At 40.6% G+C, this 57,671-nt stretch carries 56 protein-coding genes (2 of these 56 running past the window's edge); 10 read left to right on the top strand and 46 right to left on the bottom strand.

Translation table 11 applies throughout. The features are described 5' to 3' along the window. The 9 genes from P6N53_RS14545 to gatC form a co-directional block, all read right to left on the bottom strand. Positions 1–164: the 5' end (the start) of a glycosyltransferase family 4 protein gene (locus P6N53_RS14545; protein WP_304544426.1), read on the bottom strand. It extends 1,078 nt beyond the left edge of the window; only the first 164 of its 1,242 coding nucleotides appear in the window; it begins with the start codon at positions 162–164; the stop codon falls past the left edge of the window. A gap of 126 nt (positions 165–290) precedes the next feature. Beyond that, on the bottom strand, positions 291–680 hold the full coding sequence (locus P6N53_RS14540; protein WP_304544424.1) for a carbohydrate-binding protein: 390 nt from the start codon (positions 678–680) through the stop codon (positions 291–293). 119 nt (positions 681–799) lie between these two features. Beyond that, entirely contained in the window at positions 800–1,174 is a 375-nt protein-coding gene (locus P6N53_RS14535; RefSeq protein WP_304544423.1) for a DUF2512 family protein, read from the bottom strand. Between the two features lie 137 nt (positions 1,175–1,311). Next, entirely contained in the window at positions 1,312–1,812 is a 501-nt protein-coding gene (locus P6N53_RS14530) for a 3-isopropylmalate dehydratase small subunit (protein ID WP_304544421.1), read from the bottom strand. 8 nt (positions 1,813–1,820) lie between these two features. Beyond that, on the bottom strand, positions 1,821–3,077 hold the full coding sequence (locus P6N53_RS14525; protein WP_304544419.1) for a 3-isopropylmalate dehydratase large subunit: 1,257 nt from the start codon (positions 3,075–3,077) through the stop codon (positions 1,821–1,823). 2 nt (positions 3,078–3,079) lie between these two features. Then, positions 3,080–4,213 carry a homocitrate synthase gene (nifV, locus tag P6N53_RS14520; RefSeq protein ID WP_304544417.1) on the bottom strand — a complete coding sequence of 378 codons (1,134 nt, stop codon included), beginning with the start codon at positions 4,211–4,213 and terminating at the stop codon, positions 3,080–3,082. 345 nt (positions 4,214–4,558) lie between these two features. Continuing rightward, a complete protein-coding gene (gene gatB / locus P6N53_RS14515; RefSeq protein WP_304544415.1) occupies positions 4,559–5,998 on the bottom strand; it encodes an Asp-tRNA(Asn)/Glu-tRNA(Gln) amidotransferase subunit GatB in 1,440 nt (479 codons plus the stop codon). Continuing rightward, entirely contained in the window at positions 5,999–7,468 is a 1,470-nt protein-coding gene (gene gatA / locus P6N53_RS14510) for an Asp-tRNA(Asn)/Glu-tRNA(Gln) amidotransferase subunit GatA (RefSeq protein WP_304544413.1), read from the bottom strand. Between the two features lie 62 nt (positions 7,469–7,530). After that, on the bottom strand, positions 7,531–7,812 hold the full coding sequence (gene gatC, locus P6N53_RS14505; protein ID WP_304544411.1) for an Asp-tRNA(Asn)/Glu-tRNA(Gln) amidotransferase subunit GatC: 282 nt from the start codon (positions 7,810–7,812) through the stop codon (positions 7,531–7,533). 164 nt (positions 7,813–7,976) lie between these two features. Between gatC and P6N53_RS14500 the strand changes: the two genes are divergently transcribed. Beyond that, the gene (locus P6N53_RS14500) at positions 7,977–8,417 is read left to right on the top strand and encodes a RidA family protein (protein WP_304544409.1); all 441 of its coding nucleotides are present in this window, start codon (positions 7,977–7,979) and stop codon (positions 8,415–8,417) included. Positions 8,418–8,490: 73 nt separating this feature from the next. On the opposite strand, the gene P6N53_RS14495 is transcribed toward P6N53_RS14500, so the two are convergent. Both P6N53_RS14495 and P6N53_RS14490 read right to left on the bottom strand, forming a co-directional pair. Next, entirely contained in the window at positions 8,491–9,849 is a 1,359-nt protein-coding gene (locus tag P6N53_RS14495; RefSeq protein ID WP_304544407.1) for an S-layer homology domain-containing protein, read from the bottom strand. Further along, positions 9,849–11,027 (bottom strand): outer membrane protein assembly factor BamB family protein, encoded by a 1,179-nt coding sequence (locus P6N53_RS14490; RefSeq protein ID WP_304544405.1) that lies wholly within the window; start codon positions 11,025–11,027, stop codon positions 9,849–9,851. The genes P6N53_RS14495 and P6N53_RS14490 overlap by 1 nt, the downstream gene beginning before the upstream one ends. 367 nt (positions 11,028–11,394) lie before the next feature. Here P6N53_RS14490 and P6N53_RS14485 point away from each other — a divergent pair, with 367 nt between their 5' ends. The 9 genes from P6N53_RS14485 (at position 11,395) to P6N53_RS14450 (ending at position 20,001) form a co-directional block, all read left to right on the top strand. Further along, positions 11,395–12,438, top strand: a complete 1,044-nt coding sequence (locus tag P6N53_RS14485) for a hypothetical protein (RefSeq protein ID WP_304544403.1) — start codon at positions 11,395–11,397, stop codon at positions 12,436–12,438. Next, on the top strand, positions 12,422–12,712 hold the full coding sequence (locus P6N53_RS14480; RefSeq protein ID WP_304544401.1) for a lasso peptide biosynthesis PqqD family chaperone: 291 nt from the start codon (positions 12,422–12,424) through the stop codon (positions 12,710–12,712). The genes P6N53_RS14485 and P6N53_RS14480 overlap by 17 nt, the downstream gene beginning before the upstream one ends. After that, complete coding sequence (locus P6N53_RS14475; protein ID WP_304544399.1) at positions 12,705–13,157, top strand: lasso peptide biosynthesis B2 protein; 453 nt, start codon at positions 12,705–12,707, stop codon at positions 13,155–13,157. The genes P6N53_RS14480 and P6N53_RS14475 overlap by 8 nt, the downstream gene beginning before the upstream one ends. Positions 13,158–13,182: 25 nt before the next feature. Beyond that, positions 13,183–13,338, top strand: coding sequence for a hypothetical protein (locus P6N53_RS14470; RefSeq protein WP_304544397.1), 156 nt, complete (start codon positions 13,183–13,185; stop codon positions 13,336–13,338). A 181-nt stretch (positions 13,339–13,519) separates the two neighbouring features. Beyond that, entirely contained in the window at positions 13,520–15,502 is a 1,983-nt protein-coding gene (locus tag P6N53_RS14465) for an asparagine synthase-related protein (RefSeq protein WP_304544395.1), read from the top strand. 110 nt (positions 15,503–15,612) lie between these two features. Next, on the top strand, positions 15,613–17,397 hold the full coding sequence (locus P6N53_RS14460; RefSeq protein ID WP_304544393.1) for an ABC transporter ATP-binding protein: 1,785 nt from the start codon (positions 15,613–15,615) through the stop codon (positions 17,395–17,397). After that, positions 17,354–17,740: a DUF1360 domain-containing protein gene (locus P6N53_RS18780; protein WP_373323054.1), complete on the top strand. Its 387-nt coding sequence runs from the start codon at positions 17,354–17,356 to the stop codon at positions 17,738–17,740. Before P6N53_RS14460 ends, P6N53_RS18780 begins: the two co-directional genes overlap by 44 nt. Positions 17,741–17,842: 102 nt before the next feature. Continuing rightward, complete coding sequence (locus P6N53_RS14455; RefSeq protein ID WP_304544391.1) at positions 17,843–18,034, top strand: hypothetical protein; 192 nt, start codon at positions 17,843–17,845, stop codon at positions 18,032–18,034. A gap of 23 nt (positions 18,035–18,057) precedes the next feature. Further along, on the top strand, positions 18,058–20,001 hold the full coding sequence (locus P6N53_RS14450; RefSeq protein WP_304544389.1) for an asparagine synthase-related protein: 1,944 nt from the start codon (positions 18,058–18,060) through the stop codon (positions 19,999–20,001). Positions 20,002–20,049: 48 nt separating this feature from the next. On the opposite strand, the gene P6N53_RS14445 is transcribed toward P6N53_RS14450, so the two are convergent. The 35 genes from P6N53_RS14445 to purF all read right to left on the bottom strand — a co-directional run. After that, positions 20,050–21,237, bottom strand: a complete 1,188-nt coding sequence (locus P6N53_RS14445) for a nucleotidyltransferase domain-containing protein (protein ID WP_304544387.1) — start codon at positions 21,235–21,237, stop codon at positions 20,050–20,052. A 17-nt stretch (positions 21,238–21,254) separates the two neighbouring features. Further along, positions 21,255–22,847, bottom strand: a complete 1,593-nt coding sequence (gene murJ, locus P6N53_RS14440; RefSeq protein ID WP_304544385.1) for a murein biosynthesis integral membrane protein MurJ — start codon at positions 22,845–22,847, stop codon at positions 21,255–21,257. A 23-nt stretch (positions 22,848–22,870) separates the two neighbouring features. After that, a complete protein-coding gene (locus tag P6N53_RS14435; RefSeq protein ID WP_304544383.1) occupies positions 22,871–23,428 on the bottom strand; it encodes a D-glycero-alpha-D-manno-heptose-1,7-bisphosphate 7-phosphatase in 558 nt (185 codons plus the stop codon). Then, positions 23,425–24,117 carry a nucleotidyltransferase family protein gene (locus P6N53_RS14430; protein WP_304544381.1) on the bottom strand — a complete coding sequence of 231 codons (693 nt, stop codon included), beginning with the start codon at positions 24,115–24,117 and terminating at the stop codon, positions 23,425–23,427. The genes P6N53_RS14435 and P6N53_RS14430 overlap by 4 nt, the downstream gene beginning before the upstream one ends. Before the next feature lie 2 nt (positions 24,118–24,119). Continuing rightward, a complete protein-coding gene (locus tag P6N53_RS14425) occupies positions 24,120–24,704 on the bottom strand; it encodes a D-sedoheptulose-7-phosphate isomerase (protein ID WP_304544379.1) in 585 nt (194 codons plus the stop codon). Then, positions 24,664–25,764, bottom strand: a complete 1,101-nt coding sequence (locus tag P6N53_RS14420; protein ID WP_304544378.1) for a GHMP family kinase ATP-binding protein — start codon at positions 25,762–25,764, stop codon at positions 24,664–24,666. Before P6N53_RS14420 ends, P6N53_RS14425 begins: the two co-directional genes overlap by 41 nt. Before the next feature lie 26 nt (positions 25,765–25,790). After that, the gene (locus P6N53_RS14415; protein ID WP_304544377.1) at positions 25,791–27,068 is read right to left on the bottom strand and encodes a glycosyltransferase; all 1,278 of its coding nucleotides are present in this window, start codon (positions 27,066–27,068) and stop codon (positions 25,791–25,793) included. Positions 27,069–27,088: 20 nt separating this feature from the next. Continuing rightward, positions 27,089–28,174 carry a glycosyltransferase family 4 protein gene (locus tag P6N53_RS14410; protein ID WP_304544376.1) on the bottom strand — a complete coding sequence of 362 codons (1,086 nt, stop codon included), beginning with the start codon at positions 28,172–28,174 and terminating at the stop codon, positions 27,089–27,091. 43 nt (positions 28,175–28,217) lie between these two features. Next, complete coding sequence (locus P6N53_RS14405; protein ID WP_304544374.1) at positions 28,218–29,180, bottom strand: hypothetical protein; 963 nt, start codon at positions 29,178–29,180, stop codon at positions 28,218–28,220. 309 nt (positions 29,181–29,489) lie between these two features. After that, positions 29,490–30,680, bottom strand: a complete 1,191-nt coding sequence (locus P6N53_RS14400; protein ID WP_304544373.1) for a glycosyltransferase family 4 protein — start codon at positions 30,678–30,680, stop codon at positions 29,490–29,492. Positions 30,681–30,726: 46 nt separating this feature from the next. After that, a complete protein-coding gene (locus P6N53_RS14395) occupies positions 30,727–31,581 on the bottom strand; it encodes a YveK family protein (RefSeq protein ID WP_304544370.1) in 855 nt (284 codons plus the stop codon). 26 nt (positions 31,582–31,607) lie between these two features. Further along, positions 31,608–32,579: a UDP-glucuronic acid decarboxylase family protein gene (locus P6N53_RS14390; RefSeq protein WP_304544369.1), complete on the bottom strand. Its 972-nt coding sequence runs from the start codon at positions 32,577–32,579 to the stop codon at positions 31,608–31,610. Then, a complete protein-coding gene (locus P6N53_RS14385) occupies positions 32,572–33,906 on the bottom strand; it encodes a UDP-glucose dehydrogenase family protein (RefSeq protein WP_304544367.1) in 1,335 nt (444 codons plus the stop codon). The genes P6N53_RS14390 and P6N53_RS14385 overlap by 8 nt, the downstream gene beginning before the upstream one ends. Before the next feature lie 28 nt (positions 33,907–33,934). After that, positions 33,935–35,452, bottom strand: coding sequence for an undecaprenyl-phosphate galactose phosphotransferase WbaP (gene wbaP / locus P6N53_RS14380; protein WP_304544365.1), 1,518 nt, complete (start codon positions 35,450–35,452; stop codon positions 33,935–33,937). A gap of 236 nt (positions 35,453–35,688) precedes the next feature. Beyond that, entirely contained in the window at positions 35,689–36,147 is a 459-nt protein-coding gene (locus tag P6N53_RS14375; protein WP_304544363.1) for an ANTAR domain-containing protein, read from the bottom strand. 116 nt (positions 36,148–36,263) lie between these two features. Then, a complete protein-coding gene (locus tag P6N53_RS14370) occupies positions 36,264–36,971 on the bottom strand; it encodes a response regulator transcription factor (protein WP_304544361.1) in 708 nt (235 codons plus the stop codon). A 315-nt stretch (positions 36,972–37,286) separates the two neighbouring features. After that, on the bottom strand, positions 37,287–38,795 hold the full coding sequence (locus tag P6N53_RS14365; protein ID WP_304544359.1) for a sensor domain-containing diguanylate cyclase/phosphohydrolase: 1,509 nt from the start codon (positions 38,793–38,795) through the stop codon (positions 37,287–37,289). Positions 38,796–38,974: 179 nt separating this feature from the next. Next, entirely contained in the window at positions 38,975–40,990 is a 2,016-nt protein-coding gene (gene ligA, locus P6N53_RS14360; protein ID WP_304544356.1) for an NAD-dependent DNA ligase LigA, read from the bottom strand. Between the two features lie 21 nt (positions 40,991–41,011). Further along, on the bottom strand, positions 41,012–41,890 hold the full coding sequence (locus P6N53_RS14355) for a lipid II flippase Amj family protein (RefSeq protein WP_304544553.1): 879 nt from the start codon (positions 41,888–41,890) through the stop codon (positions 41,012–41,014). 206 nt (positions 41,891–42,096) lie between these two features. Beyond that, positions 42,097–44,262, bottom strand: a complete 2,166-nt coding sequence (pcrA, locus tag P6N53_RS14350; RefSeq protein WP_304544354.1) for a DNA helicase PcrA — start codon at positions 44,260–44,262, stop codon at positions 42,097–42,099. A gap of 131 nt (positions 44,263–44,393) precedes the next feature. Beyond that, positions 44,394–45,083 carry a bifunctional phosphoribosyl-AMP cyclohydrolase/phosphoribosyl-ATP diphosphatase HisIE gene (gene hisIE, locus P6N53_RS14345; protein WP_304544352.1) on the bottom strand — a complete coding sequence of 230 codons (690 nt, stop codon included), beginning with the start codon at positions 45,081–45,083 and terminating at the stop codon, positions 44,394–44,396. Between the two features lie 58 nt (positions 45,084–45,141). Further along, the gene (gene hisF, locus P6N53_RS14340) at positions 45,142–45,900 is read right to left on the bottom strand and encodes an imidazole glycerol phosphate synthase subunit HisF (protein ID WP_304544350.1); all 759 of its coding nucleotides are present in this window, start codon (positions 45,898–45,900) and stop codon (positions 45,142–45,144) included. 1 nt (position 45,901) lies between these two features. Further along, positions 45,902–46,633, bottom strand: coding sequence for a 1-(5-phosphoribosyl)-5-[(5-phosphoribosylamino)methylideneamino]imidazole-4-carboxamide isomerase (gene hisA, locus P6N53_RS14335; protein ID WP_304544348.1), 732 nt, complete (start codon positions 46,631–46,633; stop codon positions 45,902–45,904). Beyond that, a complete protein-coding gene (gene hisH / locus P6N53_RS14330; protein ID WP_304544346.1) occupies positions 46,630–47,241 on the bottom strand; it encodes an imidazole glycerol phosphate synthase subunit HisH in 612 nt (203 codons plus the stop codon). Before hisH ends, hisA begins: the two co-directional genes overlap by 4 nt. Beyond that, positions 47,241–47,834 carry an imidazoleglycerol-phosphate dehydratase HisB gene (hisB, locus tag P6N53_RS14325; protein WP_304544344.1) on the bottom strand — a complete coding sequence of 198 codons (594 nt, stop codon included), beginning with the start codon at positions 47,832–47,834 and terminating at the stop codon, positions 47,241–47,243. The genes hisH and hisB overlap by 1 nt, the downstream gene beginning before the upstream one ends. Before the next feature lies 1 nt (position 47,835). Then, positions 47,836–48,921: a histidinol-phosphate transaminase gene (gene hisC, locus P6N53_RS14320; protein ID WP_304544342.1), complete on the bottom strand. Its 1,086-nt coding sequence runs from the start codon at positions 48,919–48,921 to the stop codon at positions 47,836–47,838. Positions 48,922–48,963: 42 nt separating this feature from the next. Further along, positions 48,964–50,253, bottom strand: coding sequence for a histidinol dehydrogenase (gene hisD / locus P6N53_RS14315; protein ID WP_304544340.1), 1,290 nt, complete (start codon positions 50,251–50,253; stop codon positions 48,964–48,966). Further along, on the bottom strand, positions 50,254–50,913 hold the full coding sequence (hisG, locus tag P6N53_RS14310; protein ID WP_304544338.1) for an ATP phosphoribosyltransferase: 660 nt from the start codon (positions 50,911–50,913) through the stop codon (positions 50,254–50,256). Between the two features lie 172 nt (positions 50,914–51,085). Beyond that, positions 51,086–52,297, bottom strand: a complete 1,212-nt coding sequence (gene hisZ, locus P6N53_RS14305; protein ID WP_304544336.1) for an ATP phosphoribosyltransferase regulatory subunit — start codon at positions 52,295–52,297, stop codon at positions 51,086–51,088. Next, complete coding sequence (locus P6N53_RS14300; RefSeq protein ID WP_304544333.1) at positions 52,294–52,632, bottom strand: YerC/YecD family TrpR-related protein; 339 nt, start codon at positions 52,630–52,632, stop codon at positions 52,294–52,296. Before P6N53_RS14300 ends, hisZ begins: the two co-directional genes overlap by 4 nt. A gap of 234 nt (positions 52,633–52,866) precedes the next feature. Then, entirely contained in the window at positions 52,867–54,144 is a 1,278-nt protein-coding gene (purD, locus tag P6N53_RS14295) for a phosphoribosylamine--glycine ligase (protein ID WP_304544331.1), read from the bottom strand. Positions 54,145–54,174: 30 nt separating this feature from the next. Beyond that, positions 54,175–55,719, bottom strand: coding sequence for a bifunctional phosphoribosylaminoimidazolecarboxamide formyltransferase/IMP cyclohydrolase (gene purH, locus P6N53_RS14290; RefSeq protein ID WP_304544329.1), 1,545 nt, complete (start codon positions 55,717–55,719; stop codon positions 54,175–54,177). A 21-nt stretch (positions 55,720–55,740) separates the two neighbouring features. Then, on the bottom strand, positions 55,741–56,358 hold the full coding sequence (gene purN / locus P6N53_RS14285; RefSeq protein ID WP_304544328.1) for a phosphoribosylglycinamide formyltransferase: 618 nt from the start codon (positions 56,356–56,358) through the stop codon (positions 55,741–55,743). 12 nt (positions 56,359–56,370) lie between these two features. After that, complete coding sequence (gene purM / locus P6N53_RS14280) at positions 56,371–57,420, bottom strand: phosphoribosylformylglycinamidine cyclo-ligase (RefSeq protein WP_304544327.1); 1,050 nt, start codon at positions 57,418–57,420, stop codon at positions 56,371–56,373. Between the two features lie 12 nt (positions 57,421–57,432). Continuing rightward, on the bottom strand, positions 57,433–57,671 hold the 3' portion of the coding sequence (gene purF, locus P6N53_RS14275) for an amidophosphoribosyltransferase (RefSeq protein WP_304544325.1). 1,186 nt of this gene lie beyond the right edge of the window; only the last 239 of its 1,425 coding nucleotides appear in the window; its start codon lies off the right edge, out of view; it ends in the stop codon at positions 57,433–57,435.

Below are 57,671 nucleotides of genomic sequence, written 5' to 3'. Positions count from 1 at the left end.
ACTCCCTTAACTATTTCAAAATCTGGAGTGCCCGGATTACCCCGTGTGATTAGATGCACTTCATCACCCTGCTCAGCCATGGCAGCAGTTAAATCGTAGACATGCTGAGCCAGCCCACCTACACTTAAGGGTGGGTACTCCCACGAAAACATAAGAACCCTCAAACTTTCACGCACCCTTCAATTCCGTTCTCTCACATTCTGAACTAGTATTTACCTAGCACATTGGAAATATGAGCATTTAATTAATAACCAAGAAAAAAACCTGCCGGAGGTACCGGCAGGTATAAATTAAAATTGCTCCACTATGCCATTATGAACTTGAAAGCTCCAGTTAGTACCGTTATTATTATCCCAATTTTGGGCATTATCATGGAAACAGAAGTTGAATTGGGTCTGAGTATCTGGCATTGACATTGATTTAACAAAGCCAAAGCCCGTCCTAGCCATGCGTGTATCCTGTACTGCGTTCCAATGCTGGGCATCTCCAAAACCACAGTGGAGATAAATCTCCTGGGCGCCACTGTCCTTGAGTAGGCCATTATAGAAAACCACTATATCCTGACCTGCTGTTATAGGTGTTGGATCTACCACTACTCCTCCGGGGAAATGGGCATCATGCATGTCTTTTAGCCTGTAAGCACCCATGGTTGGCTCGCCAAAATTAGTTCTGTTTGACATTAATACACCTCCTCAAAATTACATTGCGGTTCATTTTTATTATCTGAAATAACCGGGTTCTTTATAGGAGGTAAATATTATCGGATTGTTACATTTAGAGGCATTATTTCCTTCTTACTTTACTTATTGTTCAAAGTGTCTTCCCTTATAATTATTCCAGTTTTCTCATAAAACTTATGGATTAATATTTCTCCCATCGCCACGGCCAGGGCAAAGCCCAGCATGACAAGCATACTGACTCTCCCGGTCATCATAACAAAGTTTATTAAGTAGGCCATTGCAAAGGCAATTAGGCCGTCGGTTAGCAGCCCCAGGAAACTTCCATAGGAGCGTAATACCAGCAAATCTCCCACTAAGTAGCTTGCCGCAGTAACATCAATGGCCGCAGCTAAAGCCCAGCGCCAATCCATACCTCCCCAAAGGGTTAAAGTGGCAAAGGCTAATACAGCAATTAAGCTAAATTTTACAAATAAAGGTATTAATATTCTGCGCAATTGCATCCCTCCTCCAAAACTATTACTATTAGTCTGAACTTATTAGAAGCTTGTAATGTTCATTAATGAAAATTACCATTATTTAACATAATAAGCAAAGGACCACCCGAAGGTAGTCCTTTGCTCATTATATTAACTTACTCTAAATTAAAACCGCCGTACTTACGGAAGTGTGCTGCCAAACCACCGTCGGTTAAAATTTTAATCATTACCTGGGGCAGAGGTTTGACAGTAATTTCGATATCTTTGGTCCTATTAATAATAATGCCGTTTGTCAAGTCCACATCCAAGACATCACCTGGATCAATAAGATCCGTATCGCATTCGATTACTGGCAATCCAGTATTAATGGCGTTGCGATAAAAAATTCGTGCAAAGGATTTTGCCAGAACAGCACTGATGTTAGCATGTTTAATTGCTAAGGGAGCTTGTTCCCTGGAAGAACCACAGCCAAAGTTGGTGCCTGCAACAATAAAATCACCGGGGGTTACTTTATTGTAGAAGTCTGGGTCTAAGTCTTCCATGACATGCTTGGCCAGTTCATTCATATCCAGGGTTTTGAATTTATATTTTCCCGAAATAATGTAATCTGTGTTTACATCGCTGCCAAACTTATGGCTTTTTCCTTGATATTTCATGACCTCACCTACTTTACGAATTCTCTTGGGTCAGTTATAACTCCGGTTAGGGCAGAGGCTGCCACCGTAGCCGGTGAAGCCAGATAGATTTCAGCATTGCGATTACCCATGCGGCCTTTGAAGTTTCGGTTCGCTGTAGAAATAACAGTCTCGCCATCGGAGGGAACACCGTTGTGTGTACCAACACAAGGTCCACAACCGGGAGTTACCACTGCAGCACCTGCTAATACCAGTGCTTGGATAATACCTTCCTTAATGGCATCTAGATAAATTTTCTTTGATGCTGGAGCAACGATAAACCTTACGTCCGGGTTAATCTTTTTGCCAGCTAAAATGGAAGCAGCGATTCTCAAATCCTCTAGGCGACCGTTAGTACAGGTACCAATAACAGCCTGTTGTATTGGTGTTCCCAGCACTTCCGAAATAGGTGAAACATTGTCAACTGTATGGGGCTTAGCCACCTGGGGTTCGAGATCCGAGAGATCATATTCGAGAACCCTGGCGTAAGCTGCATCTGCATCAGGTGAAACAGGGGTGTATTCTTTATCGGTGTAATCTTTAAGCCAAGCAAAGGTTTTCTCATCAGCTTCCATCAGACCAGCCTTAGCACCCATTTCAACAGCCATGTTAGCAACTGTGAAGCGTCCCTCCATGGACAAAGCCGAAATGGCTTCACCTGTATACTCCGCTGCCATGTAGGTACACCCATCGGCAGTCACTTGACCCATAAGGTAGAGAATCAGATCCTTAGCATAAACCCCCTTGGGAAGAACGCCCTTGCAGACAAACTTAACTGTCTCAGGGACTTTAAACCACATTTTACCAGAAATAAGTCCTCCGGCTAGATCTGTGGAACCTACTCCGGTGGAAAAAGCGTTTAATGCACCGTAGGTACAGGTGTGACTATCAGCACCAATAACCAAACTGCCAGGTCCTACTTTTCCGCTTTCAGGGATTAGTTGGTGACAAACACCTTCTCCAATATCATAAATACGGCAACCCTTTTGTTTGGCAAAATTCCTCATAATGGTATGCAGGGCCGAAACCCCCTCCAGGGGGCTCGGAGAACTGTGATCAATAACCAGAGCAACCTTTTCAGGGTCAAATAATTCTTTGCCATCCATATTATTGTATGCCCTGATAGCCAAGGGAGATGTACCATCCTGTCCCATCACAAAATCTACCTGGGCCACCACAATATCATTGGCCTGGCAGTCCTGGCCACTATGGGAGGAAAGTATTTTTTCAATGATTGTCTTACCCAAAATTAATCCCTCTTTCCAAAGTGGTCTTCGAAAATATATACCAGTTCTTTATCAAATAGGGAGCGCTTTAGGGATACAGCCGCTGAACGGATTTTTGGTAATAGTTCCTCTGCCTGCTCCTTGGTTAAATCAATGCCATATTCGGCAAATTTCATGCGCAGGGAGGCAGTTCCAGAGTGTTTACCAATAACAATTTGGCGTTCCAAACCAACTTCTTCAGGCTGGAAGGCTTCATAGGTTTTTGGATTCTTAATGGCACCGTCTGCGTGAATACCTGATTCGTGGGCAAACATGTTGGAACCAACAATAGCCTTGCTGCAGTGCAGTTCCCGACCAGATGCCCTGGACACATATTCAGCTACTTCCCGGAATATTTCCGTCTTATAGTTAAGATCTAAGTCATATAGGTGTTTTAAAGCCATAATTACTTCTTCCAGGGGGGAGTTTCCGGCCCGCTCACCAAGGCCCATAATAGTAACTCCAACCCAGTTAGCACCGGCCCTAACACCGGCCAGGGCGTTGGCGGTAGCCATACCGAAGTCGTTATGGGTATGCATTTCAACTTCTATGTCTACTGATTCCCTCAGCAGCTTGATACGCTCAAAGGTAGTAAATGGTTCCAGGATGCCCACTGTATCACAATAACGCAGTCTGTCCGCACCCGCTTCCTTAGCCGCCTTTGCAAACTGGATTAGGTAGTCCATATCGCTTCTAGAGGCATCCTCAGCATTTACAGAGATGTACATACCTTCCTTTTTAGCAAACTCAGTTGCTCTAACCATATGCTCAACTACCCATTCACGGCTGGTTTTGAGCTTATGCTTGATATGAATATCTGATGTAGAAATAGATATAGCCACCGCATCCACCCCACACTGGAGTGAAGCTTCTATATCTCTAATCACAGGGCGGTTCCAACCCATTACGCTAGCCCTTAAACCCAACTGGCATATCTGCTTAATGGCTTCTTGCTCATCTCCGCCCATTACAGGAACGCCTGCTTCTATTTGGTCAACGCCCATTTCATCTAAATATTTGGCAATACGAACTTTCTCACGGTTAGCAAATACCACACCGGCGGTTTGTTCCCCATCTCGTAAAGTTGTATCCACAATCCAGATTTTTCTCTTTTCCACTCTGCCGCACCTCCAAAATCAAAGAACTATACTGATATATGTTACCACAATAACCACACTGAGGATATGCAAAAACCACATTTATACTGTATACATCTAAATATATTATTTCCATCGATTTAGATAAGATTTTGCTAATTATCTCTACATATCTCATTTTTTCACACTCGTTATTTTGTGTCATTATTTGTGCATTTTTGATTGTACACTTTTGTTATTGTATATATTTTTATACATTTTTCAGTCCTGTAGAAAAAACCTCAGGAGACTGTTTTTATTATTAAACAATCTCCCGAATAATTATGATCATTCCTTGAAGTTTTTGTACACTTCTTTGTATATAGATTACTGAAGTTTTTCCTTTAATAACTTATTTACCATTTCTGGATTTGCTTTACCCTTTGTGGCCTTCATCACCTGTCCCACCAGGAACCCGATGGCCCTATCTTTGCCGGCTCTAAAATCCTCCACTGATTTGGGGTTAGCTGCAATAACCTGCTCCACTACGGCTGCAATTGCACCTTCATCGGAAATTTGGACTAAGCCCTTCTCCTTAACAATCTGCTCAGGATCTTTTCCTGTGCTGAACATTTCTTCAAATACTGTTTTGGCAATCTTGTTACTGATTGTACCCTTGTCCATTAATTTTAGCATATCGGCCAGCTGTCCTGGATTAATTTTGCATTGTTCTATCTCCATGCCACTGGCATTTAGCAGCCTGGACATTTCACCCATCATCCAGTTGCTAACCACCTTTGGACCGTCATAATATTTAAGGGTTTCCTCAAAGTAATCGGACATTTCCTTGGTCAAGGTCAATACTGTGGCATCATAGGCCGGCAGTCCCAGTTCTTCCGCATATCTGGCTTTACGTTGATCCGGCAGCTCGGGCAGTGATTGACGGATAAAGTCAACCCATTCGTTATCCAGCACCAAGGGCACCAGGTCTGGATCAGGGAAATAACGATAATCGTGGGCCTGCTCTTTGCTACGCATGGAAAGGGTAATGCCCTTGGCTTCATCCCAGGTACGGGTTTCCTGGACAATTTTGCCGCCGGACTCCAGCACTCCTATTTGTCTCTCAACCTCATAGGCTACCGCCCTTTGCAAGGCCCGGAAGGAGTTCATGTTTTTTATTTCAGCCTTTGTGCCAAATTCCTTTTGCCCTGTCGGTCTAACAGATACGTTGGCATCACAGCGCAGGCTGCCTTCCTCCATGCGGCAATCGGAAACACCGGTATATTGAATTATCGCCCTTAACTTTTCCACATAGGCCCTTGCTTCTTCCGGTGAACTAAGATCAGGTTCCGAAACAATCTCTATTAATGGTACCCCGGTCCTGTTATAGTCCACCAGGGAGTAGGGTGTGGTCATGATGTTGCCCTGATGAACCAATTTTCCAGCATCTTCCTCCATATGCACCCGGGTAATGCCAATACGTTTTGTTTGACCATCCACCTCTATATCAAGGTAACCATGCTCGGCAATTGGCAAATCGTATTGAGATATTTGATAGTTTTTGGGCAAATCAGGATAGTAGTAATTTTTTCTATCAAATTTAGAGAAGTTGGCTACCTGACAATTTAAAGCCAGGGATGCCCTCACGGCATATTCTACTACTCTCTTGTTCAAAACGGGCAATGTACCAGGAAGTCCCAGACACACAGGACAAACATGGGTGTTAGGATCTCCCCCAAACTCAGTGGTGGAGTGGCAGAATATTTTTGTATTAGTTTTTAATTCCACGTGAACCTCAATACCTATGACGGTTTCATATTGTGTCATCTACTCCACCCCCTTAACTTCCGACCATAGCCTGGTGTAGTCAGTATTCTGTTCCAAGGTATAGGCTGCCCTCAGCAGAGTTCCTTCATCAAAGGCCTTACCCATTAATTGCAGACCCACCGGCAGGTTGTTGACCAAACCACAGGGTAGGGATAGGGCCGGAATACCCGCCAGGTTTACAGGTATAGTGCAAACATCCTGTAGGTACATTTGTACAGGATCGTTCACCATCTCGCCAATTTTAAAGGCAGTGCTTGGTGATGTTGGGCTTAATAACAGATCATATTTTTCAAAGGCCCGGTCAAAGTCCTGTTTTATTAAGGTTCTTACCTTTAAAGCCTTTAAGTAGTAGGCGTCATAATAACCAGCGGAAAGGGAATAGGTCCCCAGCATGATACGACGCTTAACTTCGGTTCCGAAACCAAGGCTGCGGCTGCGCATATACATATCAATTACGTCCTCGGCATCTTCAACCCTCAGACCGTAGCCAACCCCATCATATCTGGCTAGGTTTGAGCTGGCCTCTGCGGTGGCTATGAGGTAGTAGGCAGGCATAGCATAGTCTGTGTGCGGCATACTGGTCTCTTCCACATAGGCACCCAGGGAGGTCAATTTATTTATCGCCTCCAGTATCCGTTCCTTTACCTGGGGATCGATTCCTTCGGCCAGATATTCCTTAGGTACTCCTATTTTTAACCCCTTAATATCATTAACCAGAGCTTTAGTATAATCAGATTGCTTCAAATTTGCCGACGTGCTATCTAAAGGATCATGTCCGCAGATGGCATTTAACATCAGAGCCATATCAGTAACATCTTTAGTGAAGGGACCGATTTGATCCAAGGAAGATGCATAGGCCACCAGACCATAGCGGGAAACTGCTCCATAGGTTGGCTTCATCCCAATTACCCCACAGAAGGAAGCTGGCTGTCTTATTGATCCACCAGTATCAGAGCCAAGTGCAACGATTGCTTCCCCTGCGGCAACGGCAGCAGCGGAACCACCACTGGAACCACCCGGCACCCTTTCTAAATCCCAGGGGTTATGGGTAGGAAAGAATCCTGAATTCTCTGTAGAAGAACCCATGGCAAATTCGTCCATATTGGTTTTTCCTACTAAGGCCATACCCGCAGCATAAACCTTGTCCACGGCAGTGGCAGTATAAGGAGGCACAAATTTATTTAAAATCTTGGAGGCACAGCTGGTAAGTATGCCCTCTGTACACATATTGTCCTTTATGGCGACAGGAATACCTTCAAGGGGGCCAATTTTTTCCCCTGCTGCTATTTTACGATCTGTGTTAGCTGCTGCAGCCTCTGCATGTTCCCGGGTCTGTGTAATAAATGACTTAACTTTTTCCTCCACCCTGTCGATGCGCTTAAATACTTCTGAAGTAATCTCAGAAGCAGAAATTTCCTTTTTGGTCAGCATCTCATGCAGCCGGTGGGCAGTTAGCTGAAAAAGTTCCAACAGGCTTACCTCCTTATAAATGGTTACAACCCACCGAAATCGGCGGGCGACTAGTTTCTAAATTAAACAATTTTAGGGACTTTAAAGAAATTATCTTCCCTCTCAGGGGCGTTGGCCAGTGCTTCTTCCAAATTAATGTGTTCTCCAACCTTGTCTTCCCGAAACACGTTTTGTATTGGCAATACATGGGCTGTGGGAGGCACACTACTGGTATCTAAAGTTTGCAAAGCCCTGGCTGCGTCAAGGATTTTATTTAACTGCTCTGTATACAGTTCTTTTTCTTCATCACTAAGCTCTAAGCGCCCCAATAGGGCCACATGCTCAACGTCTTGTTTGCTTATCAACCGGAAACACCTTCCTTTACTCAAAACTGACAATATTATACCAAATACTTGTAAAATGGTGCAAGTTAACCATTTTACTGAGATATGTACAATCAATTGTTGATTGTTATTATTGTTTTGGGGTATTCTAGGCATTAATGAAAGGTAGTTAAGGAGGTTTACATATGCCCAATAAAAGAGAAATATCAACGGACAAAGCACCCTCAGCCATCGGACCCTATTCCCAGGCCATTGCCTTTGGTCCATTGGTATTCACATCCGGACAAATACCCATCGATCCCGCCACAGGAAAAATAGTTACAGAGGATATCCAGGCTCAAACTAAACAGTGCCTTGAGAATGTAAAGGCAGTATTGGAGGCGGCCGGCGCAGGATTGGAGCATGTGGTAAAAACCACAGTCTTTGTCAAGGATATGAATGATTTTGAAAAGATTAATCAGGTTTATGCCGAGTACTTCTTAGCTCCAGCCCCCGCCCGCTCCCTGGTAGAAGTAGCCAGACTCCCCAGGGATGTGGGGGTAGAAATCGAAGTAATAGCCGCACCGGGCCACGGTGATGGTCATGGCCATCACTCAGGCGGCTGCGGCTGTGGCGGCCAAGGCTAACACCTACATAAAGACCGTCCCCAGCTCAACTAAGTCATCCGAGTCAGGGGACGGTTCTTTTCTTATTCCCAAGCTATTGCCGCTGTATTTCCAATACCCGCTCTTCGAAGGGTGCTCCAATATAGGTTATTTTTACCTTGTCTCCTACATAAATATTGTTGATTTCGTCACCGCTTTTATCCACCAGCCGTCCCCAGTCCCAGGCCCAAAATTCAGTGGGCACATATTTGTTTTTATTGCCTGAGCCACTACTCTTTAATCTCAGAGTCCTGTCAAGGGATGAAACTTCTCCCGTAATGGTTTTTACATCCAGCACCATTACAGTTTTAATGGTTTCTCCCGAGGTTAACCCAAGGCTGAGGAATTGCCCCTGTTTTAGCTTTTTGAGCAAATCTTTACTCTTGGTGGTTTTTCCCAGGGATTTTTCGTCGATTATATCGGCATCCCAGGCTATGGGATAGTCTTTTTCATCGGATTGAAGACTTTTAACTGTAAGAATAACAGGCTCTCCCTCTGCGATCCTTACAAAACTGGCGTACATATCCCTTTGTACAGGTGAGAAGTTTCTGCGCTCTAATAGCTCAACATAGGCCACCTTTCTTCCACTATTAAGGATACCCTCTATCCTGTAATTGACAGTTTGATTTAAATCCATTGCTTGGCCCTGCCAATAGCTTCGACAGCTTGGATCTGCCAGCACCTTAACGGTTCCGTAAATGTCAGTCAGTTCTATTTCTAATCCATTTTTTTGTTGAGACACATTGGATATCCAGCCGCTAACCTTTCTTTTGCTGTCAAGATGTATCCACCCTTGATCATAAAGCCTTCCCAACATTGATGCTATTTCTGCCCTTGATACTGCATTTTTAGGCCGGAAGGTACCATCAGGGTAGCCACCCATCACTCCTAAGTGATTTAGGGCAATTACTCCGTCCATATACTCTGGATTAAAAGCGGAACTATCAGTAAATTTAGGTGGTGTTTCTGTCCCCTTCATATAAAAAGATTTTGCTATTAATTCTGCCAACTCTTCCCGGGTAATGGCCCGATCATGGGTAAAGTCGTTTAACATTAATTGGGGTATGAATTTTTTCTCCAGGGCAAAATCCAGGTAATTCTGTCCCCAGGGTACTTGATAGGCACTGGGGGGAGAATTCTTGGGCCTTTTTATTTTGGAAACTTCACTTGCATAACCGGCTCCGTTTAATACAATGGTAATTGCCTCCAGGCAGGTTACAGGCTGATCGGGCCGATATGAACCATCGGGATAGCCCTTTATCAGTTCCACTGCCTGAATCTTCTCAATAGATTGCCTTGCCCAATGAACATCAATATCCGCAAAAGCGTCAGCGGCAGTTGCTGCAGACAGATTGGAAGCTAAAAATAGGAATAGGAGCATATTTACTATTAAGAGCTTCTTTATAACATTCATTAACTAGTCTCCTTATAAATATCTTTAATTTTGTAAACAAATCCTTTATCGGAATAAATAAAGATATCTCCATCCGGGAGCAGAATTGGTGCCTGGGTAAAGGTATCTTTAATGTTTTTATTATTGTACACCATTATTCCCCCGTCCTTATGCAATGTAGGGGGAGGTGAGGAGTCGGGAATTTTGTCCCACAACATTCTACCGTTGAAGCTGACACAAAACAGCCTGCCATCACTACTTCCCGCATAGATTCTTCTTTTTTGGTCATCTATCGCCACACCAGATACAACATTTAATAGTGGTAGCTCCCAGTTCAGACTTCCTGTCTTTAGGTCAATAGAGTGGATTTGATTTTTGCCGGTAAAGAACAGTGTTCCTTCACCGGAGAAGCTTAGTTTGGTCAAATCATTAGTCTTAACTGCATAGCTCCAGATTTCCTTTCCATTAGTGGCATTTATTGCCATTGCCTTAGCTGAGCTATTTCTATCCAGGTTAGCAGGATTAGTAATAATATAAAGGTTTCCATCTGGCCCTATGGTCATTTCAATATTTTTCAAATCATCTAAGTTGCGATACCAAATGCGACTTCCAGTATGATCAAGGGCCCTAAGTATGTAGCCACTTTTCTTATCACCCGTGCATACATAAACATTTTCTTTGTCTCCCAATATTGCAACAACATTTTTTTCATCTGAATATCGCCACTTGAAGTTTTTGCCTGGCTCCAGTGCGTATACCCCGTCGGCTAAGCCAAAGTAAATCATTTCCCCAGGCCCCTTGGTTACTAGCCCTCCGACCTTATTGCCCCTTGCCTTTGGGTATAGTTTGTATATCCAGGTCAGGCTTCCGTTTGGTCGCATCTGTTGTAAGCCGTCCGTCCCTGTTACATAGATATCCTGCTCCGAAACCAATAGTGGCTCGATTATCTTGCCACCCATACCTGTACTTCTCTCCCATACCTTTTTACCTGAGGAAGTATCATAAGCTATAATTTTACTGCCTATCGGGCAATAGATCAGCCCATTAGGTGCCAGGGTTGGTTCTGTCGATAACTTCCCCGCTTTCTCCACGGACCACTTTAGCTGGGCATAGGGGGAAAACATACCTGCTGCCTCGGCCTGGCTTATGAGTAACAGCACTAGTATTAATGAAAGAAATAGCTTTCTTATTTTCTTCACTCTCCTTTACCTCACAACAGTTTTTCTTCTTGGAAAACTGTTGGAAATCCTTCTAGACAATGCGTTTTTGTAAAATCATGGTTATATTAATTTTTATCGGACAGTATTATATCTTCCTTTATCTATAAATTTTAATAAATTGGCCTAGCTTAATGATCTGTTTACTTAATTAAAATTAATTCATCATTCTTTTGGATGAGTTTTGATACAACCATTACTCATACCTGGGTATGATGGAAATGAATGTATGTTATGGTAATATTACCTTGAGCACCTATTTCTAGAAATGTTTGGTTTATACTTTTAAAAATAAAGCTTTTTTAGCAATTAAGCATAAATAAAATTTAATGTTAGGAGGTTACCCCGTATGCTGCTGGAAGACCAATTCAGTTATTTGGGACATGTGAAGCAGTTAGGCAAAACGGGTAAATGCTCTGGTCTTTATAGGTATAAGGTTTTCGGACTTCATGTTATTTCAGAAATTTTGTTGCCTGAACTATTGGTTACAACACCTAGAGATGATATACCTGAAGTTTGTATTAGTATTGGAAATGTTCCGGTTGGTATTGCCAATGCTGTTAAAAAAATCGGTAGTTATCACCTGGCATCTAATCAATTTCTCTTTGAAGTCACTGGAGTTGGCCGCTTTTACGTAACCAACGGTAATTCTATACTTATTGAACCTTCAGAAAAGGCTGAAGAACACTTGATCCGCCTTTTTCTGCTTGGTACCGCCTTTGGCGGGCTCCTTATACAACGGGGAATCCTTCCCATTCATGGAAGTGCTGTGGTTATAGACGGATACAGCGTACTTTTTGCCGGGGTAACGGGGGCTGGAAAATCAACGTTGTTAGCTGCCTTCAGGAAACAGGGCTATTCTTTTTTAACTGACGATGTGGCGGCCTTAACTATGGATCGAAATGGCATAGTATGGGTACATCCAAGTTATCCTCAACAGAAGCTATGGCGAGATAGTGCGGAAATAACCGGCGTCAATACATCTACCCTAACGCCCTTTTACATTGGTTCTAATAATGAGAAATTTGCAGTGCCGATTAATTCAGGATTTTGTGAATCAGCAATGCCCTTGGCTGCTGTATACGAACTAATTTGGGGAAAATGTGAAGCTGTAGCCATCACGCCCCTATCCAATATAGAAAAGATGACAGTATTAATGGACCAAACCTATCGCCATTGGCTGGTTGATGGACTAGGACAAAAGATTAGTCATTTTAAACAATGTGCCGCTGTGTCCAGGCAGATTACTATTTCCCGCTTAACCAAACCCATTGGTCTGCTAACCTTGGCGGAACAGGTAGATCTCGTACAAAGAGATTTAGCAGGGTTGAAAGTGGCTTGTCATAATAAGTTTTCTAAAGAAGGTGATATCGTAAATGAGCTCAAAACATGAAATTCGTCTGTATACTATCGTTTGGCATGCAGAAGGAATAGTTGCTGCCGATATGGACGGTGAAAAAGTCATGCTGAATATTGAAAAAGGCAAATATTATGGATTAGATGGTATTGGCAGTCGCATCTGGGAACTTATTGAGGAGCCACATAGCATTCAGGAAGTAGTAACTGCATTGCTAAAGGAATATGACGTGGAAGAAAGTATCTGCCAGCATGATGTGCTAATGTACATAAAAAAACTACATGAGCAAGGGCTTGTTGCAGTTGCTTAGATTGTTGAAAAACTTCATTATTATGTCCTGGCGGGAGCAACGATTATTCTTGGAAGCATATTGCCTAACAGGGATAGTACGTTTGGCTATAATTTTATTTCCTTTTCGCCGGATCGCTCCTTTTCTTGGTAAATATATGGCAGAATCGTCAATGCTGGAAGATTCTGTAAAGCTAGCAATAGCCAGACGAATTGGTCAGCTAGTTACAAAAGCAAGCCGCTTCACCCCGTGGGAAAGTAAGTGTCTGGTCCAAGCAATGGTATGCAAAATAATGCTGCGCCGACGAAAAATTAACAGTACTCTTTATATGGGAGTTGGCAGAGATAAGATAAAAGGACTTGTGGCCCATGCTTGGTTAAGGTGTGGTAAAACTATAATATCAGGTGCTCAGGGAATTAAAAACTTTACTACGGTTGGAAAATTTGCCGATTTAGATGGGGGGTAGAAATCAAAGGAAAGGGGGTGGAGTGATGAAAAAACAATGGATTGAGCCAAAAATTGTAGAGATTGCGACAAGAAAGACAGGAACTCAAGTAAAAAAAGGTGGTTCAGGTGATATGGATTTTAATGGTGTGGTACAAGGCGTCTTGGATCCTTGGGAAGATTGCTGCAATGTCTGTAGCTAGCCTATAGAATTATAAGTAAAAAAAGAGTTTTTAATGATACTTTGGTTCTAGCCCCGGCATCATGGAATTTTAGTTCCATTAGTGGTTCTTCTAAATGCCAAGGTGCTTAGCTTGAACCGCTTTTTTTCATGCCCTCTGGTTTCTTCACTTTAAAAAGAATTAATGATGGTGGTCATATAATATGAGTGCAATTTGCGGTGTTTTGTATTTTAATGGTAGACATGTTACACAGGAAACTAGTGCCAACATGATGCGGGAGTTTGAAATCTATCATGCAGACGCTGTGGGAACTTGTCAGAAGGAACAGATTTTTTTGGCTTGCCACGCACAACATATTACACCTGAGTCCGCCCAAGAAATCCTACCATACCATGATGTTCTTAGCGGTTTAATCATTACTGCAGACGCCATTGTTGACAACAGGGCCGAGCTAATCCACAAGCTTGGTATCGAACATTCCTTCAGGAAGGGCATGCCAGACAGTAAATTAATTTTATTAGCTTATTTAAAATGGGGTCATGAATGCCCAAAACACCTGGTGGGTGATTTTTCATTCGCCATTTGGGACGAAAGAAAACAGGAATTATTCTGTGCTGTGGACCATACTGGAACAAGGACCTTTTACTATTTTAGGTCTTCTACCCTATTTGCCTTTTCAACTTTAATTAAGCCCTTATTTTCATTAAAAGAAATACCCAGAAAACATAATGAGCTTTGGCTTGCAGATTTTTTAGCAATGCCATGTCAAAATCACCAATTAGACCCTGAATTAACTCCGTACCAAAATATTAGATTATTGCCTGCAGGTCATAGCCTAATAGTAAATCCCTCTAGGTCAACAAAAAAGATTTATTGGCAGGTGGAGAAACAACAGGAATTAAAATTGAAGTCAAACTACGAATATGAAGAGGCATTCAGGGAGGTCCTAGATGAAGCAGTAAAATGTCGTTTACGAAGCATTCGCCCAATAGGAGTAATGTTGAGTGGAGGTCTGGATTCAACTTCAATTGCTTGTTTAGCCGCACGTGAATTAGGTTTGAAAGGACAACGGCTCCAGGCATTCAGTGCGGTACCAATGGCAAGCTATCGGGACTGGTTGCCTGCATGCATAGTCGCCGATGAAACACCATTTATTGAAGCCGTGCGGGAACATGCAGGAAATATTGATGTTACCTACTGTAGTTCAGAAGGCAAGCATTCATTAAGCGATACTGACCGCTTACTTGCCAGCCTAGAGCAGCCTTATAAAATCTTCGAAAACTTATTTTGGATTGAGAGTATATTTACTGAGGCTCAAGGACGTAATGTTGGGGTTTTATTAAATGGGGCTGCCGGTAACGTGACTATTTCTTGGGGGCGTTTTGAACCCTATATGATAACCTTGCTCCGAACCGGACAGTTGTACCGATTAATTCGTGAATGTTGGCTTGTTGCCAAACGTTTCAAACGTCCCCATAGAGTATTATTGAAAATGTTATGGACTCTGTTGCCTTATAATATAAAAAATATGCTAAGTAAATTCAGTTACCATAAGTCTCAAAGGGAACTCCAGGCTTTGTCTCTGATTAACCCGGTTTTCGCCAGCCAAAGCTCAGTTGATAAACGGTTTCATCAATTTGGGTATGATAAGTTATTTGATAAATCCACAGACAGTTTGGAAGAGCGTAAAAATAGACTTAATCCTGCCGTATTCAGTCATGTTGGTGTCATTTCTACCAAACAGTCATTGACTTACCAAATGGCACGTCGTGACCCAACAGCCGATAAGCGTGTAATTGAGTTCTGTTTTAGTGTTCCAGACAACCAATATGTGCAGGGAGGCAGGGGGCGTTCTCTCCTTCGGCGTGCCATGGCTGGAATTTTGCCAGAAAAGGTGCTTATAAATGAAAGGAAACGTGGCAGGCAAAGTGCTGATTGGGCTCAGAGATTACAACCATTTTGGCCGGAATTAGTTGCAGAGGTGCGGAAAATCGGCGAACTAGCTACTGAACGCAGCTTTCTTAACATATCCAAAATCCAAGATACTATTAATATTGTCAGAACAATACCTGACGATGCGGCAGATGATCCCAATCTCCGTATGTTAATTCGCAGCCTGATTTTTAGCCGATTTTTAAGATATGAAGAGGTTATTAGTAACACTAATACGTCCGGGCAAGCCTGAGGTAAACATGATGTTTACTCAAAGACGGCCAATTTTCGCACGAAGTGAGGGATTATTTGTAGTTTCTCGACAATAACAAAGGTTAATTTCATGACAAGGGATTAATAATCATGAATATATTGTTGCTTTATATCAGGGAGTTTTATAACCTAGCTCCATTAAAATTTGTAACTAATATAATTTTAATGGTTATAATCGGCATGCTGGAAGGTTTAGGCATACTAATGATTATACCACTATTGATTGTCGCTGGTATAATTCCTGGTATTAACACAAACAATGGGTTAACTGTCATACTTAATCATTGCTTTCAAATCATTGGTTTGCAAGTAAGCCTGCCTAATTTACTTATTTTATATATAGGTTTTATTTTTGGTCAAAGCTGGCTGCAGCGTCGCCAATCAATACTTAATCTTGATATTCTTCAGTCTTTTGCTATTTTTTTATCTACAAGGTTAATTAGGCTGGTTGCATCCGCCGAGTGGCAGCTTATCTTATCAAAACCAAATTCTTATATAACAAATGTCTTTATAACTGAATTAGAACGTGTTTATGCAGGAATAAAGTTTTTTTTACAAATGATTAGCATATCCCTGATCACTTTAATTCAAATTGTTATAGCCTTTTTGGTAGCACCTAGCTTAACCTGTTTAGTGCTGACCGGCGGTGTGATCTTGTTTATATTTTTACAAACCTTCGCCAAACAAACCCGAAGTGTGGGGCAGGAGATATCAAGTTTAAATCGTGATTTGTTATTTAACCTAACTGAGCATTTGAACGGGATGAAGGAAATCAAAAGTTATGGCGTTGAAGCGGCTCAGATTAGTAATTTCGTCAAAATACGTAAAGAAATGAAGAAAAACTCAAATAGATTTAATCAAATACAAGTTAAGACCAACATGATTTATAAAATTGGTTCGGCTATTTTTATAAGCCTATGTTTATTTAGCGCCATAGAGATATTTACTTTAAATCCCCAAGATTTTATAGTTATTGCAGTTATTTCGGCCCGCCTCTGGCCAAGATTATCTTCCCTGCAAATAGGGTTGCAAAATATAAGTACCATGTTACCTGCTTTCCAGGTTCTTAGGGAATTAGAAAACCAATGTCTTGCGTCCCAAGAAGTCCTTGAAGCTGATACTCCCACAATAATTAAACTGGAACAAGGGATTGAATTCCGTGGTGTATCTTTTTATTACGAAAACTCCCGTACAAATTACGCTTTAAAAAAGATTGACTTTTTTCTAACTGCTGGCACAACCACTGCCATAGTTGGCTCTTCGGGTGCCGGTAAAAGTACTTTAGTTGATTTGTTAATCGGTTTGTTACAGCCTAAAGAAGGAGAAATCTATATCGATGATCAACCACTATCAATAAATAAGCGCAAATGGAGAAATACAATAGGATATGTACCACAAGATGCTTTTTTATTTAATTCCAGCATCAGAGAGAACCTACAATGGTTTTGTCCTGATAGCTCAGAGGAAATGATCTGGGAAGCCTTAAAGCTAGCCTCAGTTGATACCTTTGTAAGTGGACTGCCGGATGGTCTTGACACAGTGGTGGGAGATCGAGGAGTACGACTATCTGGCGGCGAGAGACAGCGCATTGTGCTGGCAAGGGCATTATTGACGAGACCATCAGTTCTTATCTTGGATGAAGCCACAAGCTCACTAGATTCGGAAAATGAAAAACGCATTCAACATGCCATTGAAAATCTACAAGGTAGGTTAACCATCGTAATTATTGCCCACCGCATTTCCACTATAAGGAACGCCGACAATATTATTGTAATAGAATCTGGGCAAATTGTGGAGAAAGGTACTTACAATTCTTTAATGAAAAACAAGAATGGTCGGTTCAGTACTTTATCCTGCTTATGTAACAATAATTAGATTAAAGGGAGCATGCCTTATGGTGTCTAATAAAATTTTTACATTTGTTATGATATCCATGTGTATCTCAACTATATCATTAACAATAACTAAAAATAAGTTATTCTCCCCCCTTCGTTCCTTAGTAAGGAAACGTTTTAATTGGTTAGGGACATTGCTAAGCTGCCCTTATTGTATAAGCCATTGGCTTGCATTTTTTCTCGTTATTTTATTCTATCATTATACTCCCGTGATAATGGTTACAGATTTAGTTTTTCTGGATATTATCATAACAATATTTGCAACAATTTCTCTGGCTACGATTATTACAGGTGTTATGTACTTTATAATAAAAAAATTCTAAACCCCATTTTGGTTTATATATCTCAATTTCTCAAGATGATACATAATGAGTATACTTTTGAATAATGTATCAAGAGAGCTTCTGATAAAGGAGGCAATTTTAATGGAAAAAGTGGCAAAAAAGTTGCATTGGGTTGAACCTCAAATATTAGAAATAAAAATTCTTATGACTAAAATATCTACTGCTAAGTTAGAGTTTTTTTCTACCGATTCTTATGCACACGCTACTGATACATCCCTTATGTCATTAGGAGAGCTAAAACATTTGGACTATACAAATGCACTTTTATCATAATTACAAATTTTGGTGGTATTATTATGAATGCAATATGTGGTATCTACCATCGCGATGGCAAACCTATTCTGACAGCAACAAGTAATGAAATGATGAAAGCATTAGGAATCTATCGGTCTGACATTTCAGGGTTATGGAGAAAAGAAAATATTTTTTTAGGTTGTCATACTCAATACATAACACCGGAATCAGTGGGAGAAGCACTTCCCCATTATGATCATATTTCGGGATTAACAATTACTGCCAGCGCAATAATTGATAATCGTCAAGATTTATGCGATAGATTACTGATTAATGGCCCTTATAGAAGTTACATCCCAGACAGTCTTCTCATTTTGAGAGCCTATATAAAATGGGGATATGATTGTTCAAAGCATCTTGTTGGGGATTATTCCTTTGTTATATGGGATAAAAAGCGACAAGAATTATTTTGTTCAGTTGATCATACAGGAACAAATACCTTTTATTATTTCTGCTCACCTAATATCTTCGCATTTTCAACCTTGCTTAAACCCCTTTTTGTCTTACGGGAAATTACAAAAGAATTTAATGACACCTGGATTGCCGATTTCCTCGCCACCCCATCAGTAATGCATCAGCTAGACCCTGAACTAACTGTATATAAGGACATTTATCTTTTACCCTCGGGAACTAACCTGATTGTCCGTCCTGACAGTACTACAAAGAGGGTATATTGGAAAGTTGAACAACAATCTAAACTATTCTTGCAGACTGACAATGATTATGTGGAAGCCTTTAGAGAGATCTTTTGTGAAGCGGTTCGTTGCCGATTGCGTAGTTCCCGGCCAGTTGGAGTGATGATGAGCGGCGGGTTAGACTCCACCTCTGTTGCCTGTATGGCAGCACAATTATTAGCCAAGAGTGGTCTAGAACTTCAGGCTTATTCTGCACTACCAATCCAGGAATATCGTGATAATTTACCCCTTGGTAGCCTGGCTAACGAGAAGCCATACATAGAAGCAGTCAGGGAGCATATGCCAAATATTGTTGTAAAGTATATTCGCTCAGAAGACAGGCACTCTCTAACTAATACCGACGTACTGCTTGCAATGCTTGAACAACCTTATAAAATTTTTGAGAACTTGTTTTGGCTTGACAATATTGTATCAATTGCCAAAACAAATAATATAGGTGTTTTATTAAGTGGAACATCCGGTAATTATACAATCTCATGGGGTTATTCTTTGATTTACCTTATAACACTTCTTAGTTCCGGTCATTTTAATAGATTTTTTGATGAAATTCGTTTTACGGTTAGTAGATATAAACATCCCCTTAAATCATCTCTTGTCTTATTAAGACTCGCTCTACTCTATGTTGTAAAGAATAACTTTTCAAAAAATATTAACTATTTCTTTAGCAGACCTCATAAAACATCACCTGTAAATCCTACCTTTGCTAAATGCACCAACGTCTTTGAGCGACTACGCAATTATGATGCAATATCCCTAAATAACCTGTCTTCCTTGGAAATACGCAAAAAACAACTTAATCCCAGTTATTTCACCCACCTTGGAGTAATTACCACTAAACAGTCCCTGGCTTATGGATTGGCCTTACGTGATCCAACCATGGATAAGCGAGTAATTGAATTCTGCCTGAGTTTACCTGATGACCAATGTGTACGAAATGGAAAAGAAAGGTTTTTAATTCGGCGGGCAATGAAAGGTCACTTGCCTAATAAAGTCCTTCTAAATGAAACTGTTCGAGGTAAGCAGAGTGCTGATTGGGTACAACGAATACAGCCCTCCTGGACAACACTATTTACTGAGCTTGGCAACATCGGAGCAAAAGAAGCTGAGCAAAAGTATCTTGATGTTAACAAAATCCAAAAAAAATTAAAAAAATATAACGTATTGCATGACAATACGTTATATGACCCAAATCTTCAAATGTTGATCCGCAGCCTTATTTTCTGCCGGTTTTTAAATATTGTTAAAGGGTAGCAGTCCAATTTTAACAAATAGTCCCTTGAACATAATAAAAGTATAATTTCAGGAAGTCTTGTTATGTTGCCACATATCCCGAATACACCTCATAAACCAACTAAAGGGACGAATAAAATAATAAACCATATATAGTTTATTGGGCAGTGAGATAATTCTCATATCGTCCCTTAAAGGCTGGAAAAGGTGAAATATATAATTTATTTTATTCTTCCAACCAATCTGAAACTGTAACTCATAATACCTCCTCCGATAAAGCCAATCACGCTTAGTATATTGAGCCTCTAGATCTGTGTTTGACAAAAAAGGAACAGTCAATCGAACCAAATTCCAGGCATATCTATCTTTTGCCAAAGAAGGTTCAATATTAGTTGGAACTGGTATTGATAATAGCATATTAGTTAGGATCAATGTCTGATGTAAAAGAGGCAGTATGCCCATATTTTTAGCTAATGATACTACCTTTTCCCAGTCAATGCCTCCTTTTTGTACAAACTTTGCTATATCTACCAGCCATCGAATACGAAACCAAGCGTGACCGGCTCCATGAAAAATTAAATACAATAACCATTCCTCATTTGAAAAAACCGCCACTGGGTATCCCGCTACAACAATTCTATTAATCTTCGTCCCTTGTGGGGGAATTTCCAGTCCTATATTACCTAGTTTCCAATGTAGTTCTAGATGTATATTTTGATCCCTTTGCCAATATTTAAAGTGATGATTGTATTTCAAATATCTTTGCAATTGACCGGCAACTAAAGGGTAATCTGGTTCAATTCTTTTATAACCTTCCCTTTCAATTATGTTAATTGCTTTTTCTAACTGGTTAGGTGGGAAGAAAATATCAATATCTTTGGATGGCCTAACAGCTATATCTCCATATAAACGACATGCCAATGGTAACCCCTTTAAGATAAAGGCACTTACCCCCTGGCTTTCAAGTTGTTTTAGAATCCTAATTGTTTCTCCCGTCATACTTATTGTTCGCATGGCATTGCTTTTATATTTTTGCTTTAGTAGCCTAAGAACATGTTCTGGCACAGCTTCTTTGTTTAAACTTTTTAGACTTCTATATATTATAGGATAAACACGATGGTGGACTGAAAGATCTATCAGCAGATCCCAGTTAATATCCCATTGCAATAAATGTTCAGCTTTATCCAGTCTCTCGCTTACACATGCAAGAATAAGCCAAAGCTCAAGAGAAATCTCTTCAAAGAGATTTTTATGCATTTTATCACCCCGAAAAACTACTTAGCATATCTTTTTAAACAGTATGTCTTATTTAACACATTCATAGATAAAGTTTTTAATATGTCTTTTATTGAAATTGTTGCATAATATAACTCTTCTGTTCTTAGAATAAGTCCTATAACAAAAAAAATGGTCCCGCCGATTGCAATATCTATCAATAATCTTATAACAATAGACAAGCAAATGCTTACAAGGAATTTATCAAATATACTTAATAAAACTCCCATTACCACAGAAGATAATACCACCTTACAACTAAAAACAACTAAACCATTATTAATATTACTTGTGACACGTTTTCTTAGCAGAAAGCCAAGTAATACAGCATTAATAGTCATGGCAACAGAGTTAGCAAGTGCTAACCCAAGATGTTCCATTCTCTTGATTAGCAATAGAGACAAAGCTATGTTTACAGTTACTGTAATAAACGTTACCTTAACTGGAGATAATGTATCCTGTAAGGCGTAAAATCCCCTGGTTAATACAGGGCTTAAGCACTGTCCAATTAGACCTAGGGATAGAAACAGCAACACTCCTGAAGTTAATGCCAATGCTCTTTCATCAAAGGCTCCTCGTTTAAAAAGCACCGAAACTATAGGCTCTCGCAAAACTATTAAACCTACAACACACGGTGCTGAAAGCAACAATATCATTTTTAATCCTTTTATTAATGTATTTGAAAATTGCTCATATTTAAGGTCCACCACGGACCTACTTAGACTTGGAAATATTGCCGTGGCAACCGCCATTACAAATATTCCTTGGGGGAGCAAAATTAACTTGGTTGCATAATTAAGGGCTGATATTGTACCTTCTACAAGTTCAGAACCTAAGTGATAGTAAATTAGTATATTAATTTGTCCTACACCACTACCTATTAATATTGGAAACATTAATCCAAATACCCTACGAACTCCCTCATCTTTTAGGTCCAATACTGCTCGAAAATTAAAATCAGTTTTTCTCAAAAATGGTGCTTGAAAAAACGCCATTATTAAAGTCCCTAAGAGAACCCCTATGGCAAGACCATAAACACCAAATGATTTTCCTATAGTATATGAGGACCCAATTATTACTGTATTTAATATAACTGGAGCTGCAGCAGAAGGAGCAAAAATATTATGAGTATTTAGCAAGCCAGCAAAGAAACTTGCAAGTGCAAAAAACAATATGGAAGGAAACATTATTAAGGCTAAATTTGACGCTAATTGTGCTGTTTGCTGATCAAAGCCCGGCGCAAATAGGCTAATTACAAAATTTGAATTCCAGAGTCCAATAACTATGATACTTGTAAGAAATATAAGAAATATGCTAAATAAAGTACTAAATACCCGTCTAGCCTCCTCAGTTTTGCCATTAACTATACACTGAGTAAATACAGGCACAATAACTATCACAAGTGCGGCATTTAACATTCCGTTAATAATATACGGTATATTAAATATAACTAAAAATGCATCGGCAACACTTGTTGCACCATATTCTTTAGCAATAACTGCTTCTCTTACAAAACCCAATAACTTTGCTAACATACTTAATATTAAAATGATAAAAGTGGCCTTAGCAACTTTTCCTGCTCTATTACTCATACATAAATCTCCGATTCTTCATATCAAACTCTGCCAGTCAATACAGTTTTTAGCTCTTTGATACTTGGCAATATAAAATTTGCTCTAGTCCCTCTAATATCGCCAATGTTATTTCCACTGCGAACCAGTACAGTCGTTCCGACCCCCGCATTGAGACCTGCCTCAATGTCCGACTCTTTATCCCCAACCATAATTGAATCGCCTAAATTTACTCCAAACTCAGACGAAGCTTTAATAAGCATACCCGGACCAGGTTTCCTACAGAAACTATCCTTCTTATAATTATTTATTCCAAAATGTGGATGGAAAGGCGAATAATAAACCTTTGTAATATTAATACCTTCCTCTTTAAACTGCTGAAGCATCCAGTTACTAAGGATGAGAAAATCCTTGACTGTATAATATCCTCTGCCAATGCCAGACTGGTTTGTAACTATAATCAACAAATACCCTATACTTTCAAAATATCTCAATATGTCAAATACACCATCAATAAATTCAAATTCTGATATTTTAAATAGGTAATTCTTTTCTTTATTAATTACACCATCTCTGTCTAGAAACAATGCTTTATTCTTCATATCAGGTTTACCATCTCGCTTTGAGCCCTAAGGTAATCACTAGGAATCCCAATATCAATAAAATAACTTTCTGATTTATATGCGGCAATTACAAGCCGCCCTAATTGTTGCGTTAGGAAATCAGTTTCAAAGGAGAATTTATTCGGTAAAACTATATCGTTAAATAAGTGGCTTTTTGCTACATATACTCCACCATTAACACACCCTTTGATTGTAAACTTCTTTTCCTCAAATCCAACGACCCTTTCCCCGGTTGTTTTGACATTTCCGTAACGTTCAAAATTGATCATGGGTTTTAATGACAAAGTGAGATCAGCATCTATTGCCAGATGTTTAGAGTAGATATGATTTAGGTTAATATCAAAAAAGGAATCTCCGTTTAAAATAAAAACATCTTTTTCACTAACATTCTCCAGTGCCTTTTTTATCGCTCCACCTGTACCCAAAGGTTCATATTCAATAGAGTAATCTATAACAATTCCACCATATCTATAACCATAGTAATCCATTATTTTTTCATGCATGTATCCCGTTGCTAAGATAACTTTTTTTATGTTATACTTGCTTAAATATTCTAAGAGATAAGTAAGAAATGGATACCCTCCTATCGCTGCCATTGGTTTTGGAACTTCTGAAACAATGGTTTTTAGTCTTGTGCCTAAACCACCAACAAGGACTATAGCTTCCATAATCAAAATCCCTTACCGAATAGAGCTTCTTCAACAACTGAGCATATAATGTGCCCTAATAAAATATGAACTTCTTGAATTCTAGGTGTTTCACTTGAGGGTACTCTTATAATGTAATCACAGTTACCAAACATTTTTCCTCCTGTAAGTCCGGTTAAAACAATACTTGTAATCTCTTTTTTTCTACATTCATCAAGGGCCTTTAAAATGTTTTTAGAGTTGCCTGAAGTAGATATGCCAATAAATATGTCCCCTTTTACCCCATTAGCTTGAATTTGCCGAGCAAACAAGTTATCGTAGCCGTAGTCATTGCCAATGGCTGTCAATATAGACGTATCAGTGGTGAGGGCAATTGCCGGTAGACCTGGCCGGTCAAAATAAAAGCGGCTTACTAACTCTCCTGCAATATGCTGGGCGTCTGCTGCACTGCCACCATTTCCTGCAATAATCACTTTATTTCCTATGCGATAAGCATCAATTATTCTTTTTGCTACTGTTTTAGTGATATGAATTATGCCATCGTCTTCAATAATCTGATGCTTAAGACTAAACGATTTTTCGACTTGCTGTCGTATAAACCGCTCCATCCCTTACACCGTCCTTTCCATCAACATCTAGGGTCCATCCCTGTGTTCCGTTTTTGGTGAAATGAAAATTCATAATAAAACCATCTAGCATGCCTAGTTCTTTTAATAGCCGCATCCTATGGACGGGGTTAACCATAAACATCATAAACCCTCCACCACCCGCACCTGATACTTTACCAGCATAAGCACCTGCTTGTATTGCAGTATGATATATGGAATCTAATTTATTGTTTGTGATAACCGAGGCCATCTTCTTTTTAGCCTCCCAAGATTTTCCCAGGAACTCGGCAAATTTTAAGATATCTCCCTTTAACAGCGCTTCTTTCATTATCAAAGCATCTTCCTTTATCTCATGCATAGCTGTAATTGATTTATGCTCCTTTCCCATTACGTTTTTTATTTGTTCATCAATTATCTTGGCTGAATCACGTGATGTACCTGTATAAAAAAGAACAAGTGAGTTCTCCAACTCGTTAATAATCCAGTTCTTAACTCGTAAAGGGTTGACAATCACACGTTCACCCTCATAAAATTCTATAAAATTAAACCCTCCAAAGGTAGCTGCGTACTGATCCTGTCGTCCACCACTTAACCCCACATCTAATCGTTCTATTTTATATGCTAACTGGGAAATATCATAATCTCCCAGTGAAAAATGAAGCCATTCGTCAAAGGCTTTGATCATGGTTACAACCATTGTGGATGATGAACCAAGACCAGAACCTGCTGGTGCATCGGAATATGTAGTCATCATAAAGGATAATGGCCGACCTGCATTATATTGTTTAACAACACGATTATATACTCCCTTATGCAAATCCATATTACCATCTAATTCTAGGTATTCAATGCTATCGCATTCCAAATATTCATTTCTGTCAGCAGCAAAAAATATAATTTTGTTATTATTAGTTATTTCAATAGTACAGTAAGCGTACATATCAATAGTTGCATTAAGAACATAACCACCAAAGTCATCACAATAAGGTGATACATCTGTACCGCCACCAGCCAAGCCAAGTCGTAGAGGTGCCTTTGCACGCACTATTTGTTTAATCACTTTTACCATCCTTTCACGGGTAATAATTAAATCTCCAATAATTGATAAAATTGTCCTTTGCATAAATCAAAATTATGGTAACTATTTACATAATCCCGTGCATTTTTAGATATATCTTGGCATATCTGTTCATTTTGAAATACTAACCTTACATATTTTAGAAACTCATCATCATTATTTGCGACAAATATGTGTTTATTATTAGTCACCTTTAATCCTTCAACCCCTATGGCTGTTGTAATTACAGGTAACCCAAATCCCATGGCATCTATTATTTTGGTTTTAATACCTGTGCCAAAATATATAGGAGCAACAAATGCCTTTGTAGTATTTAATAAAGCTGAAAAGTCATCTAAATAACCAGTTAATATTATGTTACGGTCCCATTTCTGTTGATGCTTTTTTATTGCATCTGTTGCTTTATCCCCAATAATATAAAGTATAATATCCGGATATTCGCTGACCAGCCTAGGAAAAATTCTTTCTAAAAACCTTAACAATCCCATTTCATTGTGAGGTATGTTTAATTTCCCCATAAACGCTAGGGAGTAGGGAGTTTTTAGTGCTTCAATATCTATGACAGGCATTATATCTAGGGCTGGATATATACTATATATGTTTGATTTTTTTGAGACTTGTTTTAGTTTTTCACGCTCAAAGGGCGATACTAGGAGTACTTTTTCAAAATTTTTGACTGATGTCTTTTCCCTATGTTTTAATAATGCTGATTCATATTTCAATATTATATTTCTGATTAATTTATTTGCTATAACATCAATAATCCTTGGGATTTTATTTGAAAATTCCCCCAACACATTTACTTCATTGTGTTCTAATAAATGTCTATATCTTAAGGACAACAGATCATCCATATCCAGTATTATTAATTGTTCCAACTTATTAGATGCATCTTCAAAGTATTGTGCAGTACGCAACATATCACAAAATATAATATTAGGTCTTATATTACTAACATCTTGCCACAGCTTATTTTTTATTGAGATGTTAAAATAGAAACATTCTTGTATTGATTTCTTTTTAATTAATGTATACTTTATTATATTAGTTGCACTATTAATAATATTAGGTAAAGCTATAATTTTAATCTCTTTAATCTTAGAGTACCTATTCAACATATATTCTATTTGCTGTTCAAACTTTGAAGGGTCTTTTTCAAAACAATACAGGTATATTTCAATATCTTGTCTTAAGGATAAAAACTCAAGGTATTGCATTAGTGTTTTATGCCTACCGTTTTTTACAGGATAAGGCATACAAGAAGTTAAAAATAGTATTTTCTTCATAATTATAGTTTAGACTCCTCTTATTCTATATATCTCAAGATTTCTCTCATTCTAAGAGCAGATTTATCGTAACTATATTGCTTTACATGTTCTAATCCAATATTTTTCATCTTCTCTAGCAATGTCTCGTCAGATAGCATTTTTACTAATTTTTCAGCTATATCGCTAGTATCATCAGCCTGGCAATAAAGGGCAGCGTCTTTACATACCTCAGGTAAGCTGCCTGAGTTTGCTGCTAAAACTGGAGTACCGCATGCCATTGCCTCAAGGGGTGGAGACCCAAATCCTTCATATTTTGAGGGAAAAACAAATAATTTTGCACATCTATAAAGATTAATAATTTCATTATCATTTTCTATATAATCTAACATTTTAATATCTCTGTCTTTCAGATGTATGTTTTCTTTACTAAAACCTTTATTATTACCACCTACAATATACAGTTTTGTATTACCTTTCTTTTGATCATCTATTGCTTCCCACGCACATATTAAATTTTTTACATTTTTTCTTGGATCTCTAGACCCCAAGTTCATTATGTACTTTGTATCTTGATACCCTTCAGTAATTTTATTTGTGTTATGATTTAAAAAAATATCACTTACACCAGGGTATACAACTGATATATTTGACGGTTTCCCTAAACCATACTTAATTATTTCATTTTTGGAGAAGTTACTTACAGTAAAAATATGTTTAACTCGACGAGTAAGTTTTGGTAATAACCATCTATAATAGGTACCACTAGTTTTAGAAAACCACTCAGGACCCTCAAACACTGCAGCATCATGAAGAGTAACAACCTGATTTTCTACCAATAGGGGTCCTGTATTAGCCGGACTCCAAAGTAAGTAATCTTTATGTTCCTTGCATAATTTAGGTAAATTACACTGCTCCCATAACCACCATTGGTTTAAATAAGAAAATTTATTTTTATCCTTAATAATTTTAAATCCCGAGATTTCACTTAATAGGCATTCTTTTGGGGCAAATATGATTATTTCAAGTCCCTCAATTTTTCTAAATCCTTTAATCATCTCATATGCATAACGCTGAACACCCGTTATTTTTTTCATTAGAAAAGTACCGTTTATAGCAATTTTCATTTACAATCCCCAGTCTCACTTATTTTTTATTTAAAAGAAGATATTAACTCTTAGCATATAAAATATTTTGAAGGACTATTTTGTAATCAAACTTCGGATTAAGGGAATGAATATGAGCTATCAAAATACCACTACCAAAGGCAAAGTATGTATTTTCTAATACATTTGCTGTTATTCCAAATGTCAATATTGATATTAATAAGACATATATATATTCATCAACCTTGTGGAGCTTCGGTTTTAGTAACCTGCTTCTACATAGTAGAAACGCTAAATAAAAAATTGCTGTAATTCCGAATAGGCTATAAAGATAGATAAAAATATTATCTCCTGGAGAATATCTAAGAGGTTCAAAATACTTTTGTGCTATGCCAATCCCTCCAACTCCTCTCCCAAAAGATATGCTGCCCTGATTATTAATCATTTCCATTGTTAATGGCCATATATAACTTATTCTTTGAAGAAAGGAGTTAAATACTTGGGGCATTAATTGATTTGATTCTATAGAGAAAATTGTAGATCCAACAGGTAACATAACAACTATTAAAAATACAGCTAAAGAAACATATATGTTGTAAATTTTAATGGTAATTTTTTTAAATATAAATATTATTGATAATAAAGCGTAAGTTAGCATAAGTCCTTTAGTAGTTGTCAAGATAATTACTACACCTGCTATTAACCAAATAAACAACTTATAATAATAATTTTTTAGAAACACCATTAAATAAACTGATAGTAACAACACTTGACTTGCAGCCATATATGATGCCCTAGAAAAACCAGCTAGCCTTCTTATTCCCTCAGCAGTCCAATATCTTGACATTTCTATATCTATATCTCCCATTGCATAAGATACACCTTCCCAGGGATAAATAACAAAGTAGTTAATAATAATTCCAATGCAAGATACATAGAATAATGGTATTATGTAACTCTTAATATTATTAAAACCTATCTGACATATAAAACCATAAATTGCTACCCCTAACAATATTGGTGTCAATACCTTTAGTCCAAATAGTACCTGAAATATGTTGTCCGTATAAATAAAACCAATTATAGAAAATAGTATAAATATATATATTGCTTTTATATATAATTTATCTATGCGGACTTTTATAATAAATCTGGTTAATATAAACAACACAAATAAATCTCTTATGTAAATTAATTCCACCATATTAATTAGTTGTAGACAATATCTAATCGGCGCCTCTATAACAAAACTCCAAAAATATATTATCAACATACAACATATTAATTTATTAATCATTTTAATCACCATTATCAATTGAATTGACATCACCATAACTTATCTTTTAACTAAGGAAAGATAGATTTTTAAATAGCTCTTGGCAATCTTTCCAGGTAAAAACTCCATTGCTTTTTTCAAACAGGCATCTTCCATTTGCTCAATAAGTTCTGGCCTAGTTGCTATATCATTTATTATTTTCAATAAATTTTCTGGTTTCTCTGGATCAAATAGAAACCCAGTACTTTCATTTTCAACCAATTCCGGTATGCCTCCACGACATGAGGCAATAACCGGTACACCATATGAATACGCCTCAAAGGTGATTCGTCCCAACGGTTCATTCCATAGGGAAGGAATAATTAGAACGTCTATCTCTGGATAAAATTCTTCCACAGGAATAAATCCTAGAAAACTTATATTGTTCATTGAATATTTTTTTGACAATGCTTTTATATATTGTTTATCACCGCTGCCAGCTATTTTTAAAGTTATATTTTTTTTGTGTAATGGCAACTTATCAATAGCCTTTAATATAACTTCAATTCCTTTGTTAGGTGTTATCCTTCCTATGAACCCTAATCTAAGTCCTTGATCACTTTTGCTCTTTTTATAGTACCTTTTATTTTCATATGCATTGTATATAGTTGAATGCTTTGCACCCTTAAAAGCACCTAGAGATAAATGTTTTTCCAAAATATAATTACTAACACCTACTACCGCATCTACAAACTTCGTAAAATATATCTTTGGAAAAGAATATCCTTTACAAATCAAACACTGTTTTTCACAATTACTGTATTTGTCAAACATCGTACATTTTGGACATAATAAATAATAATCCCTAATGGTGTGAACTATTGGTATTGATAACTTTTTTATCTCAGACCATACTAACGGGGAAAAACACATCAGGTTATTCGTATGAACAATATCTGGCTTTTCGGCTTTAATAATTTCTTTAATATATCTAACCATCCAAGGATTATATATATCAATTAAATGCCAAAGGGGTTTTAAAAACATAGGATTACTTCTTTTTTTAAAGGGCCAATAGATATTTTTCAAACTAAGATAGTGTACTTTTACTCCATTTACATCCTGGGCTTCACAAACGTTTTTCTCAGAAGCTGATATTACCACTGCTTTATGTCCTTCTTTTACTAAGGCCTCAGCAAGGTATTGCACTGAACGTTCTGCACCACCCATTATATTAGGATGATAAAGAGTGTTTATAAAAACTATCTTCAAACTCAATCACTCCGAATCTTTTTGTACCAAAAACCATCTATTCTTTCTACATTGATTTACTTATCATGGCTTGATTACTATCACTTTCTTTAGCACTTTTTGAAAGATTCAATACCTCTAAAATACTGACTAGCAATAAAGAAAGCATTAATCCTAAGGCAAATGCGATTAACATATTTTTAAATAAATTAGGTCCTACCGGCCGCTCAGGACTTGTTGCTTCAGAAAACACCAAGAACTGAGTGTGCCCAATATTAATAGATCTGGCAATCTTTGTTTGTATAATTTTGTTTTCCAAAGATGAAACCATTTGCATTAGTAGGTTTTTATCGTAATCGGTAGTAGCTAATAATAATTGTTCGTTTAGTCTATCAACTTCTCCAACCATTGATAAAATAGCTGAGTTAACAAACTGCAATCTCTTTTCACCCATCAATATCATGAATTCCTGACAAAAGGCATTTGCAATATCTGCAGCTAGAGCCGGACTATTATTCCTTACCGTGATTTCAAGTAAATTCGATTCTTTTGGATTGGTTACCCTGATTTGGCTTCTTATAATCTGGGACGTATAGCCCTTTTCCTCAAGCTTAAGCTTCTTAATTGTCCTTTCCATAAGAACTTCACTCTTTGCCTGTAATATATAACTATTCATAGTTAATACCGGAAACTGTGGAACGGCTTGTAAAATAAAATTAAAATCTGCCTTTTGATTATTACTCTCTAAGTTTTGAGTAAAAGAAGTTACCAAAATAACAGACTTTGTCTCATAAACTGGTGATAAGATATAGCTGCTATATAAACCGGTGATTACTACAAATGATGTTACAACAGCTATAATTAATAAAAATCTCCTTTTTAAGACATTAATGATAATATAAACATCGATATCTTTTTCCATCAGCTTCTCCTCTTACAAACCCTAAATTAATAGCTAGTTATATGATTTTTTTCAAGATTAGCAACCAGATGGTTAAAATATTCTATTGTCATATTTAGACCATCTACTAACTTAATTGCCGGTCTCCATCCGAGTTTCTCCATGGCTTTAGAAATATCTGGCTTTCTTTGCATAGGATCATCAGTAGGCAGTTTCAAATGGACAAGTTTTGAGTCGGTATTTGTTAATTCCAAAACTATATTAGCCAATTCTAAAATTGTAAATTCTTCGGAATTACCTAAGTTAATTGGCTGAAAAATATCAGTAGTATTCATGGTAAGAACAATTCCATTAATTAGATCATCGATATAACAAAATGACCTGGTCTGTTGACCATCACCATATACAGTCAAATCCTTACCCTTTAATGCCTGTACAATAAAATTACTCACTACCCTTCCATCGTTAGGATGCATGCGCGGACCGTAGGTATTGAAAATTCTTACAACCCTTATATCCGTACCGTATTGCCTATTATAATCAAAGAGTAGAGTCTCTGCACATCTTTTCCCCTCGTCATAGCAAGCCCTAGGCCCTATTGGGTTCACATATCCACGATAGCTTTCCATTTGAGGGTGAACCTGGGGATCACCATACACCTCACTAGTGGATGCTTGAAGAATTCTCGCCTTGGTTTGCCTGGCCAGTTCAAGCATATTAATAGTACCTAGTACACTGGTTTTAGTCGTTTTTATTGGATCATATTGATAATGAATTGGTGATGCAGGGCAGGCAAAATTATATATTTCATCAACTTCCAGAAGAATAGGCTCGATAATGTCATGTCTAATAAACTCAAATTTTGGGTTGTTCATAAGGTGGATTATATTTGCCTTTGAGCCGGTAAACAGATTATCTAAACAAATTACTTCATGTCCATCATTTATAAGTCTTTCGCACAGGTGTGATCCTACAAAACCTGCTCCACCAGTTACCAAAATCCTTTTTAAACTATTCATTATTGCCGTTCCTTCCTATGCAATAATATTCAAAACCCATTTGCTTCATTTTTTTAGGATCATACTGATTTCTTCCATCAAATATTGTTGGTGTTTTCATTACCCTTAGCATTCTGTGAAAATCCGGTCGCCTGTAGTTGTTCCACTCAGTTAATAGTAGAAGTGCTTCCACCCCTTCAAGGGCGCTATAATTATTTTCATAGTAAGTGATGCCATGTTCACCAAGTAATTCTCTTGCTACAGAGATAGCAATAGGATCATGTGCATTAATTTTTGCACCTTTTTCAACTAATCCGTTAATTATCTCTAATGAAGGTGCTTCCCTCATGTCGTCAGTATTGGGTTTAAAGGCTAGTCCCCAAATCGCAAAGGTATAGCCGGATAAATCTTTTCCATATTTATTGACAACCATTTCAACCAATAAGCCCTTTTGTGCTATATTAACCATTTCAACCGAATTTAATATTTCCGTTGGAACCCCCAATTCATTTGCTGTACGTATCAAAGCCTGAACATCTTTAGGGAAGCAGGAGCCTCCATACCCAATACCAGCATATAAAAATGGCATTCCTATTCTCGAATCTGAACCAATACCAAGTCTAACTTGTTCGATATCAGCTCCGCTTGCATCACATATCCTGCTTATCTCATTTATAAAGCTAATTCTAGTGGCAAGCATGGAATTTGCAGCATATTTAGTTAATTCTGCTGAAGATATATTCATTATCAAAACTTGATGCCCATTTCTTAAAAAGGGGCTATATAATTCCTTCATCAATTCACCGGTTCTAACATTATCTGTTCCTATGACTATGCGATCAGGTCGTAAAAAATCTTCAATGGCTGCACCTTCTTTTAGAAACTCTGGGTTAGAAACTACATCAAACTCTATATCCGTACGTTCTCTTAACAAAAGTTCTTCATAAATCACCTGTCTAACTTTTAGCCCAGTCTTTACAGGAACTGTTGATTTATTAATAATTATTTTATAATTATTAATATTTTTACCAATCTCCCTAGCCACACCTATTACATGTGTCAAATCAGCCGAACCATCTTCTTTTGGAGGCGTGCCTACAGCTATAAATAAGAAAAGGCTATTTTCCATTGCTTCAGATAAACTTGTTGTGAAACGAAGCCTACCTTCTTCTTTATTCCTTTTTACCATCTCCTCAAGTCCTGGCTCATAAATTGGTATCACACCATTACATAACTTCTTAATCTTTTCCTCATCAATATCAACACACCAAACATTATGGCCCATTTCAGCAAAACAAGTTCCAGTTACCAATCCAACATAACCAGTACCAATAGTACAAATGTCCACCTAATCTCCTCCCATTTTTATCTCATAATTAATAAGCTCCTTTACCATTTAAAACAACTCCTATTGTCTTAATTAATAAAAACAAATCCAACCATGGTGACCAATTTTGTACATACCAAGCATCCAAGTCAATTCGTTGATTAAAATCAAGATTACTCCTGCCAGAAACCTGCCACAAGCCAGTTACACCTGGTTTCACTGATAAGCCGATTTGGAATAATTCATTTTCTTCTAACCCATCAAGTTCGTATAATGGCCTTGGCCGGGGACCTACAAGACTCATTTCACCTTTTATGATATTTATAATTTGCGGTAGCTCATCCAAACTAGTTTTTCTAAGAAATCTACCTATCTTTGTGATTCTAGGATCCTTTTTGAGTTTAAAGTTGACTTGCCATTCCTTTCTCATATCCTCATTTTTATCTAGGGCTTGTTTTAAAACCTCCTCAGCATTAGTAACCATGGTTCTGAATTTGTAGCAATTGAAGGTTTTGCCATTCACACCAAGTCTCTTTTGAATAAATATTGGACTACCCCTTGAATCCAATCCAATTACTACAAATATTAATATTAATAGTGGCAAAGCAATTATAAATACGGTAGCTCCTAAGATTAGATCTATTGATTTCTTAATTAGTATGTTAGCTTGATTATTTAGGTTGTTTTTAAATCTTAATATTAGAGTTTTGTCACTGAAGAAATAGTCTACCTCAACCCCTGAAAGAGGAGCCCTAAACAGATCTGGAATCATTAATATTGAACAAGATACGTTATGTAAATGATTTATTAATTTGACAGTTTCAGTACTTGATAATCCATGGACTGCAATAATAACATCTTTAACGCCAGTTACCTTCATCACTTCACTTACACCTAAAAAGTTGCCTAGAACTCGCAGTGTCTTATGCTCATGCTGCGAAACCAACTGTCCAGGTGAAATATTGTTATCTATAAAACCAACAACTTCATATCCCATAGTTCTCTCTTTTTCCAATACATTAGCAAGTAATTTTCCCATCTTCGTAGCACCAATAATTAGAACGGAACAATTATAAATGCTATATTTATATAAAGTAATTTTAGAGAAATACCTTGCAATAGGTATAAATATAAGTGTTAAAATCCATTGAGATAATATAATTGTTTGAAACACTTCTCCTTCCAATTTTGTTAAGGATAATATAGCAAGTGTAATCACAAATGCTAAAGTGCTTGAACGAATTAATTTCTCAAACTCCCTCCACCAAGTAATTCTACTGGTATATAAACCGTCGAAAAATACACACATAACCATTATTATTGGATAACACACAAGGTGAGTATTAACAACAAAATTGATTAATGAATCTGCAAAAATATATGTTGTAATTACTACGGAAAAGCAACTTATAAGATAGAAAGCTATTAAATCAATAGCCAATAGTGTAGCTGCATGTAGAATTACTTTTAAAACACTAATAAAACCTGATGTAAAGTTAATGCTTTTATTATCTAAATTTGAATATTTCATGAAAATTCTTCTGTTAAATTGGGGACCAATAGACATTTATTCCTCCTCCACTCGAACAATAAATAAAATATACAGTTATAAGGAGTTTTATTTTTTTATTTATCACCATTGTTTACTAATAATGACAAGAACATCATACAATATCATTCTTCTAATGCCATCCTTCTGAGGTATGATGTAAAGTTTGATTAATTTTTATAATCCATCATACTTAGCTAATACTCATTAGTGATATTGGTTTTCTAAAATTAAAGACCTCCAAACAGGAGGTCTTAGTTTATACAAGATATTTCTGCTGCCACCGATTGAAAAGTCTCTTTCATCTTAGATTTAAACTCAGTACTATTGCCAATTAGAAAAAAATAATCCGAATTGCAGGCTAGATCGGCTGCCTTACGTAATACACCTGGCCTAACTCTCCCTTGGATATAGCCATGACACAGTAATAACAACTTCCTTAAAATTTCAAGGCTTACCGGGTTTCTTAAAACAAGTATAATTTTAGTCCAAGGACAATTTTGCTGAATATTTCCTAAAACATCTATATACTCCTCTTCTGTTTTTGTTATTTCAAAAACCAAAATATCAGGTTGCAATTCAAGGGCATTTTCAGTAGCTGGCTTACCTTCTATCCCAACAATTTCAAATCTGCCAGTGCATCTAAATATTGAAGCAAGACTATTATTAGAGATTTTACCATTGCTAGCTACCATGACAGTTTTCATTCTCATAAGTACCTCCAAAAAACTAGTTAAAAAAACAAATAAAAAAGTAGAATTATTAAAGTATAATAACTCTACTCTAGAGCAACTAATAGGTTAATACAATCAGTCAAAGAATTGAATAATTAACTATAACTATTAGACTTTGGTATTATTAATGATTCTTTCACCAAGCCTGTTTTATAGGAGTAGATAATTGCCTGTGCTCTGCTGCTTTGACCTAACTTTCTTAAAATACTGCTAACATGAGTCTTAACAGTTGGCTCACTTATGTATAGTTTAGTTGCTATCTCACGGTTAGAAAAATTGTTTGCCAGTAGTTGCAGCACTTCCATCTCTCTCTTTGTAAGATTTTCATTGTCTAAAACAACACTATGATCACTTTTACCAATAACATTCTCAGGCACTTTATTAAATACATTTCCAAAAGGTACCGACCTCTTATAAGAACCAGGCAAACAAAATATACCTGCCTGGCAAGCTAATTCAAGGGTTTTTACCAAACACCCACGCATAATTCCCCTGGGTATAATACCATCTATAGTATTAATTAGGGTCTGAGAAATATCGGTCTGTTCACTATCAACTAATACAAAGATCATACTGCAGGGACATCCCTTTTTAACCTGTGCTATAGATAATTCATATGTAACCTCTTTATCACAAACATCAACAAGGATAGCATCAGGCTGTAATTCAATGCACTTGCTAATGGCTTCGTCAAATTTTAAATAACCTATAACGTCAAACATTGTTTCAGCTGAGAATATTGCAGTTAATCCTCTGCTCAATGGATAATCCTCACTTACTATTAACAGTCGAATCTTGTCCATATCTAACCTCCTATATTTCCCAAAAAAATAACGGCTGCCTAGACAAAGAACTATACAGTTCCTACCTTCGGCAGCCGGTATATCATACTTCTGTATGATTTTTAGGCATTGCATCTCCCACATGGAAGATACCTTTTCGGTATAGGATAATACTTTATGTTTTTGATAAAATGTTTTTAAAATAACATATATTATTAATATAAATTATATCATGCAAACTATTGAAAAGGTTGTAAGAATATGTTATCAATTTTATAATATTTTCTATCTTTTACTACAAATTATCCCATTCTTAGATTTTTTCCTCTAATTGATTCATTTTAATATTTGCACAACAGAACTAACCAATACTGGATCAAATTTCACACCTGCATTATGTTGAATTTCCTTTACTGCTTCTTCATGGGATAGTACTTTCCTATGAGAGCGCTCGCTGGTCATAGAAATGAATGCATTAACAATGGAAAATATCCTGCATTCTAAAGGAATTTCTACTCCCTGCAAACCCAGCGGGTACCCCTGTCCGTTCCATTGTTCGTGGTGTTTTAAAATCAACTCAGCAATTGGTGCTAAATCCGGAACGGCCCAGGCTATATGAAACCCTATTTCACAATGCCTTTGGACTTGGATATATTCCTCATGGGACAGAATTCCGGGCTTTCTTATCGTTATTTCAGCTATTCCCACCATACCAATATCATGATATTTTGAAAGCAAATTTAAATGCTGCCTGCTTTCAATTGGCAGTTTTAAAAACTCTGAGGCCTCTTTTATTAAACTTTCTAGTCGTATTACCTCTTGTCCTGTTACCCCATTTCTAATCAGTAAGTATTTTCTTAAGTTGTCGATCAAAGCACGCCTATTTTTACTTACTCCTTTATGTTTCTGTTTGTACATGCTCTTATCTGCTTCTTTATATAGCTCCTTCATGCTTTTTTGATTACTTTCCTTGAGAGCATAACCAAGGGAAATGCTCAATGGCCAGCCTTGATTTCGTGAGTTATAGAGATTTATTGATTCCTGAATTCTTTTACAGGCCTCTTCCAAAAGTTTTTCAGATGTTCTAGGGAAAAGGATGGCATACTCATCCCCACCAATCCTCGCTACAACATCCTCTTTTCTAAAACAATTTTTCAATATTCCTGCCATTGCAATTAATGCCACATCTCCATAGTCATGACCCATTGTGTCGTTAATTAGCTTTAGACCATCTATATCCCCAATAATCATTCCAACTGGGTAATGACGACTGTTTTCAAGTCGACGCATTTCCTCTTCAAAATAAGCCCGGTTGTGTAAACTAGTTACTGGATCATGCATACTTAGAAAAAGAAGTCTTTCCTGTCTTTGATTGCTTTCTGTTATGTCTATACCTGTGGCAATTAATATTTCTGTAGAATAGTATGGGTCATCTATATAAGAAAAACGCCACATAATTAGCATTTGCTTTCCAGTATTGTTTGTAAGGTAGAAATAAAATGTTTGATTATTGATTTGCTCTATATCACAAACACAAATGTTTTTGATATTTTCACTACTATGTTGTGAAATAAACACTTGCCAAAAAAACTTATCTTTAACTTCTTCTAAGGAATATCCGGTTAGTTGACTACATAATTTATTTATTTTGATAATTCGACAATGCTTGTCCATTATTACTACCATGGCAGTAATATGGTCCAATATTTTATTTAGGTGGTATTGTTTATTGAGTGAAGTATTATCATCCGCTACAACTAGATCATTTGGTTTGCAAAATAGTCCTTTACCTTGGTGGATGACCGTATAAATGCTTTCTTTGTTTCCACTATCATCTATTAACACACATCACCCCTCCATTGACCAAGTTAACACAAAAAAGAGTAGTATTATTCTTTATCTAAGATAATACTACTCTAGAGCAATTTCAATTGTATTACAATCAACCAGAGGATGATTTTACATTTCCTACCAGACCTTGGGAAAATTAATACCAATCATACAAAAGTAGTAGCTCCTACTTACTATTCTTCGATACTTATCATCTCTGTAAATTCCTGTTCATTTAAAATTCTGATTCCTAGCTTTACAGCTTTGTCGCGCTTTGAACCCGGGTTTTCTCCCACTAAGACATAATCGGTGTTTTTACTGACGCTTCCTGATACCTTACCGCCTAATTCCTCAATGGCCCGCTGGGCCTCCTGTCGGCTAAAGCCCTCCAATGTTCCAGTAACTACAAAGGTTTTTCCCGCAAGAGTCATAGCTGCAGTTTGTGATAATTGAGTCTGCTCCTCCATATTTAAGCCAGAGTCAGCTAATCTCTCTACTAACTTTCTATTCTCCTGCCGAGAAAAATAATCCACCACACTCTCAGCTATTTTGGGTCCAATTTCAGGGATGATAGTTAAGTCTTCCTGCTCTGCATCCATCAACCTCTGCATTGATCCAAATTGCTGAGCCAAAATTTTAGCTGCCCTTTCCCCCACATGTCTGATACCTAGCCCAAATAATAGCTGTGCCAGGGAATTTCCTTTACTGGACTCTATGGCATCCAGCAAATTCTGGGAGGATCTGGCCCCCATTCTCTCAAGCCTAATTAAATCTTCATACTTTAGATGATAGAGGTCTGACGGGTCTTTAACCAGTTCGGCTCTAATTAATTGGGTTACGATACTTTCTCCCAGACCGACGATGTCCATGGCATTACGGGAAACAAAATGAATGATACCCTCCCTTGAAATTGCCGGACAGTACTCATTGGTGCAGCGGTGGGCAACCTGTCCCTCTTCTCTCACCACCGGTGATGCACACTCAGGACAGATTTCTGGCATGGAAAAGGTAACCTCATTACCTTCACGCTGTTCAGGAAACACCTGTACAACCTCGGGAATTATATCTCCTGCCTTTTGAACCAGCGCCTTGTCACCAATACGAATATCCTTTTGGGTAATAATATCCTGATTATGTAGTGTTGCTTTGCTGACTGTTGTTCCCGCTAATTGTACTGGCTCCAATATGGCAGTTGGTGTAAGGACACCGGTGCGTCCTACCCTGATGATAATGTCCTTTATTGTGGTGATTGCCTGTTCGGCCGGGAATTTGAAGGCTATGGCCCAGCGGGGACTTTTTATGGTTGCACCCAGGCGCTGCTGCTGATCCAAAGAATTAACCTTTATCACCAGCCCGTCAATGGCGTAGGGAAGCTCAAAGCGCTGGCCCTGCCAGCGCTGGCAATACTCAATCACTTCATCTATGTCCTTACATACCTTGTGCTGCTGGTTTACACGCAGACCCAGCTCCTTTAGCAGGGCTAAACCCTGGGCATGACCCGTCACCGACAAACCTTCCATATACCCAAGGCCATACATATAAACACTAAGATTCCGGGAGGCGGTAACTTTGGGGTCCAACTGGCGCAGGCTGCCGGCTGCGGCATTCCTGGGATTAGCAAAAAGCTGTTCCCCAGTTTCTTCTCTGACCTGGTTTAGCTTAACGAAGGCTTCTTTAGACATATATGCCTCACCCCTAACCTCCAGAAAGGGGATTTCTCTGGCTATTCGCAAGGGGATGGCCTTTACCGTTCGAAGGTTAGTGGTAATATCTTCGCCAAATTCACCATCGCCCCTGGTAGTTCCCCGAACAAATAGCCCGTTTTCATACCAGAGCGAAATAGCTAATCCATCTATTTTCAATTCAACCACATATTCAATCTCTTCCCCCGGTAGATTATTCCTCACCCGGCGGTCGAAATCGCGCAAATCCCCTTCACCAAAGGCATTGCCAAGGCTCAGCATCGGCAGTCTATGGGGCACTGCTTTAAATCCCTTCTGAATTTCCCCACCAACCCTTCGGGTAGGGGAATCGGCTGTTATAAGCTCTGGATAGGCGACTTCAATTTCTAAAAGCTCTTTCAGCAGCCTGTCATATTGTTCATCAGTGATTGCCGGGTTATCCAGCACATAGTACAACTGGTTATGATAATTTATTTCCCGGCGAAGTTCCTCTATCTTATCTTTAATATCCGGGGTAATAGTGACCATTATGGTTCTTCCTCCTTAATCCTAAAGCCCACCCCGGGCGATGATTTCTGCAACATATTTTATCACGTAGGCTGCAGGTACAAAGAAAAGCTGAGCAAGTAAGGTTCCGAGCAAACGGGTTAGGGCCAGGTAGAGGGACATTTGCTTAACATCCCTTTCCGGTCTCTCACCCCTCATGGCCTGGTCGGTAATACCAGCTGCGGTGGGGTCCACCACCGTTGCAAATAAAATAGTGGCCATTCCATTGATAATACCTGAAAGTAAGGTAGCCGTAGCCCTAAACTCAGGAAAAAGTGCTCCGGCATACAGAGAAGAAAGTACCGACGTGGTATATATTCCTGTCACTATTATATTTAAGACTAAAAACTTTCTCGGAATAGAGAGTTTTTCTCTAACAGCCTCTTTAATAAACTTCCCCTTGGGAACCTTGATTCCATCCCTTGCCATCTTGGCAACCTTTAGTGGTGAAAATAGCACCATACCAATCATTTTAGGTACTGATTTGACCTGGTCAAAGATATATATCCCTTTGGTAAAAAAGGTTATAAAGGTAGGTATAAAAATTGCCCCTATAAGGGTGCCCAGAGTTGCCCCCAATATGACCGTCCTAATCTGATAGTCCAAGACGACTAGTTCTTGTTGGTATACTGCGGTATGAATAATACCTGTGGCCGAGTTGGCTGCCTCTTGTCCTCTGGCGATGGCATGCTCGATAATTGAGGATAGAAGTGGTGCCTGCAGCATATTAGCTGTCTGGGCCACTAAAAAGATCACATTGAACAGGGAATAGGCAGTTGCCAGCCTCTGGGTTGTTACCCCAGCGGGTCTAACTGCATAGATTAGTGTATTTATTAGATGTATGATGGCGGTAAGTACCACCACGGCCATTAAGCGGTCCATAATTTTGTTTAGTGATATGGTATCCAACTCTGCTACAATATCACCAAACTCCGCTCCCTTCACAAGTAACCCCTTGGGTCACTATAATCTCTAGCTTTCATAAATTTTAATGTATCATTATTTACATTAAATGTAAAGTTAATTGGTTATCTTTTCCTGCATGATCAGAAAATGCCCAGGAGCGTTAACTCTTAGGGCAGGTTCTTTTAGGTCACCTTTTCCAAGGGAGCATACTGTGCTATTAGTGTTTTTATGCCCTGGGAGGGAAATGCTACGGATAACTCAGCCCCGGGGCCTTCCCCTTTAACCTTCACAATGACACCTTCTCCCCACTTGCTGTGACGAACTCGATCTCCCAATAAGTAATTTGTGTTAACAGGTTTGGGTGCCTTAACCTCTCCGGAGGCCATTGGACCAGATGCTGCTGTTGTTAGCCCTTTCTTATTAACAGACTGACCCACGGTAAGCTCAATGGGTATTTCTTCAAGGAACCTCGACTTTGGATTCATATTGGTACGACCGAAAAGGGTTCTTTCCCAGCAATGGGTAAGATAAAGCTGCTCCTCAGCCCTAGTGATACCCACATAGGCCAGCCGTCTTTCTTCTTCCAATTCCGCAGCTTCATAAAGGGCCCGACTGTGGGGAAATACTCCCTCTTCCATGCCTGTTAAAAATACCACCGGGTATTCCAAGCCTTTGGCACTATGCAGTGACATTAGGATTACAGCATCCGCTTCAGGGTCATACCTGTCCATATCTGTAACTAAGGATATGCTGGAAAGGAAGTCTTCCAGTCCACCTTCTTCACCATGCTGTTTATCATAATCCTTTGTTACAGTAATAAACTCCTGTAAGTTTTCGAGCCTAGTGCGGGACTCCACGGTATTCTCCGCCTCCAACTCAGCTTTATAACCTGTCCTACCCAGAACTTCCTCAGTTATTTCAGTGGTGGAAAGGAACTGAGACTGTTGCCCCAGGGTTTTTAGCAATTCTGCAAGTTGAGCACACTGTTTTCTTGCTTTGGTGGGTAAACCTGGTATTTGTTCAGCCAGGGATAATGTATTTAAAAGTGTGTATTCATTCACCTCTGCAAAGCTTGCAATTTTCTCTATGGAGGATGCTCCGATTCCTCTCTTGGGGACATTAATAATTCTACTGAGGCTTTGACCGTCTGAGGGATTGACGATAACCCGAAGGTAGGCTAGTAAATCCTTAATTTCCTTACGCTCATAGAATTTTAGCCCACCATAAATATTATAGGGAATACCCAATCTCAGGAAAACTTCTTCAAAAACCCTTGACTGAGCGTGAGTCCTGTAGAGGATGGCTATGTCCCGATAATTCTTATCACCAGATAATTTAATTTCCTTAATTCTATCAGCTATATAATGGGCCTCAAATCTTTCACTTTCTGCCCGGTAAACATTAATTAACTGCCCAGGGCCCTGGGAGGTCCAAAGGCTTAAATCCTTAGCCTCCAGGTTGTTCTTAATCAATGTATTGGCTGCCTGCAGAATATTTCCGGTTGAACGATAATTTTGCTCTAATTTAACCACCTTGGCTTCGGGGTAGTCTCCCTCAAAGCTAAGGATATTTTCTATATTAGCACCCCTCCACCTGTAGATGGACTGGTTAGGGTCTCCCACCACGCAAAGGTTCCTGTGTCTTTCCGCCAGCATATTAACCAAAACATACTGGGTGTGGTTAGTGTCTTGGTATTCATCCACCAGGATATATCTAAACTTGGTCTGATAGTAACCAAGTACCTGGGGATTTTCTTTAAATAACTTTACGGTCAACATGAGCAGATCGTCAAAATCTAGGGCATTATTCTTAAAGAGCTTTGCCTGATACAGACGATAAACCTTGGCTGCCACCTGTTCAAAGTAGTCATAGGCCTGCCGCTCATAATCCTCTGGTCCAAGTAATTTATTTTTTGCACCTGAAATAGACGACAGCATACCTCTAGGCTGAAATCTTTTTTCATCAATTTCCAGTTCCCGTAGGCACTCTTTAACAAGGGTTTGCTGATCGGCATCATCATAAATGGAAAAATTGGAGCCGTAGCCCAAGGTTTGTATTTCTCTCCTTAGGATGCGCAGGCAGGTACTATGGAAAGTACTAACCCATAGATCCCTTGCTTGATCTGGAACCAATCTCTCTACTCTGTTTTTCATTTCAGCCGCTGCCTTATTGGTGAAGGTAATGGCCAATATATTATAGGGGGGGACCCCTTGTTTAAGCAACTGGGCAATTCGCGAGGTTAGTACCCTGGTCTTGCCAGAGCCAGCGCCGGCCAGCACCAATAAAGGTCCTTCAGTATGTCGCACCGCCTCCGCCTGGGAGGGGTTGAGGTTCGCCAAACTATCCATAAATTCCTCCGATAAGAAAAAATGACAAGCAAAAACACTGTTCATTATATCATAAAATTAGCTGTTAATTTTAACTACCTGAGGACAAAAAATAACAGGGTGAGTTAAACCTTCCAACACCCTGTTTAAGTCTATTTTCTTCTCCGGGCCAATTCCTGATACAGTTCTTTGGCCTCAACCCCCTCATTGGCCAGTAATACCAGCAAATGATAGATCAAATCCGCTGCCTCATAGGTCAGCTCTTCTTTGTTATTTTTAGCCCCGATAATAACCTCAGCACATTCTTCCCCAACCTTTTTGAGAATCTTATCGATACCCTTGTCAAATAGGTAGGTGGTATAAGAGCCCTCTGGTCGCTCTGCCCTTCTGCTCATAATTACTTCATATAAATGGCTTATTATCTCCGGCCCGGCAGCTTCATTTGCTTCCGACCGCATACCGTAAACTTCCGCCGGTTCAAACTTCTGCTCCCCCTCGGTAACCACTGAGCCATCGGTTTTTACTTTGTAGTGAAAACAGGATACATACCCTTCATGGCAGGCTGCTCCTCCCACTTGTTCCACCTGGATAAGTAAGGTATCTCCATCACAATCATAATAAAGGGACTTAACCCTTTGGATATGACCCGAGGTCTCACCCTTCTTCCACATTTTATTACGACTGCGGCTAAAGAACCAGGTTTCCCCACTGGTCATGGTCTTTTCCACAGCCTCACGGTTCATCCAGGCCATCATTAATACTTGACCTGTCTGATACTCCTGAACAATGGCCGGTATCAATCCAGCTTGGTTATATTTTAGACTTTCTATATCAAATTGCATAAGCAACCCCCGACTTTGTAAGTGTAGCATAATCGTGGCACAAGAACCTTCCCATATCCTAAATCCTTACAGGTACTCCCCGGTCCTTTAAATACTCCTTGGTCTGCCTTACGGTATACTCCCCGAAATGAAAAATGGAAGCGGCTAAGGCGGCATCTGCCATACCAAGGGTAAGTCCTTCGGCCATATGTTCCAGATTTCCCACACCACCGGAGGCAATGACAGGAATTTTTACTGACCGGGCAATGGTACTGGTGAGAGCCAAGTCAAATCCCTCCTTAGTCCCATCCCTGTCCATACTGGTCAAAAGGATTTCTCCGGCACCCAACTCCTCAGCCTTAATCGCCCACTCCACTGCATCAAGTCCGGTTGGGGTCCGTCCTCCGTGAATATACACTTCCCATTTTTCAGGCGCTACCTGACGGGCATCAATGGCGACCACTATACACTGGCTGCCAAACTTAATGGCACCTTCGGAAATGACCTCGGGATTTTTGATGGCAGCAGTATTAATACCAATCTTGTCTGCTCCTGCTTTGAGCATCAATCTCATATCATCCACCGTTCGGATGCCCCCGCCCACGGTAAAGGGTATAAAAACCTCTTCGGCTGTACGTCGCACCACATCCAGCATGGTTGCACGCCCATCGGAGGAAGCTGTTATATCCAGAAAGATGACTTCATCGGCACCTTCCCGGTCATAGATAGCTGCCAATTCAACCGGATCACCGGCGTCCCTCAGGTTAACAAAATTCGTCCCCTTAACAACCCTACCCCCTGTAACATCCAGGCAGGGGATTATTCTTTTCATTAACATATTAACCCTCCCCGCGGGCAATGACCAGGGCATCGGGCAGCTTAACTGCACCCGCATATAATGCTTTGCCCATAATGGCCCCCTCAACACCATCGGATTCCAGGTCTTTAACTGCTTGTATATCCTCCAAGGATGACACTCCACCTGAAGCAATAACCTTAAGACCGCTGGCCCTGGCCAACTCACCGGTGGCTGCTAAATTTGGGCCAGAGAGTTTACCGTCTCTCCGTATATCGGTAAATACTATCCTGGTGATACCCATACTTTTGACCTCCAGGGCCAGGTCCTGGGCTGTCCTTTGCACTGTTTCTCCCCAGCCTTGGATAGCCACCATACCGTCCCTGGCATCAATACCCACCAGTACCCTATCTCCATACCTTTGACAGGCCTCAGCCACCATATCTGGATTTAATATAGCCGCACTGCCAAGGATAACCCGATTAACTCCAATGGCTAGTAAATCCGCAACCGTTTCCAGATCCCTAACGCCCCCGCCAACCTGAACAGGCACCCTTACTGCTTGGACTATCTGAATTATTGACTCCCGGTTCCTTGGCTGACCGGCAAAGGCCCCGTCTAAATCCACAACGTGAATAAACTCCGCACCCTGCTCTTCCCAGGCCCGGGCTGTACTTCCTGGATCGTGGGAATATACAGTGGCGCTGTCCATGCGACCTTCAATCAGTCTAACACATTGGCCTTCCTTTAAATCTATGGCCGGGAAGATAATCATGCCGTCACCAGCTTTCCAAAGTTTTCTAGTATACGCAGACCGAGGGTGCTGCTCTTTTCCGGGTGAAACTGTATTCCATATACCTTATCTCTACCTACTATCGAAGGGAACTTTAAACCATAGTCAGTATAGGTTACTACTATATTGGAGTCCGAAGGCTCCACATAATAGGAATGGACAAAGTAAAAAGCTGATCCTTCAGGAATTCCCTCTAGAAGTGGTGTTCCTTTTTTTATCTCCACTTGATTCCAGCCCATATGAGGAACCTTTAAGGAACCAGCAGGAAATCGTTTTACCGTACCGGGAAAAATGCCTAATCCCTTTGTTTGGCCAAATTCTTCACTTGACTCAAACAAAAGCTGCTGGCCAAGACAAATACCCAGCAGGGGTCTCCCCTGTTCCACCACACGTCTTATGGCCTTAGCCATACCTGAGCTATGCAAATTATCCATAGCATCGGCAAAGGCACCCACGCCTGGTAAAACTATCGCCGGTGCTGCATCAACTGCAGCAGGGTCCTGGACTATTTCGGACTGGACACCCACCCTGGCAAAACCCTTTTGCACGCTGCGCAGATTTCCCATACCGTAATCAATGATAGCAATCATTATAATACCCCCTTGGTAGAAGGAATACCGGTTAAACGTCCATCCTCTTTTATCCCCTGTCGAAGGGCCCGGCCCAGGGCCTTAAATGCCCCTTCGATGATGTGGTGGGTATTTCTTCCGCTAAACATGCGAATATGTAGTGTTATCCCTGCATTTACTGCCAGAGCCTTGAAAAACTCCTCAATCAGTTCTGTGTCAAAGGTTCCAACCTTTGATGTCGGAAGTGATAAATCAATTTCTAGATGACCCCTTCCGCTGATGTCCAGTGCTGCTAATATTAAAGCTTCATCCATTGGGACCATGGCGTTTCCATAGCGGCAAATTCCCTGTTTGCTGCCAAGGGCCTCTTTGATAGCTAGACCTAGACTAATACCCACATCCTCCACGGTATGATGGTCATCAATATAGGTATCTCCTGTGGCCTTAATTGTCAAATCCAGCGCTCCATGTTTGGCCATAAGACATAGCATATGATCCAAAAATCCAACACCAGTTTCAATTTGATATTGACCTGTACCATCAAGGATTAAATCAAGCTTAATTTTAGTTTCCGAGGTCACCCGCTCAATACTGGCCTGCCTGACCTGTTCCACCTTAATCCCTCCCAACTTGCTGCATGACTTGGTCTAAAGCCTGAAGGAACTTAGTGTTCTGTTCAGGAGTACCGATACTTACCCTCAAAAAACCTGGCAGTTCCGGCCCTCCAAGGCTTCGTATGAGAACTCCCCTTTCCAGCAGCCCTTGAAAGATTACTTTACTGTCATGATTCGTTCTAAAGAGGATATAGTTTGTAGCCGAGGGGTAAGAATCAACACCCTTTATCGACTTCAAGCCCCGCTGTACCACTTCCCGCTGCTCTAAAACTGTTTGTATTTGCTCCTTAAATACATCACGATTAGCCAATACTGTTCTGGCTGCAGCTTGGGAAAAGGCATTTAAATTAAAAGGCTGTCTTACCTTCTCAATTTGACGTAATACATCAGTATTAGCCAGCATATAACCTACCCTTAATCCGGCCAGGGCGAAGGCCTTAGAAAAGGTCCTAAGGATAATTAAATTAGGATATCTTTTCAAAAGTGGCAGGGCGTCTTCTCCACCAAACTCCAAATAAGCCTGGTCAACCACCACTAGACAGCTAACCTGCTGCAAAACCCCCTCAATCTCTTCAAGGGTGGTAGAATTGCCGGTAGGGTTGTTGGGAGTGCACAAAAAAACCACCTTTGCTTCGGGCTGTCGGGCATAGCATACCAGAGCCGGAACATCAATTGAAAAATCTCCTCTCCTAGGCACTGGGATAGGCCTTGCCCCTGCAATCTGGCTATGTATTTTATACATAGAAAAGGTAGGGTTGGTGATTAGCACCCGGCCCCCTGTTCCGAAAGTAAGGAGAATATTAAGGATTAGCTCATCAGAGCCGTTGCCAACCATGACCTGTTCCGGCTCTGTCCCTACATACTCGGCTATATCCCTACGCAACTCCAGAGCAGCCCCATCAGGATAACGACTTAGTACATCACCGGCTGCCAGTTCCCCTATTTTGCTGGAAAGGGACTCTGGAAAGGGGTAGGGATTTTCATTGGCATCTAATTTAATGGCCTCCGGGTACAGTTTAGCCTCATAGGGCATTAACTTTTCTAATTCTGGTCTCACCAGGCCTGCTATGCTAAAGGACTCTCGCACACTGGTCACATCCTTTGTCTATAGAAATAAACCTTATCAACCCTACTCTAAACCTAACCTAACTCGGACAGCATTGGCATGGGCTTTAAGCCCCTCAACCTCTGCCAGTCTAATAATATCCTGTCCAAGGGCCTGCAGGTTTTGCTGGGAAAAGGAAATAACACTGGATTTTTTCATGAAAGTATCCACGTTAAGGGGAGAATAGAATCTGGCCGTTCCATTAGTTGGCAAGACATGGTTTGGTCCCGCCAGATAGTCCCCCACCGGTTCCGGGGAATGATGACCCAGGAATATTGCTCCGGCATTCTTTATGCGGCCTAACAAATTAAAGGGTTCATCCACCATAATCTCCAAATGCTCTGGGGCAAAGGTATTGGCTAAATCCAATGACTCTCCCACATCACCTGTAATGATAATTGCGCTATAATTGGCTAGGGCCTCCCTGGCCATCTTCTCCCTGGGAAGTTTTGAAACTTGACGTTCAATCTCCATAGCCACTGCCTCAGCTAATACAGGGTCATGGGTCAGCAGAATAGCTGAAGCCATGGAATCATGCTCCGCCTGGGAGAGCATATCTGCAGCCGCATAAATTGGATTTGCCGAACTATCGGCCACTACCAGGACTTCGCTGGGACCTGCCAGCATATCAATGCCAACCTGACCATAAACCATACGTTTAGCTAAAGTAACATATATATTACCCGGTCCGGTAATTTTGTCTACCGGACGGATGGTTTCGGTACCAAAGGCCAGGGCAGCAATTGCTTGTGCTCCCCCAATCTTATATATCTCAGTAACCCCTGCCTCAGCAGCGGCCACCAGAGAATAGGGGTTTATTCTTCCATCCTCCCCCGGTGGCGTAACCATGACAATTTGTGCTACACCTGCAACCTTAGCGGGAATTGCATTCATAAGAACAGATGAAGGATATGACGCTGTACCACCCGGCACATAAATACCCACCCTATCCAAGGGCAAAATCAGTTGACCCAGGATGGTACCGTCAACCTCTGGGTGAAACCAGGACTTGGCTAGCTGTTTTTGGTGAAAATCCTCTATGCGTTTACGAGCCACCCTGAGGGAGGCTAATACCTCCTGATCCACCTGGCTGTAGGCCCACTTTATTTCTTCCTCACTAACCCGAAGCTGTTCAGGGGTAAGATCAGCCTTGTCAAAACGCCTGGTGAAACCACATAGTGCATTATCGCCACTCTGTCTTACCTCATCCATAATAGCCGCTACTCTCCCGGCTATCTCTGCTTGATTAGATACACGACTGTTTAGCAATGATTGTAAAGATACTTTATCTGAAGACTGAATAATACGAATCACTTACTTTAAACCTCCCTCTTCAACAACCTGGCGAATCCTTTCCACCAGAGGGTTAATTCTTCCGCTTTTCAGCCTGTGGCTAACACGGTTAGCAATTAGCCTGGTGGTGGAGCTAAGTACATCTGCCACCGGAACCAGCTTGTTCTCCCTGAGGGTTCTGCCGGTGGAAACCAGGTCCACAATCATTTCCGCAAGTCCTACAATGGGAGCTAACTCAATGTTACCGTGCAGCTTAATGATTTCCATCTGCATACCCTGCTGGAGGAAGAATTCTTCAGCAATGCGGGGAAACTTTGTGGCTACCCTGGTTTGATTCCAATAGGCAAGCTCCTTTGGCTTATCCTCCGGAACCGCCACCACAAACCGGCACCCGCCATATTTTAAATCTAGTAGCTCATAAACATCCTTATGTTGTTCAACAATGGTGTCTTTCCCAGATAAGCCTAAATCGGCAGCCCCGTATTCTACATAGGTAGGTATATCAGTTGGTCTGCATATGATAAAGCGAACAGCATCCTCTTCTGAATATAGCAAAAGCTGGCGTCCCGGTTCTTTCATAAATTCCGTATCTAGACCTGCCAAGCCTAATAATTTAACTGAGTTTGTATAAAGTGTACCTTTTGGTAAGGCAATGGTTAGAATATCTCTGGCAGCAACCAAGTATTATAACCTCCCTTTAGTTTATTAAATTACTAACATAATGATATGTTAAAACAGTGATGTTGACCTGTCAAGAACTTTATTGTCATCCTTAAAGAAAACTTGCTTTGGCACATCAGAAATTTATATATACCTGATACGCTAAATAAAAACGCCGGGGTTACCGGCGTGATTAATCCTGTATGGTGATATCCTCACTGGTTCCATTGGCGTAAAAATATATCAATCTGGGCACCCCAAGACTTATGGCTTCGCCTCTTGCTTTGGAGGGTAGGCATTCGGCCAGGGAGGTAATTACCCTGATATTTTGGCCCCTCAATTCCTTAACTTTGTCTAATGCCTTGGCCAAGCTTCCTTCTTCCCAAGCTACCAAAACCTCAGGCTGCGGCTCTTTTGGAGGACCCTGTAATCTCTCCAGGGTAACTAGTACCCTTTCCAGGTTAACTGCAAAACCTGTTGCCGGCATGGGATAACCAAAGTGTGCCAGCAGTTGGTTATATCGACCACCACCGCAAATGGGAAAGCCCATGGCTACGCTATAACCTTCAAATACTAGGCCGGTATAGTAATCTAGGCCCCTCAGCAAACCCAAATCCAGGGTAATATACCTTTCAACCCCGTAGTCCTTAAGGCAGCTGTACAACTGTCTCAGGTTATCTAAAGCATCTGTGGTGGGTCCTACCTGGGCCAATTCAATAGCCTTATCCAAAACCTCCGGCCCACCCCTGAGTTCAATCAAATCTAAAGCACGTCTGGCCTCCTCCGGAGTTGCTGCATGCTGCATTAGGAGTTCTTCAACCCGGACGTAATCCTTATTGCCTAGGGCATCTTTAAGATTTTGGGCTTCTTCTTTGGAGAGGTTAAGCTGCTGAACCAGGCCGTGAAATATTCCCACATTACCTATACCTATCTGAAAATCATCCAGTCCTGTCTGGATAAGATACTCTGTAACCAGTGCCACCACTTCGGCATCAGCCTCGGGAGAGGAGTAGCCCATTAGTTCTACTCCGGCCTGATAGAATTCCCTTTGCCTGCCAACCTGGGGTTGCTCATAGTTAAACACATTTGCCAGGTAATATAATCTTAGGGGCGGAGTAACACCCTTCATTCTAGTGGCCACTAACCGGGCAATTGGTCTTGTCATATCCGGCCTGAGGGCCATCAAATGTCCTTGCCTATCTAGAAATTTAAAGAAATTCCCTTCCTGTAATTCCTCCGAGGCCAGATTCTCAATATATTCAAAGGTTGGAGTAACAACCTCCTGATAGCCCCAGGTCTCCACCAAAGCTGAAAAGGTATCCTTAAGTTTGCGCATGCGGTAAGCCTCCGCCGGAAGCACATCCCTTACTCCCGGTGCCAGGCGGCCAAATCTGCCGGAAATCATTCATTCACCTCGTCAATTTTTTTGTCTTCTGCCAATGGCTTAGGGTCTGAAAGCCTTGATAAAACCAGTTTATACCCATCTGCACCGTAGTTGAGGCAGCGCTTTACCCTGCTGATAGTAGCGGTACTGGCTCCGGTCTTGCCGGCGATATCTCCGTAGGTTCGGTTAGCCTCCAGCATTTTAGCCACTTCCAACCGCTGAGCCAAGGAACGCAACTCAGACACAGTGCTGATGTCTTCAAAAAACCGATAACATTCGTCTACATCTTTTAATGAAAGAATGGCCTCAAAAAGACGGTCATTGAGGTCATCTCGAAGTTTTCCACTATACACCAAGGAACTCCCTCCGTATACTATTATTATGACCAGGAAAAGCTTTCCTCATCGATTCTCCTCAATCCCTTCTTCGACACTCAAAAGATAAATCCTTTATTAGTTTACTATTTTAAAGCAACAAATAATACTAACCCAAACAAAATCTTTAAATAAGTTAATAAGTTAAGTGCCTGGCACCGTAAAAAAACTGCCGACAGTTAATTTATTCTTGTCGACAGTCTTTGTTATTTTGGATTATTCTACACCAAGTCTTTTTACAGCCCTTTGGGCAATGTCCTTGCGGTAGTGGGCACCTTGGAAGTTTATGGACTCCACGGCCTGGTAGACCCGCTGGATGGCTTCAGGTATATCTTTACCTATGGCGGTCACTCCAAGTACCCTTCCACCATCGGTTACCACTTTACCGTCTTTAGTGGTGGTTCCGGCGTGGAATACTTCCACACCTTCCCGGGCCTGGTCTAAGCCTTTGATTTCCTGGCCTTTAAGGTATTTTCCGGGGTAGCCCCCTGCAGCCATTACCACACAGACGGAGGCTCCGTCCTTCCATTTGACTTCCTGTTGGGCGAGTCTGTTTTCGAGGATTGCATCAATTATATCAACTAGATCGGTTTCCAGCAGACTCAGGACAGGCTGGGTTTCCGGGTCACCAAACCTGGCGTTGAATTCTAGGACCTTTGGTCCCTGGGGGGTAATCATCAGACCGGCATATAATACACCCCGGTAGTTTCTTCCCTCGGAGGCCATGGCCTTAACTGTGGGACGTAAAATATCCCTTTCAACAACTTTAGCTAATTCCTCGGTATATACCGGAGCCGGTGCATAAGCGCCCATGCCACCGGTGTTGGGTCCTGTATCATTATCTCCCACCCTTTTATGATCCTGGGAGGAAATCATGGGTATGATGGTGTCACCCTCCACAAAGGCCAGCACACTGACCTCTTCGCCCTGCAAAAATTCCTCGATGACCACCCTGTCGCCAGCCTGACCAAAAATCCTTTGGGCCATGATGATGTCCACTGCTGCCAGGGCTGTCTCATCATCCATTGCAACGATTACACCCTTACCGGCGGCTAGGCCGTCAGCCTTAACCACACAGGGGGCACCATATTTTTGTACATACTCTTTGGCTTCCTCTGGATTTTCAAAGGTGGCGTACCTGGCCGTGGGAATATTGTATTTGTCCATAATATCCTTGGCCAGGGCCTTGCTGCCTTCGATTTCAGCCGCAACCCGGGAGGGCCCAAAGACCCTGAGACCTTCCTTCTCAAATATGTCAACAATGCCGTTAGTAAGGGGTATTTCAGGACCTACCACCGTTAGGTCAATGCCCTCCCCTTTGGCAAAGTCCAGCAGACCATAGACATCCCCTGCTTGGATATTGATACAGGTAGCCATTTGGCTAATCCCGGCATTTCCCGGAGCACAATAAACCTGAGTTACTCTGGGGCTTTGACGGAGTTTCCAAACCAGGGCATGCTCCCGTCCACCACCGCCAACCACTAAAATTTTCATTAAAACACTCCTCCGAAGCTTCGTTAAGGATTAATGCTTAAAGTGTCTTATTCCTGTAAAGACCATAGCAATACCATGCTGGTTGCAAGCCTGGATTGACTCTTCATCCCTTATTGAACCGCCGGGTTGGATGATGGCTTTAATCCCGGACCTGGCTGCCTCATCCACTGTATCACGGAAGGGGAAGAAGGCATCGCTGGCCAGTATGGCACCCTTGGCCTTTTCACCGGCCTGCTCATAGGCAATTTTAGCAGAACCTACCCTGTTCATTTGTCCGGCACCTACACCAACTATTTGTCCATCCTTGGCCAGAACGATGGCATTAGATTTAACATGTTTGACAACCGTCATGGCAAAAAGCATTTCTTTTAGTTCTTCCGGTGACGGCTTGGTCTCGGTAACTACCTTTAACTCTTCAACATTAGCTACTATTCTATCCATCTGCTGTACCAGGAGGCCTCCGTTTACCTTTCTGACCTCCATAATGTCTGCCGTTTGTTCCGATAAGTCCCCGGTTTTTAATATTCGCAAATTTGCCTTTTTAGTAAGTATAGCCAGGGCCTCATCGGTAAAATCCGGGGCAATGATGGCCTCAAGGAATATTTTTGCCATTTCTTCGGCTGTAGCGGCATCAATCACCCTGTTTGCTGCCACAATACCACCAAAGGCCGAAACAGGATCAGCCTCCAGGGCCTTATTATAGGCCTCAGCTAAGGTTGACCCTGTAGCAGTTCCACAGGGATTGTTATGCTTGATGATTACCACTGAGGTATCAGAGAATTCCCTTACAAGTTCCAGTGCACTGTTGGCATCTAAAATATTATTATAGGATAGTTCCTTGCCGTGAAGCTGCCGAGCATTGGCCACACAGGGGCCGGTGATGGTGCTGTCACGATAGAAGGCTGCCTTCTGGTGCGGGTTCTCACCATAGCGTAAATCCTGGGCCTTTACCAGCGAAATATTTAATTCCGGCTGGAGTTCCTCTTCACCACTTGTAACTCGGCTTAAATAATTGGTAATGGCTGTATCATAGCTGGCGGTATGGGCAAAGGCTTCTCTGGCCAGTTCGAGACGAAGCTGTTCAGGAAGCTCCCCCTTATCCTGCAGGGTCCTCAGCACTTGCTCGTAGCTGTTGGGATTAACAACTATACCTACATAGGCATGATTTTTCGCGGCCGCCCTAACCATGGTGGGGCCGCCGATATCAATATTCTCAATGGCTTCAGTCAAAGTAACGCCTGGCCTGGCAATGGTCTGCCGGAAGGGATAAAGGTTTACCACCACCAAATCAATGGGCGTTATGTTATGCTCTGCCAGCTGGTTTAAGTGTTCCTCACTGCGCAGGGCCAGAATGCCGCCGTGAACCTTCGGGTGCAGGGTCTTAACCCGTCCACCTAATATTTCAGGGAAACCGGTGACTTCGGAAATATAAATTACCGGCACACCGGCCTCACGCAGAGCTTTGGCCGTTCCACCAGTAGATACAATTTCAACCCCCAATTCAGACAAACCCCGGGCAAACTCAACCAGATTGGTCTTGTCCGACACACTGATTAAAGCGCGTTTAACCTTCACTAACACCACGCCTTTCTTAAATTATTCTTGGGCTTTTACCTTAACCCTCCGACCTTGCACCTTAATCCTCCCCTGGGCAAATAGCTTAATGGCCTGGGGATAGAGCAGATGCTCCTGTTCTAAAATTCTGCTTGCTAAAGTTTCCTCTGTATCATCATCCAATACCGGAACAGCTGCCTGCAGTATAATAGGCCCGGTATCTATGCCCTCATCAACAAAATGTACGGTACACCCGGACAGCTTTACTCCATATTCCAGGGCGTCCCTCTGACCATGCAGTCCAGGGAAGGAGGGCAATAGTGCCGGATGGATATTCATAATTCTGCCCTGGAAAGCTTCCAGCAGGGTCGAACCAACTAATCTCATATAACCTGCCAGGCATACCAACTCAACCTCTGACCCAGCCAACAGGTCTGCAATGGCCCCTTCGTACAGTTCTTTGCTGTCGAAGGATTTTGGCTCCAGGCAGTGGACAGGAATTCCGGCCTGCTTGGCCCTTTCCAGGGCAAAGGCACCTGGCTTATCACTGATTACGATAATCACCTCACCAGGGATAAATCCATTTTGACAGGCGTCCATAATAGCTTGTAAATTTGAACCCCGGCCCGAGGCCAGTATTCCCAGGCGTAATTTCCCCATTATCTTGACCTCCTAGGCACCAAGATACTCAACTAAATTTTCTCCCTGCTCTACCCTGCCAATTAGACAAGCCCTTTCCCCAGACTCAGCAAGCTCCTTTAATATTAATTCAGCCTGTTCCTGGTGTACAATGATCACTAGGCCTATGCCCATGTTAAAGGTCCGCAGCATTTCTTCTTCCGCCACCTGGCCAATGCCTTGGATTACTTTGAATACAGGTGGTACAGTCCATTTGGACCTGTCAAGCACCACCTTGACCCCTTCAGGCAGAACCCTGGGGATGTTTTCAGTCAGACCACCACCTGTAATATGGGCTAATCCTTTAATATCAAACTTATTTAAAAGGGGTAGGATAGACTTAACATAAATTCTTGTGGGAGTAATTAGTTCCTCACCCACGGTATGACCAAATTCAGGTACAAAGCTGTCTACTTGATAGCCTGCCACCTCCAGCAGGGCCTTGCGGGCTAAGGAGTAGCCGTTGCTGTGCAATCCCGAGGAAGGAAGCCCGATGACCAGATCCCCGGCAGCAATCTTAGAACCGTCAATTATTCTGCCACGGTCCACTACACCCACGGCAAAGCCAGCAATATCATACTCTTCCTCGGCATAAAATCCGGGCATTTCGGCGGTCTCACCGCCAATTAAGGCACAGCCGGACTGACGGCAGCCCTCTGCTACCCCACTAACAATATCAGCCACCCGCTCCGGCACCAGTTTGCCAACTGCCAGGTAGTCCAGGAAAAAAAGCGGTTCGGCACCTTGAACCAGTATATCATTTACACACATGGCCACAGCATCAATGCCTATGGTGTTGTGCACATTGGTTAGCTGGGCCACCCGCAGCTTTGTGCCCACACCATCGGTACCGGAAACCAGTACTGGTTCCTTATACTTTGCTGTATCCAGGGCAAATAGGCCTCCAAATCCCCCTATATCTGCCATAACTCCTGGACGGAAGGTGCTTTTTACAGCCTGTTTCATTAAACCCACCGCCCTGTTGCCGGCTTCGATGTCAACACCGGCCCCGGCATAGGTGAGAGAATCAGTTTTATGCTCCATTAATACACTCCCCTATTCCAAACTAAACTTCCCACTTTTCTTGGGTTTACTCACTTCCACCGGGTACTTTCCACTAAAGCAAGCTGTGCAAAAGTGATTTGATTTTGGCTCAAAAATATTTAGCAAGCCTTCCAAACTTAGATAATGCAAATTGTCGGCATTGATATTCTTTCTTATTTCCTCCAGGGGCTTCTGGGCTGCTATTAGTTCCTGCTCATCGGAAGTATCAATCCCGTAATAGCAGGATCGCA

The sequence above is a fragment of the Desulforamulus aquiferis genome, from assembly GCF_030577015.1.
GTDB lineage: Bacteria > Bacillota > Desulfotomaculia > Desulfotomaculales > Desulfotomaculaceae > Desulfotomaculum > Desulfotomaculum aquiferis.
Note: the sequence above shows the minus strand (reverse complement) of the source record. Positions and strands in the feature narration are given on the sequence as shown.

Coding starts and splice junctions, on each gene's coding strand:
- P6N53_RS14460 (WP_304544393.1), top strand. CDS start 15,613: ATGAATATATTGTTGCTTTATATCAGGGAGTTTTATAACCTAGCTCCA.
- P6N53_RS14410 (WP_304544376.1), bottom strand. CDS start 28,174: ATGAAAATTGCTATAAACGGTACTTTTCTAATGAAAAAAATAACGGGT.
- P6N53_RS14500 (WP_304544409.1), top strand. CDS start 7,977: ATGCCCAATAAAAGAGAAATATCAACGGACAAAGCACCCTCAGCCATC.
- murJ (WP_304544385.1), bottom strand. CDS start 22,847: ATGAGTAATAGAGCAGGAAAAGTTGCTAAGGCCACTTTTATCATTTTA.
- P6N53_RS14530 (WP_304544421.1), bottom strand. CDS start 1,812: ATGAAATATCAAGGAAAAAGCCATAAGTTTGGCAGCGATGTAAACACA.
- P6N53_RS14370 (WP_304544361.1), bottom strand. CDS start 36,971: ATGGACAAGATTCGACTGTTAATAGTAAGTGAGGATTATCCATTGAGC.
- P6N53_RS14390 (WP_304544369.1), bottom strand. CDS start 32,579: ATGAATAGTTTAAAAAGGATTTTGGTAACTGGTGGAGCAGGTTTTGTA.
- wbaP (WP_304544365.1), bottom strand. CDS start 35,452: ATGTCTATTGGTCCCCAATTTAACAGAAGAATTTTCATGAAATATTCA.
- purN (WP_304544328.1), bottom strand. CDS start 56,358: ATGGGGAAATTACGCCTGGGAATACTGGCCTCGGGCCGGGGTTCAAAT.
- P6N53_RS14455 (WP_304544391.1), top strand. CDS start 17,843: ATGGAAAAAGTGGCAAAAAAGTTGCATTGGGTTGAACCTCAAATATTA.
- P6N53_RS14540 (WP_304544424.1), bottom strand. CDS start 680: ATGTCAAACAGAACTAATTTTGGCGAGCCAACCATGGGTGCTTACAGG.
- P6N53_RS14465 (WP_304544395.1), top strand. CDS start 13,520: ATGAGTGCAATTTGCGGTGTTTTGTATTTTAATGGTAGACATGTTACA.
- P6N53_RS14415 (WP_304544377.1), bottom strand. CDS start 27,068: ATGAAGAAAATACTATTTTTAACTTCTTGTATGCCTTATCCTGTAAAA.
- ligA (WP_304544356.1), bottom strand. CDS start 40,990: ATGGTCACTATTACCCCGGATATTAAAGATAAGATAGAGGAACTTCGC.
- P6N53_RS14495 (WP_304544407.1), bottom strand. CDS start 9,849: ATGAATGTTATAAAGAAGCTCTTAATAGTAAATATGCTCCTATTCCTA.
- P6N53_RS14430 (WP_304544381.1), bottom strand. CDS start 24,117: ATGGAAGCTATAGTCCTTGTTGGTGGTTTAGGCACAAGACTAAAAACC.
- P6N53_RS14435 (WP_304544383.1), bottom strand. CDS start 23,428: ATGAAGAATAAAGCATTGTTTCTAGACAGAGATGGTGTAATTAATAAA.
- pcrA (WP_304544354.1), bottom strand. CDS start 44,262: ATGGATAGTTTGGCGAACCTCAACCCCTCCCAGGCGGAGGCGGTGCGA.
- P6N53_RS14470 (WP_304544397.1), top strand. CDS start 13,183: ATGAAAAAACAATGGATTGAGCCAAAAATTGTAGAGATTGCGACAAGA.
- gatB (WP_304544415.1), bottom strand. CDS start 5,998: ATGACACAATATGAAACCGTCATAGGTATTGAGGTTCACGTGGAATTA.
- purD (WP_304544331.1), bottom strand. CDS start 54,144: ATGAAAATTTTAGTGGTTGGCGGTGGTGGACGGGAGCATGCCCTGGTT.
- hisZ (WP_304544336.1), bottom strand. CDS start 52,297: ATGATTTCCGGCAGATTTGGCCGCCTGGCACCGGGAGTAAGGGATGTG.
- P6N53_RS14445 (WP_304544387.1), bottom strand. CDS start 21,237: ATGCATAAAAATCTCTTTGAAGAGATTTCTCTTGAGCTTTGGCTTATT.
- P6N53_RS14395 (WP_304544370.1), bottom strand. CDS start 31,581: ATGGAAAAAGATATCGATGTTTATATTATCATTAATGTCTTAAAAAGG.
- hisIE (WP_304544352.1), bottom strand. CDS start 45,083: ATGCAATTTGATATAGAAAGTCTAAAATATAACCAAGCTGGATTGATA.
- hisA (WP_304544348.1), bottom strand. CDS start 46,633: ATGATTATCTTCCCGGCCATAGATTTAAAGGAAGGCCAATGTGTTAGA.
- P6N53_RS14425 (WP_304544379.1), bottom strand. CDS start 24,704: ATGGAGCGGTTTATACGACAGCAAGTCGAAAAATCGTTTAGTCTTAAG.
- P6N53_RS14355 (WP_304544553.1), bottom strand. CDS start 41,890: ATGGACCGCTTAATGGCCGTGGTGGTACTTACCGCCATCATACATCTA.
- P6N53_RS18780 (WP_373323054.1), top strand. CDS start 17,354: ATGGTCGGTTCAGTACTTTATCCTGCTTATGTAACAATAATTAGATTA.
- hisF (WP_304544350.1), bottom strand. CDS start 45,900: ATGTTAATGAAAAGAATAATCCCCTGCCTGGATGTTACAGGGGGTAGG.
- purM (WP_304544327.1), bottom strand. CDS start 57,420: ATGGAGCATAAAACTGATTCTCTCACCTATGCCGGGGCCGGTGTTGAC.
- P6N53_RS14480 (WP_304544401.1), top strand. CDS start 12,422: ATGAGCTCAAAACATGAAATTCGTCTGTATACTATCGTTTGGCATGCA.
- P6N53_RS14375 (WP_304544363.1), bottom strand. CDS start 36,147: ATGAGAATGAAAACTGTCATGGTAGCTAGCAATGGTAAAATCTCTAAT.
- hisH (WP_304544346.1), bottom strand. CDS start 47,241: ATGATTGCTATCATTGATTACGGTATGGGAAATCTGCGCAGCGTGCAA.
- P6N53_RS14450 (WP_304544389.1), top strand. CDS start 18,058: ATGAATGCAATATGTGGTATCTACCATCGCGATGGCAAACCTATTCTG.
- P6N53_RS14485 (WP_304544403.1), top strand. CDS start 11,395: ATGCTGCTGGAAGACCAATTCAGTTATTTGGGACATGTGAAGCAGTTA.